General features: G+C 66.3%; 47 protein-coding genes and 1 pseudogene (1 of these 48 cut by a window edge). 24 read left to right on the top strand and 24 right to left on the bottom strand.

Annotation, left to right across the window (positions count from 1 at the left end; translation table 11 throughout):
- Positions 1–437, bottom strand: the 5' end (the start) of a protein-coding gene (locus KO490_RS09855; protein ID WP_216019250.1) for a hypothetical protein. The gene continues 1345 nt to the left of window position 1, outside the view; 437 of the gene's 1782 nt are visible here — the first part of the coding sequence; the start codon lies at positions 435–437; its stop codon lies off the left edge, out of view.
- Positions 438–778: 341 nt separating this feature from the next.
- Between KO490_RS09855 and KO490_RS09860 the strand changes: the two genes are divergently transcribed.
- Entirely contained in the window at positions 779–1321 is a 543-nt protein-coding gene (locus tag KO490_RS09860) for a hypothetical protein (RefSeq protein WP_216019251.1), read from the top strand.
- An 82-nt stretch (positions 1322–1403) separates the two neighbouring features.
- Positions 1404–2153 (top strand): SDR family oxidoreductase, encoded by a 750-nt coding sequence (locus tag KO490_RS09865; protein WP_216019252.1) that lies wholly within the window; start codon positions 1404–1406, stop codon positions 2151–2153.
- A gap of 31 nt (positions 2154–2184) precedes the next feature.
- On the opposite strand, the gene KO490_RS09870 is transcribed toward KO490_RS09865, so the two are convergent.
- From KO490_RS09870 to KO490_RS09910, 9 genes and pseudogenes are all read right to left on the bottom strand, one after another.
- Positions 2185–3096: an ABC transporter permease gene (locus KO490_RS09870; RefSeq protein WP_216019253.1), complete on the bottom strand. Its 912-nt coding sequence runs from the start codon at positions 3094–3096 to the stop codon at positions 2185–2187.
- Entirely contained in the window at positions 3093–4175 is a 1083-nt protein-coding gene (locus tag KO490_RS09875; protein ID WP_216019299.1) for an ABC transporter permease, read from the bottom strand. Before KO490_RS09875 ends, KO490_RS09870 begins: the two co-directional genes overlap by 4 nt.
- Positions 4175–5689, bottom strand: coding sequence for an ABC transporter ATP-binding protein (locus KO490_RS09880; RefSeq protein ID WP_216019254.1), 1515 nt, complete (start codon positions 5687–5689; stop codon positions 4175–4177). The genes KO490_RS09875 and KO490_RS09880 overlap by 1 nt, the downstream gene beginning before the upstream one ends.
- A gap of 4 nt (positions 5690–5693) precedes the next feature.
- Positions 5694–6794 (bottom strand): BMP family ABC transporter substrate-binding protein, encoded by a 1101-nt coding sequence (locus KO490_RS09885; RefSeq protein WP_216019255.1) that lies wholly within the window; start codon positions 6792–6794, stop codon positions 5694–5696.
- 26 nt (positions 6795–6820) lie between these two features.
- The gene (locus KO490_RS09890; protein WP_216019256.1) at positions 6821–8179 is read right to left on the bottom strand and encodes an amidohydrolase; all 1359 of its coding nucleotides are present in this window, start codon (positions 8177–8179) and stop codon (positions 6821–6823) included.
- A 1-nt stretch (position 8180) separates the two neighbouring features.
- Positions 8181–8855, bottom strand: a complete 675-nt coding sequence (locus KO490_RS09895) for a glutathione S-transferase family protein (RefSeq protein ID WP_216019257.1) — start codon at positions 8853–8855, stop codon at positions 8181–8183.
- Positions 8852–9691 carry an aromatic ring-hydroxylating dioxygenase subunit alpha gene (locus KO490_RS09900; RefSeq protein WP_216019258.1) on the bottom strand — a complete coding sequence of 280 codons (840 nt, stop codon included), beginning with the start codon at positions 9689–9691 and terminating at the stop codon, positions 8852–8854. The genes KO490_RS09895 and KO490_RS09900 overlap by 4 nt, the downstream gene beginning before the upstream one ends.
- Before the next feature lie 398 nt (positions 9692–10089).
- Positions 10090–10242, bottom strand: a pseudogene (locus KO490_RS16670) (Rieske 2Fe-2S domain-containing protein); the annotation flags it as partial.
- A gap of 219 nt (positions 10243–10461) precedes the next feature.
- Positions 10462–10689, bottom strand: coding sequence for an acylphosphatase (locus tag KO490_RS09910; protein ID WP_216019260.1), 228 nt, complete (start codon positions 10687–10689; stop codon positions 10462–10464).
- Between the two features lie 147 nt (positions 10690–10836).
- Between KO490_RS09910 and KO490_RS09915 the strand changes: the two genes are divergently transcribed.
- A complete protein-coding gene (locus KO490_RS09915) occupies positions 10837–12156 on the top strand; it encodes an acetamidase/formamidase family protein (protein ID WP_216019261.1) in 1320 nt (439 codons plus the stop codon).
- Here KO490_RS09915 and KO490_RS09920 read toward each other — a convergent pair.
- The gene (locus tag KO490_RS09920; protein WP_216019262.1) at positions 12153–13190 is read right to left on the bottom strand and encodes a LacI family DNA-binding transcriptional regulator; all 1038 of its coding nucleotides are present in this window, start codon (positions 13188–13190) and stop codon (positions 12153–12155) included. The genes KO490_RS09915 and KO490_RS09920 overlap by 4 nt on opposite strands.
- Positions 13191–13399: 209 nt before the next feature.
- Here KO490_RS09920 and KO490_RS09925 point away from each other — a divergent pair, with 209 nt between their 5' ends.
- The 8 genes from KO490_RS09925 (at position 13400) to KO490_RS09960 (ending at position 21825) form a co-directional block, all read left to right on the top strand.
- The gene (locus KO490_RS09925) at positions 13400–14632 is read left to right on the top strand and encodes an ABC transporter substrate-binding protein (RefSeq protein ID WP_216019263.1); all 1233 of its coding nucleotides are present in this window, start codon (positions 13400–13402) and stop codon (positions 14630–14632) included.
- A gap of 64 nt (positions 14633–14696) precedes the next feature.
- Positions 14697–15641 carry a carbohydrate ABC transporter permease gene (locus KO490_RS09930; protein ID WP_216019264.1) on the top strand — a complete coding sequence of 315 codons (945 nt, stop codon included), beginning with the start codon at positions 14697–14699 and terminating at the stop codon, positions 15639–15641.
- Positions 15634–16563, top strand: coding sequence for a carbohydrate ABC transporter permease (locus KO490_RS09935; RefSeq protein ID WP_216019265.1), 930 nt, complete (start codon positions 15634–15636; stop codon positions 16561–16563). Before KO490_RS09930 ends, KO490_RS09935 begins: the two co-directional genes overlap by 8 nt.
- 10 nt (positions 16564–16573) lie before the next feature.
- Positions 16574–17662, top strand: coding sequence for an ABC transporter ATP-binding protein (locus KO490_RS09940; RefSeq protein ID WP_216019266.1), 1089 nt, complete (start codon positions 16574–16576; stop codon positions 17660–17662).
- A 35-nt stretch (positions 17663–17697) separates the two neighbouring features.
- Complete coding sequence (locus KO490_RS09945; RefSeq protein WP_216019267.1) at positions 17698–18447, top strand: sugar phosphate isomerase/epimerase; 750 nt, start codon at positions 17698–17700, stop codon at positions 18445–18447.
- Between the two features lie 12 nt (positions 18448–18459).
- A complete protein-coding gene (locus KO490_RS09950; protein ID WP_216019268.1) occupies positions 18460–19593 on the top strand; it encodes a Gfo/Idh/MocA family protein in 1134 nt (377 codons plus the stop codon).
- Positions 19594–19645: 52 nt separating this feature from the next.
- Positions 19646–20704, top strand: coding sequence for a sugar phosphate isomerase/epimerase (locus KO490_RS09955; RefSeq protein ID WP_216019269.1), 1059 nt, complete (start codon positions 19646–19648; stop codon positions 20702–20704).
- Positions 20704–21825 carry a Gfo/Idh/MocA family protein gene (locus tag KO490_RS09960; RefSeq protein ID WP_252727107.1) on the top strand — a complete coding sequence of 374 codons (1122 nt, stop codon included), beginning with the start codon at positions 20704–20706 and terminating at the stop codon, positions 21823–21825. Before KO490_RS09955 ends, KO490_RS09960 begins: the two co-directional genes overlap by 1 nt.
- Positions 21826–21831: 6 nt before the next feature.
- On the opposite strand, the gene KO490_RS09965 is transcribed toward KO490_RS09960, so the two are convergent.
- Both KO490_RS09965 and KO490_RS09970 read right to left on the bottom strand, forming a co-directional pair.
- The gene (locus KO490_RS09965) at positions 21832–22884 is read right to left on the bottom strand and encodes a Gfo/Idh/MocA family protein (RefSeq protein WP_216019270.1); all 1053 of its coding nucleotides are present in this window, start codon (positions 22882–22884) and stop codon (positions 21832–21834) included.
- Positions 22885–23173: 289 nt separating this feature from the next.
- Positions 23174–24043 carry a LysR substrate-binding domain-containing protein gene (locus tag KO490_RS09970; protein ID WP_216019271.1) on the bottom strand — a complete coding sequence of 290 codons (870 nt, stop codon included), beginning with the start codon at positions 24041–24043 and terminating at the stop codon, positions 23174–23176.
- Between the two features lie 111 nt (positions 24044–24154).
- Here KO490_RS09970 and KO490_RS09975 point away from each other — a divergent pair, with 111 nt between their 5' ends.
- Both KO490_RS09975 and KO490_RS09980 read left to right on the top strand, forming a co-directional pair.
- Positions 24155–25201, top strand: coding sequence for a YeiH family protein (locus KO490_RS09975; RefSeq protein WP_216019272.1), 1047 nt, complete (start codon positions 24155–24157; stop codon positions 25199–25201).
- A 136-nt stretch (positions 25202–25337) separates the two neighbouring features.
- Positions 25338–26519, top strand: coding sequence for an MFS transporter (locus KO490_RS09980; protein WP_216019273.1), 1182 nt, complete (start codon positions 25338–25340; stop codon positions 26517–26519).
- A gap of 6 nt (positions 26520–26525) precedes the next feature.
- On the opposite strand, the gene KO490_RS09985 is transcribed toward KO490_RS09980, so the two are convergent.
- From KO490_RS09985 to KO490_RS10000, 4 genes are all read right to left on the bottom strand, one after another.
- The gene (locus tag KO490_RS09985) at positions 26526–27551 is read right to left on the bottom strand and encodes an AbrB family transcriptional regulator (RefSeq protein WP_216019274.1); all 1026 of its coding nucleotides are present in this window, start codon (positions 27549–27551) and stop codon (positions 26526–26528) included.
- An 11-nt stretch (positions 27552–27562) separates the two neighbouring features.
- Positions 27563–29068, bottom strand: coding sequence for a tripartite tricarboxylate transporter permease (locus KO490_RS09990; protein ID WP_216019275.1), 1506 nt, complete (start codon positions 29066–29068; stop codon positions 27563–27565).
- On the bottom strand, positions 29068–29535 hold the full coding sequence (locus tag KO490_RS09995; RefSeq protein ID WP_216019276.1) for a tripartite tricarboxylate transporter TctB family protein: 468 nt from the start codon (positions 29533–29535) through the stop codon (positions 29068–29070). Before KO490_RS09995 ends, KO490_RS09990 begins: the two co-directional genes overlap by 1 nt.
- Before the next feature lie 86 nt (positions 29536–29621).
- Positions 29622–30593: a tripartite tricarboxylate transporter substrate binding protein gene (locus KO490_RS10000; RefSeq protein ID WP_216019277.1), complete on the bottom strand. Its 972-nt coding sequence runs from the start codon at positions 30591–30593 to the stop codon at positions 29622–29624.
- Between the two features lie 156 nt (positions 30594–30749).
- Here KO490_RS10000 and KO490_RS10005 point away from each other — a divergent pair, with 156 nt between their 5' ends.
- Together KO490_RS10005 and KO490_RS10010 are read left to right on the top strand one after the other, a co-directional pair.
- Positions 30750–31421, top strand: a complete 672-nt coding sequence (locus tag KO490_RS10005; RefSeq protein ID WP_252727108.1) for a response regulator transcription factor — start codon at positions 30750–30752, stop codon at positions 31419–31421.
- Complete coding sequence (locus KO490_RS10010) at positions 31405–33825, top strand: sensor histidine kinase N-terminal domain-containing protein (RefSeq protein WP_252727109.1); 2421 nt, start codon at positions 31405–31407, stop codon at positions 33823–33825. Before KO490_RS10005 ends, KO490_RS10010 begins: the two co-directional genes overlap by 17 nt.
- A gap of 5 nt (positions 33826–33830) precedes the next feature.
- Here KO490_RS10010 and cydX read toward each other — a convergent pair whose 3' ends face one another.
- The 5 genes from cydX to KO490_RS10035 form a co-directional block, all read right to left on the bottom strand.
- Positions 33831–33968 (bottom strand): cytochrome bd-I oxidase subunit CydX, encoded by a 138-nt coding sequence (cydX, locus tag KO490_RS10015; protein WP_216019278.1) that lies wholly within the window; start codon positions 33966–33968, stop codon positions 33831–33833.
- Positions 33969–33983: 15 nt separating this feature from the next.
- The gene (gene cydB / locus KO490_RS10020; RefSeq protein WP_216019279.1) at positions 33984–35147 is read right to left on the bottom strand and encodes a cytochrome d ubiquinol oxidase subunit II; all 1164 of its coding nucleotides are present in this window, start codon (positions 35145–35147) and stop codon (positions 33984–33986) included.
- 5 nt (positions 35148–35152) lie between these two features.
- The gene (locus KO490_RS10025) at positions 35153–36775 is read right to left on the bottom strand and encodes a cytochrome ubiquinol oxidase subunit I (protein WP_216019280.1); all 1623 of its coding nucleotides are present in this window, start codon (positions 36773–36775) and stop codon (positions 35153–35155) included.
- A 95-nt stretch (positions 36776–36870) separates the two neighbouring features.
- Positions 36871–38484: an amino acid ABC transporter ATP-binding/permease protein gene (locus tag KO490_RS10030; protein ID WP_252727110.1), complete on the bottom strand. Its 1614-nt coding sequence runs from the start codon at positions 38482–38484 to the stop codon at positions 36871–36873.
- The gene (locus KO490_RS10035) at positions 38481–40151 is read right to left on the bottom strand and encodes an ABC transporter ATP-binding protein/permease (RefSeq protein ID WP_216019281.1); all 1671 of its coding nucleotides are present in this window, start codon (positions 40149–40151) and stop codon (positions 38481–38483) included. Before KO490_RS10035 ends, KO490_RS10030 begins: the two co-directional genes overlap by 4 nt.
- A 253-nt stretch (positions 40152–40404) precedes the next feature.
- Here KO490_RS10035 and KO490_RS10040 point away from each other — a divergent pair, with 253 nt between their 5' ends.
- The 3 genes from KO490_RS10040 (at position 40405) to KO490_RS10050 (ending at position 42300) form a co-directional block, all read left to right on the top strand.
- A complete protein-coding gene (locus KO490_RS10040; RefSeq protein ID WP_216019282.1) occupies positions 40405–40656 on the top strand; it encodes a hypothetical protein in 252 nt (83 codons plus the stop codon).
- A 157-nt stretch (positions 40657–40813) separates the two neighbouring features.
- Complete coding sequence (locus KO490_RS10045) at positions 40814–42019, top strand: GTP-binding protein (protein WP_216019283.1); 1206 nt, start codon at positions 40814–40816, stop codon at positions 42017–42019.
- Positions 42019–42300: a DUF6525 family protein gene (locus tag KO490_RS10050; protein ID WP_252727111.1), complete on the top strand. Its 282-nt coding sequence runs from the start codon at positions 42019–42021 to the stop codon at positions 42298–42300. Before KO490_RS10045 ends, KO490_RS10050 begins: the two co-directional genes overlap by 1 nt.
- On the opposite strand, the gene KO490_RS10055 is transcribed toward KO490_RS10050, so the two are convergent.
- On the bottom strand, positions 42285–43175 hold the full coding sequence (locus tag KO490_RS10055; protein WP_216019284.1) for a glycosyltransferase family 2 protein: 891 nt from the start codon (positions 43173–43175) through the stop codon (positions 42285–42287). The genes KO490_RS10050 and KO490_RS10055 overlap by 16 nt on opposite strands.
- Positions 43176–43313: 138 nt before the next feature.
- Between KO490_RS10055 and KO490_RS10060 the strand changes: the two genes are divergently transcribed.
- The 3 genes from KO490_RS10060 (at position 43314) to KO490_RS10070 (ending at position 44947) form a co-directional block, all read left to right on the top strand.
- A complete protein-coding gene (locus KO490_RS10060; protein ID WP_216019285.1) occupies positions 43314–43814 on the top strand; it encodes a cell wall hydrolase in 501 nt (166 codons plus the stop codon).
- A gap of 94 nt (positions 43815–43908) precedes the next feature.
- Positions 43909–44142, top strand: a complete 234-nt coding sequence (locus KO490_RS10065) for a hypothetical protein (protein ID WP_216019286.1) — start codon at positions 43909–43911, stop codon at positions 44140–44142.
- Between the two features lie 58 nt (positions 44143–44200).
- The gene (locus KO490_RS10070) at positions 44201–44947 is read left to right on the top strand and encodes a phosphatase PAP2 family protein (RefSeq protein ID WP_216019287.1); all 747 of its coding nucleotides are present in this window, start codon (positions 44201–44203) and stop codon (positions 44945–44947) included.
- Here KO490_RS10070 and KO490_RS10075 read toward each other — a convergent pair.
- Entirely contained in the window at positions 44944–45747 is an 804-nt protein-coding gene (locus tag KO490_RS10075; protein ID WP_216019288.1) for an endonuclease/exonuclease/phosphatase family protein, read from the bottom strand. The genes KO490_RS10070 and KO490_RS10075 overlap by 4 nt on opposite strands.
- A 140-nt stretch (positions 45748–45887) precedes the next feature.
- On the opposite strand from KO490_RS10075, the gene KO490_RS10080 reads away from it, so the two are divergent.
- From KO490_RS10080 to KO490_RS10090, 3 genes are all read left to right on the top strand, one after another.
- The gene (locus tag KO490_RS10080; protein WP_216019289.1) at positions 45888–46562 is read left to right on the top strand and encodes a metal-binding protein ZinT; all 675 of its coding nucleotides are present in this window, start codon (positions 45888–45890) and stop codon (positions 46560–46562) included.
- A 123-nt stretch (positions 46563–46685) separates the two neighbouring features.
- On the top strand, positions 46686–47177 hold the full coding sequence (locus KO490_RS10085) for a hypothetical protein (protein ID WP_216019290.1): 492 nt from the start codon (positions 46686–46688) through the stop codon (positions 47175–47177).
- Positions 47174–47464: a hypothetical protein gene (locus tag KO490_RS10090; RefSeq protein ID WP_216019291.1), complete on the top strand. Its 291-nt coding sequence runs from the start codon at positions 47174–47176 to the stop codon at positions 47462–47464. The genes KO490_RS10085 and KO490_RS10090 overlap by 4 nt, the downstream gene beginning before the upstream one ends.
- Positions 47465–47574: the final 110 nt, after the last annotated feature.

Genomic DNA, 47574 nt, shown 5'->3' on the forward strand with positions numbered 1-47574 from the left:
TTCAGCCAGATACCCGCCTGGATCACCCCGAGCGGCACCTGTGCCCAGGTGAAGAACTGTTCGTTCACGGGACCGTAGCGGCGACGGATCGCGTCCACGGGCGTGATGCAGCGCGTCTGGCGGAAGATCTCGGCCACCAGCAGGAAGGACACGAAATACCCCACCGCGTTGCCGATGAAGATCACCGCCACCGACAGCCCGTCGCTGAAGGCCTTGCCGGCCGCGCCGGTGAATGTCCAGGCGCTGAACTGCACCATGAACGCGCTGGCCCCCGTCATCCACCACAGGATCTTGCCGCCACCGCGGAAATACTCGCTCGGGTCCTTGGACTTGCCGCTGAACATGAAACCGATGGCAAGGATGAACACGAGATAGAGGCCGACCAACGCCAGATCGACCCGCCGTTCGAATATCGTGGCGGCAATTTCGGTTTCCATGGCTCGTTCTCCCCCTTCGAAATGCGACCGGCTGCAGCGGGGACCCGTTCGGGTCCGGCAGCATGGTCGGGTCCTTGTGCAAAGCGATCGCGTATCCGCGGCACCCCTCCGGGCGCCTAGGCGCGATTCGGCCTCCTCGGGCCTACCGATAGTGCAACTTAGACTAGTATCCTAGTCGAATGTTGATTGGTCGCCTGCTGACGCTGCGTGCGGCAAGATCCTGCGCGCCGTTCGGGCAGGGCAGCCTGCGGTCTGCCGATAAAATTGTGCGGACATATCGCTTGCCGAAACCGGCGTTCGAGAGGAAGCAGCGCCGGTATCTTCACGAAGGAGTGATCCCGATGTTCGGCAAGACCATTACCGCTGCGCTGCTTGCGCTTCACGCCCTTGCGGGTATCGCCTCGGCGCAGGACGCCAAGGGCATGCGCGGCAGCAGCAGTTTCTATATCGGCGCGGGCACGCAGCGCGACGAGGGGATCGACCGAAGCGACGACACCCCCTTCGTGCTTGGCTTCATGCACCAGCCCGCCAATTCAAGGCTGATCTGGGGCGCCGACATCGCCCGCGAAGGGACGATGCTGGATTCGACCTATGGCCGCACCCGCGCGATCGAGAACGGAACCTCCTACAACCTGCTGGTCGGCCGCAATTTCGTCGACCGGGGTTCGTTCAGGCTGGATGCGGCGGTGATCCTTGGCCTCCGCGAGACGGTGACCAGCTGCCATGCCTCTTATCTGGGCTATCGCTGCTATGCCGATCGGTCGCCCGACACCGAATACCGGGGCAATTTCGGGGTGATGACGGCGGTATCCTATGACGCGCTGATGATCGGGATGCGCATCACCGAGGAAAGCGCCCAGACCCTAGTCGGCATCCGCTTCTGAGGCGGGCGCAGGGCCTTTCTTTTCTTTCCTGCGCAAGGCAGGCTGCACGAAATGCACATGGATTCAATGCGGGGGCGGAACGATGGTCGATCTTGACGGAAAGGTGGCGCTGGTCACGGGTGCAAGCCGCGGGATCGGGGCCGCCACCGCGCGGCTTCTGGCACAGGCGGGTGCCAAGGTGGGCGTCATGGCACGCAGCACCGATGCCGTCACCGCCCTGGCCGAGGAAATCGGCGGCGTGGCCATGTCAGGCGACGTGGCCGATCCGGCGGCCATGGTCTGTGCGGTGACGACCCTTCATGACAAGTTCGGGCGGATCGACGTGCTGATCAACAATGCGGGGCTGATCGGACCCATTGCGGGGATCGACGCATCGGACCCCGACGAATGGGGCAAGGCCATCGACGTCAACATCAAGGGCGTCTTCAACGGCATTCACGCGGCACTGCCCCATATGCGCAAGGCTGGGGCCGGCACGATCCTGACCGTCGGCTCGGGCGCCGCCCATGCCCCGCAAGAGGGGTGGAGCGCCTATTGCAGCAGCAAGGCAGGTGCGCTGATGCTGACCCGAGCGGTGGATCTGGAAGCCCGCAAGGACGGCATACGCGCCATCAGCCTGTCGCCCGGCACCGTCGCCACGGATATGCAGGCCGCGATCCGCGACAGCGGCGTCAACCCGGTCAGCCAACTGGATTGGTCGGTGCATATCCCGCCCGAATGGCCCGCGCGTGCGCTGCTGTGGATGTGCGGCCCCGAGGCCGACGAATACCTCGGCGCCGAGATTTCGCTTCGCGACGAAGGCATCAGGCGTCGCGTCGGACTGATCGACTGACGGATCTACCTACCCGGGCGGGGCGGCGGCCTCAGGGTCCGAACGGTTCGCCCAGGGATGCCACGCCGTTCATCTTCAGCAGGCGCTTGTTCGACGAGATCAGCCCGAGCACCACTATGGTCACGATATAGGGCAGACTGGCCAGCAGCTGCGAATTCAGGTTGACCCCGCCCGCCTGCGCGGCCAGCTGCGCCAGCGACACGGCCCCGAACAGGATCGCGCCGAAGAAGACGCGCCCCACCATCCAGGTGGCGAAAACGACCAGCGCCAATGCGATCCATCCGCGCCCCGCGATCATCCCATCCGCCCAGAGCGGCGTATAGACGGTCGCCGCATAGGCCCCGGCAAGACCCGCCATCAGCCCGCCGAACATCACGGCGCCATATCGGATCGCGATGACCGGATAACCCAGGGCACGCGCGGCCGCGGGATTTTCGCCCACGGCGCGAATGATCAGCCCCAGCTTCGTCAGGCGCAGGACGGCCCAGATCGCAAGGGTCGCGGCCATTCCCAGCCAGACCACGATATCCTGCACGAAGACGCCGCCCACCACCGGCAGGTCCGACAGCACCGGCAGATGAAGCTTGGGCAATCCCGCGACTGTCATGCTCTCGTAGCTTTTGCCGAACAGCGCCGAGAGGCCCTGCCCCAGAATGCCGATGGCCAACCCCACCGCGACCTGGTTTGCCCGCAGGGACAGCGCCAGCCAGGCAAAGATCAGGGACAGCGCCGCCCCTGCCAGCCCTGCGCCAAGGAAGCCCGCCGCATGCCCCCCGCCATGGAAGGTGATGACGAAACCCGTGACGGCCCCAAGCGCCATCATCCCCTCGATCCCCAGGTTCAGCACGCCGGAACGCTCGGCGACCAGCTCGCCCAGGGCCGCCAGAAGAAAGGGCATCGCGGCTGCCAGCATCCCGGCCAGTATGAAGGACAGCCCGATCATGCGCGCAGCCCCCCTGGTTCGCGGATAAGCCGAAAGCGGACCAGCGTGATCGCCGCAAGATAGCAGACCAGAAGCGACCCCTGGAACACCCGCACCGCCGCAATCGGCAGTCCGGCCGAGACCATCGCATTGTCGCCCCCGATATAAAGGATCGCGATCAGAAGGGAGGAAAACACGATCCCCACCGGATGCAGCCCGCCCAGATAGGCGACGATGATGGCCGAGTAACCATAGCCCGAGGCGATGGACCTTTGCAGCTGACCGACCGGGCCCGCGACCTCGGCCGCGCCGGCGAGCCCCGCGGCCAGACCGCCGATCAGCAGCGACATCCAGATCGCGCGCGATTGCGAATATCCGGCATAGCCCGCGGCCTGCGGGGCAAGCCCGCCGACGATCAGCTGATACCCCTGAAAGCTGCGCTGGATATGGAACCAGCAGACGACCGACCATATCAGTGCGATCGCAAGTGCCACGTTGACCCGCGTGCCGGGGAACAGCAGCGGCAAGGTCGCATCCAGCGGAAAGATCACCGATTGGGGAAAGTTGAAGCCCATCGGGTCCTTCCACGGCCCCACCAGCAGGAAGTTCAGCAATTGCGCGGCGATCAGGCTCATCATCAGGGTCACGAGGATCTCGGACGCGTTCAACCTGACACGCCAGATGGCCGGGACGATGGCCCAGAGCATCCCGCCGATGCCCCCGAGGGCGATCATCGACGGCCAGACCCATGCGCCCGTCACCTGCGGGAACCAGACCGGGATGGCCGAGGCGAAGATCGCACCCAGGATGAACTGACCCTCGGCCCCGATATTGATGACCTTGGCACGAAATCCGATCGCCAGCCCCTGCGCGATCAGCAGGAGGGGCGTCATCTTCAGCAGCACCTCGGAGAAGGACGACCACGACGTAACCGGCTCGATCAGCATGGCGTGAAATACCGCGACAGGGTTCCGGCCCATCGCCACATACAGCGCCAGATTCAGCGCGATGGACAGCAGCAGCGCCGCAATCGGGGCCACGACCGCCAGCTTGCGGGACGCCCTGTCGCGCCGCGCAAGGCGGAACCCGCCAAGCCGCATCACGAGGCGCCCCCTTCGGTCGCGCCGATCATGTGGCGGCCCACATCCTCGACCCGGATGTCGCGGACCGTCATGCTGGGCGACAGGCGGCCCGCATTCAGGACCTGGATACGGTCGCAGATTTCGAACAATTCCTCGATCTCCTCGGAAATGACCAGGACGGCGGCACCTGCGTCGCGCATCGCGACAAGGCGGCGGCGGATGGCGGTCGCCGCGCCGATATCGACGCCCCATGTCGGCTGGGACACGAACAGCAGCCGGGGCTGCAGCATGATCTCTCGTCCGACGATGAATTTCTGAAGGTTGCCGCCCGACAGCGCGCCTGCTTCGGTCCGGGGGCCGGGCGTGCGGACGTCGAAATCGCGGATGCAGCGGGCGGTGTAATCCGCCTCTCGGGCGCGGTCGATCAGGCCGCGCCGCAGCAGACCCGCGCGATGTCCCGTCAGCAGCGTATTGTCGGCCAGCGACATTTCGGGCACCGCCCCGCGCCCCAGGCGTTCCTCGGGAACGAAGGCAAAGCCCAGATCGCGGCGCGCGGCCGCGCCCAGATCGCCGACCGCCTGCCCCAGCATCAGCACCTCTGCCGCGCGGTGATCGGGCAGCGTGACCTCGCCAGAGACAAGCCTTGCCAGTTCCGCCTGCCCATTGCCCGACACACCCGCGATCCCCAGGATCTCACCCTCGTGCAGGCGCAGCGCGATCCTGGACAGCGGCTGTCCGAAGGGATCGTCGGGGACATGGTCCAGCCCCGCCAGTTCCAGCGCGACCTTGCCCGGCTTATGCGCCTTGGCGGGGGGCGGCGGGGGCATGTCGCGCCCGATCATCATGGTGGCAAGTTCGGTCGCGTCGTGATCGCGCGGATCGACCGTGCCCGTCACCGCTCCGTCGCGCAGGATCGTGGCCCGGTCGCAAATGGCGCGGATCTCCTCGAGCTTGTGAGAGATGAACAGGATCGACACGCCGCGATCGCGCAACCGGCGCAGGGTCTGGAACAGCCGCGTTACCGATTGCGGCGGCAGCACCGATGTCGGTTCGTCCAGGATCAGCAGGCGCGGATCGGTCATCAGGCAGCGGATGATCTCGACCCGCTGGCGTTCGCCGACCGACAGCGAATGGACATGGGCGCGGGGATCGACCTCCAACCCGTATTCGCGGCCCAGATCGCGGATGCGGGCAACCAGCGCCGCGCTGCGCCCCGGCACGATCAGGGCGATGTTTTCGACCACCGTCAGCGTTTCGAACAACGAGAAATGCTGGAACACCATGCCGATGCCCAGTTTGCGGGCCTCGGCGGGGGATGTGGGGCGAACGGGATCGCCGCGCCATGTCACCTGCCCCGCATCCGGGGTCTCGACGCCATAGATCAGCTTCATCAGCGTCGATTTGCCTGCGCCGTTCTCGCCCAGGATCGCGTGGATCGAACCTTCCTCGACCGTCAGATCGATGCTGCGATTGGCATGGACCCGGCCATAGGATTTCGACAATCCGCGAATGGCAAGCAGCGGCGCAGGCATCGGATCAGTTCGGCAGCGGCGTGGTGACGCCTGCGACATGCCAGTCCATCGCGACGATATCCTCGTCGCCCAGGGCCGCACCTTCGGCCACGGCCTCCCTGCCGTCCTGCCGCGCGATGGGCCCGGTGAAGACGTGGAAGCTGCCATCGGCCAGTTGCGCCTGCGTTTCGGTTATGCGGGTCATCACATCGGCCGGAATGTCGGCGTTCCAATCCATCGGCTTGATCACGCCCTCGGCCAGGCCAAGATAGGCGGTGTGCCCCTCGAAGCTGCCATCCAGATGCGCCTTGATCGATTGCAGGAAGAAGGGCGTCCAGTCGGTTGCCACGCAGCCCAGGTATTTCGTCGGCGCGTATTTCACCATCGAGGAGTTGAGGTTGAAGACATAGGCCCCCGCCTCTTCGCAGACCGAGACGACCGAGGGCGTGTCCTGCGCGTTGGAATAGATCACGTCGCAGCCCTGCGACAGCAGCGCGCGGGCGGCCTCCTGTTCCTTCGCGGGATCGAACCAGGAATTGACCCAGACCACGGACACCTCGACATCGGGGTTCACGGCCTGCGCCCCCAGCACGAAGGCGTTGATCGAGCTGACCAGCTCGGGGATCGCGAAGGCCGAGACGGAGCCCAGCTTGCCCGTCTTCGACACCGCCGCCGCGGCCATCCCCATCAGGTAGGTGCCCTGGTAGTTGCGCGCCGCGAAGGGCGTGAAATTGGGGGCGACCATGAAGCCCGACGCATGCAGCACGCTGACATCGGGATTGCGCCGGGCCACCTGCATGGCGCCGTTCTGATAACCGAAGGACCCCGCGATCAGGAACTTGTTCCCGTCCGCCACGGCCTTGTTCATGATGCGGTCGGCATCCGGCCCCTCGGGGATGTTCTCGAGCTTGGTCACCTTGATGCGATCGCCGTATTCGGCCTTGATCGGTTCCAGCGCGGCGGCCAGCGCATGCGACCAGCCGACATCGCCGAAGGGCGAGGGCACGATCAGCGCAACCCCAAGCGGTTCGCCCTGTGCGCGCGCGATCCCGGGCAGCAGGCCCGCCCCGAGCGTTGCCGCCGCCGTCGTCTGCAGGAAGCCCCGCCGGTTCAACGTGCTGGTCATGATCTTCTCCTTGCTGGATGGGGTCGTCATATCGTTATCGTGGCCAATGCCGCCTCGGCCTCGGCGGCCATCTGCGCTTCGTCCAGACCGGGGAAGCCTTCGCCGTCCCAGACGATGCGGCCGTTCACCATGGTCAGATCGGTCGCCATTCCGATGCCCACGCGGGCGATCAGGCTTTCGGGATCATGGCGGGTGCCGACGTAATCCATGCGGCGGGTGTCGATCGCGAACAGATCCGCCGCCATGCCGGGGGCCAGCGCGCCGATATCGGTCCGACCCAGCAACGATGCCCCGCCCGCGGTGCCATAGCGCAGGAAATCCGCCGGTTCGGGCACAGGATGGCTGCGCGTCGGCGCGACCAGGCATTGCAGCATATAGGCCGAATGCAGGCAGTGCATCAGGTTGGAATTGTCGTTCGACGCAGCCCCGTCGCAGCCCAGACCGACACGCACGCCCAAGGCATGCATCGCGGGTATGGGCGTCACCTCGGCGCCCACCAGATAGACGGGTTCGGGGCAATGCGACACGCCGGTGCCGGTCGCAGCCATCTGTGCCAGTTCGCCTTCCGTCAGTTCCCAGCAATGGGCATAGAAGGTGTCCGGCCCGCAGAAACCCAGCTTTTCAAGATAATCGACCGTGCGCAGCCCGTGGCGCTGGCGGATCACCTCGGATTCGCCTTCGCCCACGTGGGAATGCAGCATCAGCCCGTGCTGGCGGGCCAGCGCGATGGATTGGGTAAAGGTCTCGGCATAGCAGTTGACCGGCTGGCAAGGTGCCAGCGCCACCTGACGCATCGAGAACTGTCCGCCGTCGTGATAGGCCCCGACCAGCCTTTCGCAATCGGCCAGATATTCGCCCGTCGTCTCCAGCATCTCGTCCGGGATGGTCGAGCCTTCGGATTTCGGCAGCGTGTTGGTCCCCCGCCCGGCGTGAAAACGCAGGCCGATCTTGTCCGCAGCCTCGAACTGGCGGTCGATGATGCGCTTGCCGGCCTTGCGCGGGAAACAATACTGGTGGTCGAAGGCCGTGGTGCAGCCGTGTTTGGCCAGCTCTGCCAGCGCCGTGACCGAGGCGTGATAGAAGCAATCCTCGGTCAGGCGGGCAAAGATCGGATAGATCCGGTCCAGCCATTCGATGACGCTCAGCTTGGTCCAGTCCAGCCCGACGCGGTTGCGCACGAAGCATTGGAAGAAATGGTGATGCGTGTTGACCAATCCGGGATAGAGGAACCAGCCCGTCGCATCGATCACCTCGGTTCCTTCTGGGGCGTTCAGGCCGGGACCGATGGCGCGGATGGCGGGTCCTTCGGTCAGCAGGTCGGCATCGCGGATGACGCCCGTGCCGGTGATGATGGCGGCGCAGTTGCGAAACAGATATCCGGGCATGTCAGGCGCTTTCCTTGCGAACCACGTCCGGCATGGGACCGGGTTCGGGCATTTGTTCGTGCAGGCGGTGGATGCCCGGCATTTCGATGAAACCCGGCAGGGCGCGAATTGCCCGCATCCACAGACGAATCGAGGGATAGGGGTCCAGCGACACCCCCCCGTCGGGCGCAAGCGCCGCATAGGGGAAGCACGCGATATCCGCGATGGTGGGCCGGTCGGCTGCAAGAAAGATCCCGCCGCGCCTGCGTCTGGCGTGGATCGCGGCCTCCAGCTCGCGCAGGGCATCGGTCGCCTGTGCCCGCAACGTGTCGATATCGCCCGAAAAGCCCAGCATGTCGTGCAGCCGTGCCCCGCCCGCGCTGGCGGTCAGCCGCTGCGAAAACGCCAGCCAGTTGGCCACCCGCGCCTGCATCGCCGGATCGTCATGCCCCAGCCATTCGGGCGCCTTCACCGCCGCCAGATAGGTCAGGATCGCGCCGGATTCCGTCAGCACCAGTCGGGCATCGGTCAGGACAGGGATCGTGCCCGCCGGGTTCAGCGCCCGGAATTCGGGGCCGTGATGTTCCGCGCCCGGGTGGAAATCGACCGGGCGCAGGTCCAGCCCCGTCCCCAGCAGCGATGCCAGCAGCCGCACCTTGTAGCAGGACGGCGAAAGAACGTAGTCATAGAGGATCATGCCGCCACCAGTTGCGCGCCGAAGGTATAGCCGTGCCGCTTGAGCCAGCGCCTGTAGGCGATGGAGAGCATGTCGGCCCGTGTCGGGATTTCCCGCCCCGGATCCAGCGGCAACAGCGCCGGCAACTGGTTTTCCAGGATCGAGCGGTCCTGCAGGAAGATCAGCTGCTGGAAATGGATCATCTCGGTCATGGTGCTGTCATCGTCGAACAGCGCCATCCAGGGCCAGACCTCGCAGGTGGTTTCGGTCAGGGGCTGCACGAACAGCGTGATCACGTCCCATTCGCCGGGGCGCGGCGGGCAGGTCTTGTAGAGCACCGAACAGGTGGGCCCCGGCACGCGATACATGTATTCGGTGGTTATCCCGCCCTGCGCGGACCGCGCGGCCTGCGGCTGGAAGAACTTGACCTTGGTGGCCCAGACCTCGTCGACATCGTCGCGGATCTCGACCTCGTAGCGTTCGACCTCGGTATGGGGTTCGGAGCCCAGCACGTCGGTGTGGACGAAGGGAAAATGCGCGATGTCGAGGAAGTTCTCGACCGCACGCAGGGGTGAACAGCGGACCTTGACGCTGCCGACCTCGACCAGGCGGCGGCCCGGCTGATCGGCCTCGGGGATGTCGAAGACATCGCCTGCGGGCACCCCGAGCGTCGTCCAGACATGGCCGAACTTGACCTGCACCGGCAGCGCGCGGCCTTCCGCCGTCACGACAGGCGCACCACCGTCATCCAAGGCGACGCGGATCGCGCGACCCAGCAGCAGCGTATCGCGGGCCGACCGCCGCAACCCGGAGGCAAGCGCCACGGGATACCAATGATCCTGCATCGTCACGCTCATGCCGCGACCCCCTGTTCCAGGCGGCGACGCAGCGCCTCGATCGCATGGGACAGCGCATCCAGCTGCGCATCTGCGCAGCCATCGGCCACCAGCACATGCAGCCCGCAATCGCCCCCCGGCAGGGGCTGGACCAACATCACCACGTCGCAACCGCCAAGATGGCCCTGCCCCGCGACATCCCGCGCCACCTGGTCCGCAGCCGCATTCACCGCGACCGATCTGAACCCCCGGAACCCCGGCAGATCGACGGGTTCCGAGGTTTCGCCCTCGGGCGCGACCCAGACGACGCCCGCGCTTTCGCATACGGCAAAGCGCGGCACCTTGATGGCTGCGGGCGGGGCAAGCTCGGGGTGGGCCGGGATCTTGCGGCATTGCCCGTCCTCGCCATAGCGCCAGCCATGATAGATGCAGGACAGGAACTCTCCGCGGACGAAACCGTGCGACAGGCGCATCCCGCGATGGGGGCAGCGATCATGCCACGCGGCGATGCGACCGGTGGCCGATCGCCAGACCACAAGGTCCTGATCCTGTAGATGTGCGGGTATCGCCATTCCCGGCAGGACGTCCTGCGACAGGGCGACGGGGGTCCAGTTGCTGCTCACGTCGAGGTGGCTCCTTCAAGTCCGGAGACCTGATAGGCAACATCTGAACCGGGGGTAAAACAGTAAGCCGACGCATGGGCCGGGCCGGGATGCAGGTCGAGGTGTGACGCGACGCATCTGCACGATATGCAGGCGTGCTGCCTGCCGGATACGCAGATCGCGTATCCGTCAGACAGGCTCGCGGCGGATATCCTCGATCCAGACGTCGATCGGACCCAGCAGACAGCCCATTTCCATTGCATCCAGAAGCGCGGGCGGGCCGTCGACCCGCAGCTCCATCGCGCTGTCGCTGCGGGGGCCGAAATCGACTGCGACCCCGATACGCCGTGCATGACCGTCGATCCAGGGCAGCAGGCTGCCGTCCAATCGCCCCGAGATGATGAAACGTTCGGTCATTTCATGTGCTGCCTTCCTGCTGCCAAGGCAGGCAGGGGAACCCCAAGCGCAACCGGGGTCAAGGGGCCGTCGGCCGCATTGACAAGCGGGCGGACCGGTCCGACCATCCGCGCCGACAGATGGATCGGACCGAAAAGGACAAGTCGCATGGCAGACGGAAATCACTTCGCGAGGCCGCAGGGCAGCATCGTTGTCAACGAATTCACGAACTCGGTTCTCGATCCCGACCAGCCGATGCTGGGGCCGATCGCCGATGGGGGCACGATCATCGCCAATACCGCGCCGGGCTGCTGGGGACCGATGATCACGCCACGGCTTCGCGGCGGGCACGAGGTGACACGCCCCGTCCATGTCGATGGCGCCATGCCGGGGGACGCGCTGATCGTGCATATCCGCGATGTGACCGTGACCTCGATGGCGACATCCTCGGGGCATGACAGTTCCCCCGAAGGGTTCTGCCTGGGCGATCCCTATGTCGCGGCGCGTTGCCCCACCTGCGACGAGGTCTGGCCGGAAACCCATGTCGAGGGGATCGGCCCCAAGGCCGTCAAATGCGACAAATGCGGCAATGCCGTCACCCCGTTCGAGATTGTCCACGGCTATACCGTGGGCTTCGATCCGACGGGCAGCGTGGGGCTGACCCTGCCCACGGCCGCGGCGGATGCGATCGCGGGAAATGCGGCTCATTTCGCCTCGTTGCCGACCAATTCGCGGCAACACCCGATCCTGACCTACGCGCCCTCGGACATGGCAGGGGTGATGGTGCGGATGCGGCCCTTCATGGGACAGCTGGGCACCTGCCCGTCGATCGCGATGCCCGACAGCCACAATGCGGGCGATTTCGGCGCCTTCCTTGAAGGCGCGCCGCATGAATACGGCCTGACCCAGGAACAGATCGCCCAGCACAAGACCGACGGGCACATGGATATCGACGCGGTCCGCGCCGGGTCGGTGCTGGTCTGCCCGGTCAAGGTTCCGGGCGGCGGCATCTACATGGGCGACATGCACGCGGCCCAGGGCGACGGAGAGATCGCGGGCCATACGATGGACGTGTCGGGTTCGGTCACGCTGCAGGTCGAGGTGCTGAAGGATTGGCCCATCGACGGGCCCGTTCTGTTCCCCCTGCCCGACGACCTGCCCCCGCTTGCGCGCCCCTTCACCCGCGACGAGATCGCCAAGGCCGAACGGCTGGCCGCGAAGTACGGCGTGTCGAAGATCGAGCCTTCGGCCCCCATCTCGGTCATCGGGACGGCCGCGAACATGAACGCGGCCATCGAGAACGGTCTGGAACGCGCGGCACGCCTTCTGGATCTGAGCGTGGCCGAGATCCGCAACCGCGCCACGATCAACGGCGCGATCGAGATCGGGCGCGCTCCGGGCGTGATCCAGGTGACCTTCCTGGCCCCCCTGTCACGGCTGGATGCCGTGGGTCTGGGCGACATCGCGCGCGATCAGTACGGGCTCTAGGGTCTTTGACCGGGGGGCGCGGTGCTGTCGCGTTCGATCAGGGTGACGTCGATCAGTTCGGCATGATCGGCGGGCACCGTGCCTTCCGGACCCTCCAACCGGTCGATCAGCAACTGCGCGGCCCGCAGGCCCAGCCCGTGCCGGTCCTGCCGGATCGTCGTCAGGGCCGGGATGTAATATCCGCTCATCTCGATATCGTCGAAACCCACGACCGATATGTCGCCGGGCACGCTGATCCCCGCATCGGCCAGCGTCGCGATCAGGCCGAACGCCACCATGTCGGATGCGCAGAAGACCGCGGTCGGGCGGTTCTTCATCGCGATGATGCGGCGCGCGGCCTCGCGCCCTGAATCGATCGAGAAATCCCCGCGGATGATGCAGTCGGACCGCGATGGCAGCCCCAGCCTGTCCCGTTCGTCCAGCATCCCCTCGCGGCGCGCGCGGGTCAGGACGCTGCCTGCCGGACCGGTCACATGCGCGATGTCGCTATGGCCCAGATCATGCAGATGCCGCACGGCCAGCCGCGCGCCCATCTCGTTGTCGGACCGGACCGAAGGAAAGGCCGCGCCCTGCACCCATTCGCAGGCAAAGACGATCCTGTCCCCCGCGCCGTTGCTGGCGAACAGCGACAGGTCATCCTCGGATAGGCTGCCGTCCAGGGAAATCATGCCGTCGACGCGGCAGTCGCGGAAATACTCGACAAAGGCGCGGCCCTTCTCGGGGTGGCCGGCGGTGTCCGCGATCAGCACCGACTGGTCGCTGTTCGCGAAACCCGCGCTGATCCCCGCAAGGATGCGCGAAAAGAACGGGTTGCCCAGGTTAGGTACCAGCACCAGGACCGCCCCGGCCCGTTGTGTCCGCAGGTTCCGCGCCGCCCGGTTGACCCGGTAACCCGTCTGGCGGATCGCATCGAAGACCTGGTTGCGGGTCGCCTCGCTCAGCAGATCGGGATTCGACAGGGCACGGCTGACCGTCGCGGTCGAAACCCCCGCCGCCAGCGCGACATCCCTGATCCGTGCCGCCTTCCCTGACATGGCCGTCCTTCTTGTGGTGACTGGCGCGACATGCGCCATCCCATGCAGCAGGCTGCATTTATTCCGAAAGGTCAAGCATGCATGTAATCGTTTACAGACCATGATCAATCTGCTTATCTGTCCATGTAATCGATTTCAGCCGAGATTCGCGGTGAACTCGGACAAGGGAGCGCCGGACCTGTGGGAGGGTCCCAAGGGGGAGGAAGAAGATGACTATTCGCAGCATTCTGATGGCCGGGGGCGCCGTTTGCGCGGCCGGATACGCATCCGCCGCCGAACTGGAGGTGATGCACTGGTGGACATCGGGGGGCGAGGCCGCCGCCGTGGCCGAACTGGCCGATGCCCTGAACGAACGCACGGAACATACCTGGGTCGATGGCGCGATCGCGGGAACCGGGCAGACCGCGCGGCCGATCATGATCTCGCGCATCACGGGCGGCGATCCGATGGCCGCGTTCCAGTTCAACCATGGTCGCCAGGCCGAGGAGCTGATCGAGGCGGGACTGCTGCGTGACATGACCGACGTGGCCGAGGCGCAGGGCTGGAAGGATATCGTGAACCCGCCGCTGCTGCTGGATGCCTGCACGGTCGATGGCCGCATCTATTGCGCGCCGATCAGCATCCATTCCTGGCAATGGCTGTGGCTCAGCCACAAGGCATACGAGGATGCGGGCATCCCGGTGCCCACCAACTGGGCCGAATTCGTGAACGCGGCCCCCGCGCTGGAGGCTGCGGGCAAGGTGCCGCTTGCGATGGGTCAGCAGGGCTGGCAGCAGAACGGCGCATTCCAGGTCATGATGATCTCGCTTCTGCCGAAAGAGGTCTATCTGCAGGTCTATCGCGACAAGGATGCCGAAAAGGCCCGCGGCCCCGAGGTCGGCCGCATCTTCCAGGCGCTGGCCCAGGCGCGCGAGATGTCGCGGGATTCCCGTGTCCAGGACTGGAACCAGGCCACGAACATGGTCATCACCGGCGAGGCCGGTGGCCAGATCATGGGCGATTGGGCGCAGGGCGAATTCCAGCTGGCGGGACTTGTCGCGGGCGAGGATTACACCTGCCTGCCGGGCCTGGGCGGCAACCCGACGCTGCAGGCGGGTGGCGACGCGTTCTATTTCCCTGCCCTGGACGACCCGGAGATGACTGCCGCGCAGGGCGAATTGGCGGCCCTGCTTCTGGACCCCCAGACGCAGGTGGCCTTCAACCTCAAGAAGGGGTCGCTTCCGGTCAGGGGGGATATCGACCTCTCGGCTGCCAACGAATGCATGCAGAAGGGCCTCGAGATCCTTGCAAGCGGCGAGGCCGTGCCGGATGTGGCCCAGCTCATCTCGGCGGATTCGCTGACCCGGATCGAGGATGTCTTCGTCCAGTTCTTCGCGGACGAGACCATCACCGCCGAGGAAGCCCAGGAACAGTTCGCGGCCCTTATCGAGGATGCCGACTGATCCGCAGATCCCGCCCGCATCGCCGGGCGGGACCGTCCCCGCATGACATTCCGCGAGGTGCCAGATGGCGGCTTCACGACCGAACCAGCTTTTCCGAAACAAGTCGGCCAAGATCGCGGCGATCCCGATGATCGCGACGGCGCTGGTCGTCTTCCTGGGCGGCACGATATGGACCGTGGCGCACAGCTTCACCAGCTCGAAGCTTCTGCCGAAATGGGACCTGGTCGGCCTGACCCAGTACGAGCGGCTCTGGGGCACGCGGCGCTGGCTCATCTCGATCGAGAACCTGATGATCTACGGCGTCTGCATGCTGGTCTTCTGCTTCGTCATCGGGTTCGTCCTTGCCGCGCTGATGGATCAGAAGATCCGGTTCGAGAACACGTTCCGGGCGATCATCCTCTATCCCTACGCCCTCAGCTTCATCGTGACGGGGCTGGTCTGGCAATGGATCCTGAACCCCGAATTCGGCCTGCAGCACGTCATCCGCAGCCTGGGCGGCAACCGCCCCCCAGCCGAATGCGAAGGCGTGGGCCTGTCCCTGAGCTGCTGGCTGTCGGGGATCGAGTTCGACCCGCTCTACAATCCGCGCATCGCGATCTACGGCATCCTGATCGCGGCCCTGTGGCAGGGGACCGGCCTGATCATGGTGCTGATGCTGGCGGGCCTGCGCGGCATCGACCAGGAGATCTGGCGCGCCAGCCGCGTGGACGGGATCCCCGCGTGGAAGACCTATCTCTTCGTGGTCATCCCGATGATGCGCCCGGTCTTCGTGACCACGCTGGTGCTGATCGGCGCGGCCATCGTCAAGGTCTACGACCTGATCGTGGCCCAGACCGGCGGCGGTCCCGGAAACGCGACCGAGATGCCCGCGAAATACGTCTACGACTACATGTTCGGGGGACAGAACCTGGGCCAGGGCTTCGCCGCATCGACGATGATGCTTCTGGCCGTGCTGATCGTCGTGATCCCCTGGGCCTTCATGGAATTCGGAAGGAAGAACCGTGGTTGATCTTACCTCCTCGGTCGCGGCCGGCCAAGGCGCGCGCGAATTGCAGGGTCCGCGCGGACCCAAACCCCGCAAGGTGGTGACGCGGGCGAACGTCCTGATCTACGGCACCCTGATCGTCGTGTCGCTGTATTATCTGCTGCCGATGTGGGTGATGGTGATGACATCGCTGAAGGGGATGCCCGAGATCCGCGTGGGCAACATCTTCGCCCCCCCGATGGAGATCACGTTCGAGCCTTGGGTCAAGGCATGGTCGGGCGCCTGCACGGGCCTGAATTGCGACGGGCTGTCGCGCGGGTTCTGGAACTCGGTCCGGATCACGCTGCCCTCGGTCGCGGTGTCGATCGCCATCGCTTCGGTCAACGGTTACGCGCTGGCGAACTGGCGGTTCAAGGGCGCGGATGCGTTCTTCACCATCCTGATCTTCGGGGCGTTCATCCCATACCAGGTCATGCTGTACCCGATGGTGATCATGCTGCGCGAGGTGGGTCTCTACGGGTCGCTGACGGGGCTGGTGATCGTGCATACGGTCTTCGGGATGCCGATCCTGACGCTGCTCTTCCGCAACTACTTCACGTCCCTCCCCGAGGAACTGTTCAAGGCCGCGCGGGTTGACGGGGCGGGGTTCTGGCGGATCTACTTCCGGATCATGCTACCCATGTCGCTGCCGATCTTCGTGGTCGCGATGATCCTGCAGGTCACGGGCATCTGGAACGATTTCCTGTTCGGCGTGATCTACACCAAGCCCGACCTCTATCCGATGACGGTCCAGCTGAACAACATCGTCAACTCGGTCCAGGGCGTGAAGGAATACAACGTCAACATGGCCGCGACCCTGCTGACGGGCCTGGTGCCGCTGTTCATCTACTTCATCTCCGGAAAACTCTTCGTGCGCGGCATCGCCGCCGGCGCGGTCAAAGGCTGAAGGATCTTTCATGGAACCGAGCATCTCGATCAGGCATCTCGACCTCAGCTTCGGCGCGGTGGACGTGCTGAAGGATCTGAACCTCGATATCGGCAAGGGCGAATTCCTCGTGCTGCTGGGATCGTCCGGCTGCGGCAAGTCCACGCTGCTGAACTGCGTGGCGGGTCTGCTGGACGTCAGCGACGGGCAGATCTTCATCTCGGGGCGCAACGTCACCTGGGAAGAGCCGTCCAAGCGCGGCATCGGCATGGTCTTCCAGTCCTATGCGCTCTATCCGCAGATGACGGTCGAGGGGAACCTGACATTCGGGTTGAAGAACGCGGGCATGCCGCGTGCCGAAATCGCGGAACGCGTGGAACGCGCCGCCCGCATCCTGCAGATCGAACCCCTGCTGAAGCGCAAGCCCGCGGCCCTGTCGGGCGGCCAGCGCCAGCGCGTCGCGATCGGGCGGGCGCTGGTGCGCGACGTGGACGTGTTCCTCTTCGACGAGCCGCTGTCGAACCTCGATGCGAAACTGCGCACCGATCTGCGGGCCGAGATCAAGGAACTGCACCAGACCCTGGGCAACACCATGATCTATGTCACCCATGACCAGATCGAGGCGATGACCCTGGCCGACCGGATCGCGATCATGCGCGGCGGGCTGATCCTGCAGCTGGACAGCCCCAAGGAGATCTACAACCGCCCCGCGAACAAATACGTGGCCGGGTTCATCGGCTCGCCCTCGATGAACTTCTTCGAGGGGGTCGTGGATCTGGGCGGCGCCCCGGTCTTCTCGTGCGAGGCCGGCGATTTCGACCTGTCAGGCTATGAATTCGGGGCTGCCGGGCCACAGGGCGGGCCCGCCTGGCTGGGCATCCGCCCCGAACATATCGCCCACGGACCCGACGCCGCCGCCTGCCCGGTCCGAATGGAGGCCACCGTCAGGCTGGTCGAGCCCCTGGGCTCGGACACGCTGGCACGGGTCCAGGTCGGCGAACGGCTGCTGTGGATCCGGCTGGACGGACAATCGTCGATCCGCCCGGGCGATACCCTGACCATCGGCTGGCACGCCGAACGCGCGAACCTGTTCGACAGCGCCACCGAAAACCGCATCTGAGCGAAGCTCTGGCAAACGATCAACACGGGAACATCATGAACGCATCATTCCAACTCTACTCTGCGCGAAACCACGGATCCTGGTCGCAGGTGTTCGAGCTGCTGGGCAAGCTCGGCTACTCCCATGTCGAGGGGTTCGGCGGGGTCTATGCCGATCCCGGCGAAACGCTTGCCCTGATGCAAGCGAACGGCCTGACCATGCCTTCGGGACATTTCTTCCCCATCGACTGCTTCGAGGGGGAGTTTGCCCAGAGCATCGCGACCGCACGGGCATTGGGGATCGAGCGGCTCTACTGCCCCGCGCCGGGCGACGACCTGCGCGACGGGGCGGATGCCGCAGCATGGATCGACTTTGCCAAGCGGCTGGAAGCGGCGGCGGCCAAGGTGCGCGATGCCGGGCTGCGCTTCGGCTGGCACAACCATCATTGGGAATTCATGCCCCTGCCGGGCGGAGAGATCGCGATGGACCTGCTGCTGGAACACGCCCCTTCGATGGAATGGGAAATCGACGTGGCATGGGTCGTGCGCGGCGGGGCCGATCCGCTGCGCTGGATCGACATGCATCGCGACCGCATCACGGCCGCCCATGTGAAGGACATCGCAGCCGAGGGCGAATGCGCGGACGAGGATGGCTGGGCCGATCTGGGCCATGGCACCGTCGACTGGCGGGCCTGCATGAAGGCGCTGCGGGGCGCGGGCGTCAATCTGTTTGTGCTGGAACATGACAACCCGGCTGACGTGGCGCGCTTTGCCGGTCGCTCGGTCGAAACCTTCAAGACGCTGTAAGGAGCGGACATCATGCCAAGAACCCTGGGGATCGGCGTCATCGGCTGCGGCAACATCTCGGCCTCGTACATGGCGCTTGCGCCGCTGTTCAAGGGGATCGAGATGCGCGCCTGCGCCGATGTCGATCCGGACGCCGCGGCCGCACGCGCCGCGGAATACGGGCTGCGCGCCCAAAGCGTCGATGATCTTCTGGCCTCGCCCGATATCGACATCGTGGTGAACCTGACCGTGCCCGTCGCCCATTACGACATCAGCCGCCGCATCCTGCAGGCGGGCAAGCATTCCTATTCCGAGAAGCCCTTCGTCCTGACCCTGCCCGAGGCCGAGTCCCTGCGTCGTCTGGCGGACGCGTCGGGCCTGCGCATCGGGTCCGCCCCCGACACGTTCATGGGCGCGGCACACCAGCTTGCACGCGCAGCGATAGACGAGGGCCGAGTGGGGCCGATCACCGGCGGCACATGCCATGTGATGTCCTCGGGCATGGAGGATTGGCACCCCAATCCAGACTTCTTCTTCCAGCCGGGCGCGGGGCCGATCCTCGACCTGGGGCCGTATTACATCACGAACCTGGTCCAGCTGATCGGACCGGTCGCATCGGTCGCCGCCATGACGGGGATGGGCCGCCCGACACGTACCATCGGCTCGGGCCCCCGCATGGGCCAGGAGGTTCCCGTCGCCACCCCCACGAACATCCACGCCCTTCTGCAATTCGCGAACGGGGCGATCGTCACGCTTGGGGCCAGCTGGGACGTCAAGGCGCATGGCCATTCCAACATGGAGCTTTACGGCCATGACGGCACGATCTTCGTGCCGGACCCGAACTTCTTCGGCGGCGAGGTCCGCATCGATGACGGTGCCGGCGAAACCCGCCCCGATGACCGCGACCATCCCTTCGGACGCATCAACAAGGTCGACAATCACGGCATCGACCGTGCCGATTACCGGGGTGCGGGGTTGGCCGACATGGCCGCCGCCATCATCGAGGGTCGGCCGCATCGCTGCGGGCTGGATCTGGCCACCCATGTGGTCGAGGTCATGCAGGCAATCCTGCAGGCGGGCCACGAAAACCGCGTGGTCAGGCTTACGACCACCTGCACCCGTCCCGAGGCACTGGACCCGGATGCCGCGCAGGCATTGCTGGTCTGATCCGCGCCTGCCCCGCAGGCCGGTTCGAAGAACACAAGAAAGGAGACCTCACATGCCCGGCCTGATCAAGGGACCCGCGCTTTTCCTGGCCCAGTTCGCGGGGGACGAAGCTCCGTTCGACTCGCTGCCATCCATCGCCCGTTGGGCGTCGGATCTGGGCTACAAGGGGGTCCAGATCCCCACCGGCGACGCGCGGTTGTTCGATCTGGACCTTGCCGCCGACAGCCAGACCTATTGCGACGAGGTCGCGGGCATCTGCGCCGATGCAGGCGTCCAGATCACCGAGCTTTCGACCCATATGCAGGGGCAGCTGATCGCGGTCCATCCCGCCTATGACATCGCCTTCGACGCCTTCGCGCCGGCATCCGTCAGGGGCAACCCCTCGGCCCGGCGGGAATGGGCGACCGATCAGTTGATCAAGGCGGCCCGCGCCTCGCGAAGGTTCGGGCTTGGAACCACCGTCAGCTTCACCGGATCGCTGGCCTTCCCCTATCTCTATCCCTGGCCACAGCGCCCGCCCGGCCTGATCGAAGAGGCATTTGCCGAGCAGGCCCGCCGCTGGACCCCCATCCTTGATGCCTACGAGGATCAGGGCGTCGATATCGGCTTCGAGATCCATCCGGGCGAGGATGTCTTCGACGGCGCGACATTCGAGATGTTCCTTGCGGCCTGCGGGGGGCACAGCCGGTGCCGGATCAATTACGATCCTTCGCACTTCCTGCTGCAGCAGCTTGATTACCTGCAATTCATCGACATCTACCACGATCGGATCTGCGCCTTCCATGTCAAGGATGCCGAGTTCAATCCGACCGGTCGCCAGGGGGTCTATTCCGGGTATCAGGGATGGACGGATCGTGCGGGGCGGTTCCGCTCTCTTGGCGACGGACAGGTCGATTTCCGGGGCATCTTCTCGAAGCTGGCGCAATACGGCTATGACGGATGGGCCGTGCTGGAATGGGAATGCTGCCTGAAATCGCCCGAACAGGGCGCGGCCGAGGGCGCGGCCTTCATCGCGGATCACATCATCGACGTGACGGGCAAGGCCTTCGACGATTTCGCGGGCGGAACGACGGGGCGCGACCAGATCCGCGCCATGCTGGGGATCGCGTGATGCGGCGGCTTCGCTTGGGCATGGTGGGCGGCGGTCAGGGCGCCTTCATCGGAGGGGTCCACAGGATCGCGGCGCGGATCGACGGGCAGTGGGATCTGGTCGCAGGGGCGCTGAGCTCGGATGCGGATCGGGCCCGTGCCTCGGGTCTGGAACTGGGACTGGACCCGCAACGCTGCTATGGCTGCTTTCGCGACATGGCGCAGGCCGAGGCCGCCCGCCCCGACGGCATCGACGCCGTGGCCATCGTGACCCCGAACCACATGCATGCCGAACCGGCCATCGCGTTCCTCGAAGCCGGCATCCACGTGATCTGTGACAAGCCGCTGGCTGCTTCAGGGGATCAGGCGCAGGCCATCGCCCGCGCGGTGCGCGACAGCGGCAAGCTGTTCGTGCTGACCCACAATTATACCGGCTATCCCCTGATCCGGCAGGCAAGGGACATGATTGCCCGGGGCGAACTGGGCAACCTTCGCCTGGTGCAGGTGGAATATCTGCAGGACTGGCTGACCGAGCCTGCATCGAACAAGCAGGCGGATTGGCGCGCCGATCCCGCCCGTTCGGGCGCGGGGGGCTGCATCGCGGATATCGGCACCCATGCCTTCAACCTTGCGCATTACGTCACCGATCTGCGCCCCGAACGCCTGTCGGCCGATCTGAGCAGCTTCGTCCCCGGGCGGAGGCTCGACGACAATGCCCATGTCATGCTGCGCTACCATGGCGGGGCCAAGGGAACGCTCTGGGCCTCGCAGGTGGCGATCGGACACGAGAACGGGCTGCGCCTGCGCGTCACGGGCGACAGGGCTGCGCTGGAATGGGCGCAGGAAAATCCCAACGAGATGCGCCTCAGCGTCTTCGGTGAACCGACCCGCATCCTGACCCGCGGCGGGCCCGGCACCGATGCCACCCGGATACGCGTTCCACCGGGCCACCCCGAGGGGTATCTGGAAGGCTTCGCCACCATCTATGCGGAGGCGGCAGCGATGATCCGCGCCGCGATCGAGGGCACGGCCCCTCCGGGCGGTGTCCATGCCCCCGGGATCGAGGATGGTCTGCTGGGAATGCGCTTCATCGATGCCTGCCTCAACTCGTCTGCGGACGACGGGGCCTGGACGTCCATCTGAAGGGCGTCAGTCCGTCAGGTCGATCCGCCGCCCGTCACGCGACGATGCCTCGATGGCCGCGATCAGATCGTGAGAGATCAGCGCCTCTCGTCCCGTGACCATGGGTTTGCGGCCATGGCGCAGGGCGTCGATGAAATCCTCGATGACGGCTTGGTGCCATTCATGCTTGCCGCCCGACAGGGGGTTCACATCCCGCGGGGCATCGTCTTGGGCTTCGACCTCGTGGCGGCCGTCCCGCCAGTCGATCTGCAGCGCATCCTTGTCCAGCCGCAGGCTTGCATTGTCGAAATGCAGCCGGATCACCTCGGTTCGGTGGGGATACATCGCGGTGCCTGCGATCAGCGATCCTGCCGCGCCGTTTCGGAAGCGCAGGCCGGCAACGGCGAAATCCTCGGCCTCCATCCGGTGCAGGGACGTGGTCGCGGTCATCGCCTGCACGCTGGCGACCGGCCCCGTCAGGCTGAGCGCAAGGTCGATGGAATGGATGGCATTGGTGATCAACACCCCGCCGCCATCGCGCTCATAGGTGCCGCGATCCAACTCGTCGTAATAGGATTGCGCACGCCACAGCGGCACCGCGATCTCGACCAGGCCCAGCCGCCCAAGGCCGCCGTCCGCGACAAGCCGGGCTGCCGCCTGCGACGGCGCCCGCATCCGGTGCTGGAACAGAACGCCAAGCGTGACGCCGGCCTTCTCGCAGATCTCGACGACCTCGCGCGCCTCGTGCGGGTTCCGGCCGACCGGCTTCTCCAGCAGGATATGCGTGCCCGAACGCGCCAATTCCGCGATCACGTCGCGCCGGACACTTGGCGGCGTGGCCACGATCGCCACCTGGATCGAAGGATCCGCCGCCACTGCGGCCAGGTCGGACGAAAACTCGGGCGTCTCTCCGGCATAGAGTTCGGCAAGGTGCTGCGCCCGCTCGGGCCGACGAGAGATCACCGTTCTCAGTCGGACCTTGTCGCGGGCGTCCGAAAGGGCCGCGACATGCGTGGGTGCGATCATCCCCGCGCCGATCAGCGCCACACCGACGGGATCGGCGTCTATTGATTTGGTCATCTCTTGTCCTCCCTCATCTGCTACGGCGCTTGTATAGCCTTTCTGCTTCAATGCGATGCGCAGCAATATTTATCCTGATTCTAGCGTGGAATTCGGTATGCATACCCACCGAAACGAAGACCGCCCTTGCAGTCAGTAGCTGCCAAGCCAAGGTGGCACAGCCAACGACGCTCGCACAGACTGCAGTTCGGCATGCGATGACCTGCCAGGCAGGCCCGCAAGCCAGAACACCGCGTTCTGTGCAACGGGTCGATCTGGCATGGGCTCAACCAGCCCCGCATGCCCCGGCTCAGCTGTCCTGCAACGAGCGAAGGAAGGCATCGGTCGCGCGGGTCAGGTAATGGCCCTTGTGCCGCAGCGCATAGAAGGGCCGCGGGGCAAGGGTCAGACCGCAATCGACCAGGGAACCCGCGTCCAGCGAACGCGCGACGACCAGCGCGGACAGGATGGCGATGCCGGCGCCCGCCTCGACCGCGGACATCACCGCCTCGTTCGACGGCAGCACCAGTGCGTTCCCAAGGGCCGGCGGTTCGAATCCCAGATCGGCCAGCGCGTCCTCGGCGCTTGAACGCGTTCCGGAACCTGCCTCGCGCAGGACCCAATCGGCATCGCGGATCACCTGCGCCGAGGGGCATCGGGGCCCCGGCGGCGCGCTGACAAGGCGCAGGCTGTCGCGGCCGATCTCGCGCCGTTCCAGCAGCGGATCGCTGACGCGCCCCTCGACCAGCGCAAGGTCCAATCTGCCGCGCAGCACCTCCTCCATTGCGTCGCGCGTATTGCCGATGGTCAGCGTGATCGTCAGCCCCGGATGCAACCTGCGGAACGAAGCGATCCGGGCAGGCAGCCAATAGCCCGCGATCGTCTGGCTGGCGATCATGCGGATATGCCCCCGTGCAAGGCTGCGCGTATCGGACAGCATCGCCTCGGCCTCGGTCAGGCGTGCAAGCACGGCACGCGCTTCGGGCAGGAATGCCCGGCCCTCTTCGGTCAAGGCGATGCCGCGCCCGATACGGTCGAACAGCCTGACGTCATGCCGGGACTCGAGCGCGGCGATCGCGGCCGAGGCCGTCGATTGCGTCATGTTCAGCACTTGGGCGGCACGGGTGACGTGCTGCATCTCGGCCACGGTGACAAAGACGCGAAGCTGCTCGGGGGTCATGGTCGCCTCATTGATCGAACAATCCGATCATAACGAGAAAATCATTCCGTTTGAAGAATTGATCCGATTGCAGATGCTGCAAGACGACCGAACCTGTCGAAGGATCCCCCCATGTCGCTGCCGATGACGCTTCGCCATTCCATGCCCACCTCCGGTCGGAGGCTACGCAAGATCGCACCGGGTCTGGCGCTCAGCGCGCTGATCGGCGGGCTGGCGGTGATCCTTGGTCGCGCGGAACATGCGATCTTCGGGGCCGAGTGGCTGGAGCCGCTGGTGCTGGCGATCCTGCTGGGGGCCGTGCTGCGCACGATATGGACGCCCCCCGCGGTCTTCGGGGCCGGGATCGCCTTTTCGGCCAAGACGGTGCTGGAGATTGCCGTCGTCATGCTGGGGGCCTCGGTCAGCGCGCAGGCGCTGATGTCCATCGGTCCGGGAATGCTGCTGGCCATCGTGGCGCTGGTCGCGCTGGCCGTGCCGGGCGCCTTCCTGCTGGGACGGCTGATGGGACTGCCCTGGCGCATGGCGCTGCTGATCGCCTGCGGAAACGGGATCTGCGGCAATTCGGCGATTGCGGCAGTCGCGCCGGTCATCGATGCCGATGGGGATGACGTCACCGCCGCCATCGCCTTCACGGCCGTGCTGGGCGTCTTCGTGGTGCTGGCGATGCCGCTGATCGGCAACCTTGCCGGATTGGAGGCCGTGCAATACGGCGTGCTGTCGGGGCTGACCGTCTATGCGGTGCCACAGGTGCTGGCCGCTGCCGCGCCGATGGGGGCCGCGGCCATCCAGATCGGCACGCTGGTCAAGCTGGTGCGCGTGCTGATGCTGGGGCCCGTGACGGTGGTCCTGTCCATCGTGGCTGCGCGCGCAGGCGACGGCGCGCGCGCCTCGGGCGGGCGCCGGGGGGTCATGCCGCCGCTGTTCATCTTCGGCTTTCTGGCAATGCTGTTTCTGCGGTCGGCCGGGCTGGTGCCCGAATTCGCGCTGCAGCCGATCTCTCACGCGGCGGGGGCGTTGACCGTGATCGCGATGGCTGCACTGGGGCTGGGCGTCGATGCACGCGCAGTGATGGCCGCGGGGCCGCGTGTCATCGCGACCGTCGTGCTGTCGCTGGTGCTGCTGGTCGCGCTGGCCTTGCTGCTGATTGCCGCGGTCTGATTGCCGCGGCCTGATTGCCGCGATCGCCAATGAGGATGCACAATTTCGATGCACCACGGGGAATGATATGCGATGAGGGTCGCGCCGTCGTGCCGGTTCACGACGTGCAAGTTCCGATCAAACGCCGAGCACCCTCATGATCACCCAGAGAACCAGCCTGCTGCCGACCTCGCATTCCGTGATCATCGCGGTCAGCGCGACGCATCTGATCAACGACCTGATCCAGTTCCTGCTGCCCGCGCTCTATCCCGTGCTGAAGGCCGATTTCGGGCTGACCTATTTCCAGTTGGGCCTGTTGACGCTGGCGCAGCAGATCACGGCCTGCATCCTGCAGCCTGTCATGGGGCTCTATGGCGATCTGCGGCCCAAGCCCTATACCCTGGCCGTGTCGATGGCGATCGTGGCCCTGGGCGTGGTGATGCTGGCGATGGCGGGGTCGTTCGGCGCGCTTCTGGGGGCGTCGGCGATGCTGGGCCTTGGTTCGGCGCTGTTCCACCCCGAGGCATCCAGGGTCTGCCGCATGGCGTCGGGGGGGCGGCTGGGCTTTGCGCAGTCCAGCTTCCAGGTCGGCGGCAATGCGGGGACGGCCCTTGGACCGCTGGCGGCGGCGCTGATCGTCCTGCCGCTCGGGCAGGCCAGCACGGTCTGGTTCGGGCTGCTGGCCGTCATTGCCGTAATCGTGCTGCTGCGGATCGCGCAGTGGTTCACGAACCATCTGCGGATGACGCGCGCAGCAGGCAGTCAGGCGCCGATCGCGCCCCTGATCGCGCGCAGGCGTCTGATCCTGGCCTTCGCCGTCCTCGGGGCGCTGCTGCTGAGCAAGTTCGTCTATATCGAGACCTTCAAGGCCTATTACGCCTTCTTCCTGATCGAGAAATTCGGCCTCGAGGTGCGCCAGGCGCAGGGTCTGCTGTTCGTCTTCCTGGCCGCGGTCGCCTTCGGCACGTTCTTCGGCGGCCCGGTCGGCGACAGGATCGGGCGCAAGAAGGTGATCTGGGGATCGATCATCGGCGCATTGCCCTTTGCGCTGGTCCTGCCGCATCTGGGGCTGACGGGCACGGTCGTCCTCAGCGTGCTGGTGGGGCTGATCCTGTCCTCGGCGTTCTCGGCCATCGTGGTCTTCGCGCAGGAGCTGATGCCGCAGAAGGTCGGCATGGTGGCCGGCTTCGTCTTCGGCTTCGCCTTCGGGGTCGGCGCCCTTGGGGCGGCGGCCCTTGGGGCGCTGGCGGATCAGATCGGCATGCAGCAGGTCTTCGTCTATCTGTCGTTCCTGTTGTGCCTGGGGTTCCTGACCGCCTATCTGCCCGATCTGGACTGAACCGCCTCAACGCGCTCGGCGCAGGAACAGCGGTACCAGCGCCAGCAGGATCAGGATGCGCGCGAAGTGATGCGCCGCCACGAAGGCCGGATCATACCCGAGCGCCAGCCCGATCGCGGCCATCGCCTCGACCCCGCCGGGGGCATAGGCGATCAGGATCTGCCCCAGGGGAAACCCCGTCAGCGCCCGCGTGATCACCGCAAAGACCAGCGCCATGCCAAGCGCCATCCCTACCACGACGACCCCCGCCCCGGCCAGACGCAGGGCCGCGCGCAGGTCGACCTTGCTGATCCGGGTTCCCAGCACCGCGCCCGTCACCGTGAACCCCAGAAAGATCATCCAGGCCGGGGCCGCGCCATGCAGAAGACCGGCCCCATGCGCGATCCCGCTGAGAAGGATGCCCGTCAGCAGGCAGGCAGCTGAGATGCCCCGCCGCCCGGCAAGGCGTCCAAGCGGCAGACCGATGGCCAGCAGCAGCACCAGCGCGGGCAGCGCCATCACCGCGCGGTCGGCGGCGGCCCCGCCATCGGGCGCCCCCAGCACCGCCGCGACGGGCGGCACTAGCGTCACCAGGATCACCAGCCGCATCAGCTGCAGGATCGTGACCGCGGCGGCGTCGCCCTTGCCCTCGATCGCGATGGCCACGGCGTTCGACATCGTCCCGGGCGAACTGGCAAGCACGGCCGTCTGCCAGTCGATGCCGAAGATGCGGTTCAGAAGCAGACTGCTTGCGCCAAGCGTCGCCACCAGCGCCACCGCCAGCCCCAGCAGGCTGACGGACCAGCCCGGCAGATGCGGCACCACCTGCGCGTCGATCCCGGCCCCGAGCGAGATGCCGATGACCAGAAAGGCCAGGTCACGCGCGATGACCGGCAGCCCGACGGCATGACCCGCAGCGCCCAGGGCGGCCACGGCAAGCATGGCCCCGATCAGCGCCCCTGCCGGAATGCCCAGGAGGGCGGCAAGCGCCGCCCCCCCCAATGCGGCAAGGCCCGTCAGCCCCGCCGCCCTCATGTCCTTCGACAAAGCCATGCCGTCCCCTGTCACATCTTCCGCGCCGCGGCCCTTGCGCGACGACCCATCCAGATCGGCAGGATCACGACCAGCAGCGCCAGACCATAGAGCATCACGCTCTTCCAGTCCGCGACGAGGATGCCCCAGTCACCGCCCGAGATCGAGAGCGCGCGGCGCAGGTTGTCCTCGAACAGGCCGCCCAGGACGAAGCCCAGGATCACCGGGGCAAGGCTGAAGTCCAGCTTGCGCAGGAACCAGCCGAAGACGCCCAGGCCCGTGATCATGAACAGGTCGTGCGGATTGCCGACGATGGTATAGATCCCGATGAAGGCCAGGATCGCGATCAGCGGCGTCAGATAGTGCTGCGGAATGGTCAGCATCCGGGCGAACAGGCCCACCAGCGGCAGGTTGATCACCAGAAGCGCGACATTGCCGATATACATCGAGGCGACCAGACCCCAGGCGACCTCGGGGCGTTGGGCGAACATCATCGGGCCGGGCTGGATGTTGAACATCAACAGCGCGCCTAGCAGGATCGCGGTCGTGCCCGAACCGGGAATGCCAAGCGTCAGCATGGGCACCATGGACCCGCCCGCCGCCGCGTTGTTCGCGGCCTCGGGGGCGGCAAGACCGCGGATGTCGCCGGTGCCGAAGGTGCCGTCCTTGTCGCTGATGCGCTTCTCGGTCCCGTAGGCCACGGCCGAGGCGACCGAAGCGCCGGTGCCGGGCAGGATGCCGATGAAGAACCCGATGATCGAGGACCGCAGGATCGTCCATTTCGTCGCCGCCAGATCGGCCATGCGCACGAAGCTGCGATCGACCGGCAGCGACTTCAGCGTGCCCCGTGCCTGATGCTCGACCAGGGTCAGCAGTTCGGCCATGCCGAAGAGGCCCACGACCACGATCAGGAAATCGATCCCCGACAGGATGTCCGGCAGCCCGAAGGTATAGCGCGGCACGCCCGTGTTCGCGTCGATGCCGATGGTGGCCAGCATCAGCCCGATCGTGGCGCCCAGCAGCGTCTTGACGGTGCTCTTGCCCACGAGGGAGGCAAGCGAGGCGAAGGCGAAGACCATCAGCGCGACATAATCGCCCGGCCCGAAGGTGACCGCGAAGCTGGCAAGCGCAGGCGCGAACAGCGACATCAGGATGACCGCGAAGGTGCCCCCCGCGAAGGACGCAACCGCCGAGAGCGACAGCGCGCGACCCGCCTGCCCCGCCCGTGCCAGCGGATTGCCGTCCAGCGTCGTCATCACCGCCCCGGCATCGCCCGGAACGTTCAGCAGGATGGACGAGATCCGCCCGCCATATTCGGCGCCGTAATAGATGCCCGCCAGCAGGATCAGCGCGGATTCGGGCTGAAAGCCCAGGCCGTATGCGATGGGCAGCAGGATCGCCACGCCGTTGATGGGCCCCAGCCCCGGCAGCGCGCCGATCAGGGTGCCCACGAAGCAACCCACCATCACCAGCATCAGGTTGAACGGGTCCAGCGCGACCGCGAAGCCTGTCGCCAGACCGGAAAGAACGGTATCCATCAGTTGGCTCCTTGCTGGCCGGCGTCAAGAAGCGGCACGATCAGATCGCCCCGCGGAAGGTTGAGATCCATCAGCGTCACGCAGAGCAGATAGCCCGCGATCCCCGCCGCCACGCCGAAGCCCAGGGCCCGCAGCTTGGTCGCGCCCAGCATCGCCGCCAGCACGGTCCCGAAGAGGATGGTCGACAGGATGAAGCCGAGCGGCTCGTAAAGCTCGGCATAGGCAAAGAGCAGGGCCACCGCCGCGGTCAGCCGGAACCAGACATGCCCGGTCACGTCGAACCCTGCGGCATCGGGGCGCCACAGGATCGTCAGCAGGCACAGGATGGCCACGACCGACAGGATGCGCGGCCAGCTTTCGGGCCCGAGCGGATCGTATTGGAACGGCGCCTTGATCACGGCGAAGGCGATGAACGCATAGCCCAGGGTCACGACCAGAAGAAGCGCCGCAAAGATGCGGTTGGCCATTTGAGCCTCCTATTGTTGGAAGGGGGCGGGTCGCGTCGGGGCCGGCCCCCGCCCGGGAACCGGCCCTTCGCGTCACCCGCGGGTTGTCACTGGATCAGGCCGGCCTCGGTGGCGACCTCGCGCAGCATCTTCACGCGCTCCTGGATCGAGGCGCTCAGCTCGTCGCCGGCGATGTTCAGGGGCAGCAGGCCGCGTTCGGTCTGGACCTTGGCGAATTCCTCGGTGGCATAGGCCGCCTCGAAGGCATCGACCCATTTGGCGTAATCCTCGTCCGAGGTCTCGCCGCCCATGTAGAAGCCGCGCAGGATCGTCCATTCGACGTCGTAGCCCTGTTCCTTCGCGGTCGGGATCTGATCGAAGGGCGGGTCCAGACGCTCGGGCGCCAGGGTCGCAAGGATGCGCATGTCCCCGCTGTCGAGATAGGGGACCATCTCGCCCACATCGCCGGTATAGACCTCGATCGAGCCGCCCAGAAGCGATGCGATGGCATCCCCGCCGCCGTCGAAGGCGACATAGCGCATCTGCATCGGCGTGCCGCCCGCCTCGCGCATCAGCAGCGCGCCCTTCATCCAGTCCTGCGATCCGACCGAACCGCCCGCGCCGACGACCACGCTCTGGGGATCGGCGGCCAGATCGTCCATCACGTCCTTCAGCGACTGGTATTCGCTGTCGGCGCGCACCACGACGGCCCCGAAATCGGCACCCGCGGTGGCGACCCAACGGACCGAATTCTCGTCGAAGGCGCCGTATTTGCCGGTGATGATGTTCAGTAGCGACCCGGTCGAGAAGGCGACGATGGCGCTGCCGTCATCGGAACGGTTGGTGTTGAACTGGTTGAAGGCCACGGCGCCGATGCCGCCCGGCATGAAGGTCACCTGCACCGGGTCCGTGACATGCGACTGCAGGCCGGTCTGGGCCACGCGGCAGGTCAGATCGAAGCCGCCGCCCGGGTTGGCGGGGGCCACGCATTCGGGGCGATGAATGTCGCTTTGGGCCAGCGCGGGCGCGGCAAGTCCCATGACGCAGGCAAGCGCCGTCGGAATGGTCGTGAATTTCATGTGATCCTCCCAGATATCACGGCCCGAGGGCCGGCTACGCTTATGGAACGGATCGGCTGTTTGCTTGCTGACCCGAAGCTGACAGGACGCTGACACGGGGCCACCGCCCCCGATGCGCGCTTCCCGCCGCCGGGCCGAGCGACTAATGTCGCCGCCATGAGGATGCTTCTGGTTGAGGATAACGACGAACTGGCCGAGACGATCATCGATCGCCTTCGGAGCGAGGGGCATTCCGTCGATCGCGAGGCCGATGGCGACGAGGCCAACGACCTGCTGCGCTTTGCCAGCTTCGACATCGTCCTGCTGGACATCAACCTGCCCGGACGGAACGGATACGAGGTGCTGCGCTCCATGCGCACGCGGGGCGATGCGACACCCGTCATCGTGCTGACCGCCCGCAGCGAGATCGACGACCGCGTGGTGGGCCTGGATGCGGGGGCCGACGACTACATGGTCAAGCCATTCGATTTCCGAGAGCTGTCGGCCCGGTGCCGGGTCCTGGCACGCAGACGGGCGGGCAGTTCCAGCAATGTCTTCGCCGCGGGGCGCTTCAGCTTCGACCGGGCGGCCAAGCAGGCCCGCGTGGACGGCAGGCTTCTGGATCTGCGCGCCAAGGAGGTTCAGCTTCTCCAGATCATGCTGGACAACCTGGGCCGGATGCTGACCAAGGAAGAGGTCGCCGACAAGCTCTATACCTTCGACGTGACGCCCAGCCTGAACGCGGTCGAACAGCTGATCACCCGCCTGCGCCGCAAGCTGGAGGGCACGCCCCTGGTCATCAAGACGGCGCGTGGCCTGGGATACATGGCCTATGTCGACGACGACTGAGCCCCGTTCGGGCCATTCGCTGAAACGGCGCCTGCTGGCCAGCATGGCGGCGGGATTCCTGCTGCTTCTGCTGCTGATCTCGGTCCTGCTGTGGAACTACAGCCGGGCGGCGGCGAACCGCACCTACGACCTGCTGCTGGCGGGGGCCGCGCTGTCGGTGCTGGAACGCGTATCCTACAATTCCGACGGCCCGACGGTGGATCTGCCGCAATCGGCGATGGACATCCTGGCGCTGGCCTCGGACGACCGGGTCGTCTATCGCGTCCATTCGCCCGGCTATGGCGAGCTGACGGGAATGCCGGGCCTGCCCATCCCCGACAGCGGCGGCCCTTCCGTCGATCCGGTCTTCTACGACCAGGACCTGGATGAGGGGTTCCGCTTCGTCTACCAGGGCCGGCAGATCACCTCGAACAGCGGGCGCGAATGGGTCATCGTGCAGATCGGCCAGACCCTGCGGGCGCGGAATGCGCAACGCGATGCCCTGTTCCTCTACGGCATGGCCGGGATCGGGGGCGTGTCGCTGATCGGACTGGTCTTCGTCTGGCTGGCGATCCGCACCTCGCTGGCGCCGCTGCGCGCCATCGCGGACACGCTGCTGGCACGCACCCCGCGCGACCTGTCCCCGATCAGGGGCGACCCCCCGCAAGAGATCGCGGGCCTCTTTCGCGCGATCAACGGCTTCATCGGCCAGCTTGGCCGCAGCCGCGCCCTGACCGAAAGCTTCATCGCCGATGTGGCGCATCAGACGCGCACGTCGCTGTCGGCACTGCAGGGGCAGCTGGCGCTGGCCGTGGACAGCGACGATCCCGAACGGATGCGCGGCAGGCTGGCCAAGGCCGAACAGCAGGCCGAACGCACGGTGCATCTGACCAACCAGCTGCTGGCGAATGCCATGGTCATCCACCGGTCGGACGACACGCGGCTGGAACCGCTGGACCTGCGCAGGGTCGTGCGCGATGCGCTGGCGGAACTGCTGCGCGAACGTCGCCTGCGCGACGTGACGATATCGCTCGAGGATGCCGAACTGCCGGGCGGGACCGCACCGATCCGCGGCGACGAGATATCCATCCGCGAGGCGTTGCGGAACCTCATCGACAATGCCGTGCGCCACGGCGGGACGGACAACACCATCCTGATCGAGCTGTCCGCCGACGAAAGGACCGTCCGGCTGACCGTGTCGGATGCGGGTCCGGGCATCCCCGAAGACCAGCTGGACCGGGCGACCGAGCGCTTCATCTCGATCGACCGCAGGACCGCGGGGTCGGGTCTGGGCCTGGCGATCGTGCGTTCCGTGGCCGAGGGGCATGGCGGTCGGCTGGAACTGGGCCGCGCGTCCCTGGGCGGTCTGCGGGCCTCGATCCTGTTTCCGCGGGTGGCGGCGCTGCTGCTGATCTGCATGGGCGTTCTCGGGACCCCGCGCGTGGCCGGTGCGCAGGAACTGACCCTCTGGGCCTCGACCGACCGGGTCGCGATGGAACCGCTGATCGCCGCGTTCGAGGAACGCCATCCCGGCTGGGCGATCGAGTATCAGGAGTTCCAGACGGTGGACCTGCACCGCGCGATGCTGCAGGCCACCCCGGACAGGATGCCGGATGTCGTGATCTCATCCGCGATGGATCTGCAGGTGGATCTGGTCAATCGTGGGCTTGCCCGTCATCTGCAGGTGCCCGAATGGGACCGGCCGCCCGATTGGGCGGAATGGCGGTCCGAGCTGTTCGGCTTCACCTTCGAACCCGCAGCCATCATCTATGACCGCCGCGCCCTGTCGGCAGAGGATCTGCCGACCAGTCACCGCGATCTGTCCAGCTTCATCCGGGACCACGAGGCCGAGCTGCGCGGCAAGATCGGCGGATACGACCTGCGCCAGTCGGGCGTGGGATACCTGTTCGCCACGCAGGACACGATCCAGAGCGTGCAGGCGCAGCGGCTGACCGAGGTTCTGGGCCGGGCCGAGATGCGCAGCTATTGCTGCACCTCGGCCATGGTCGAGGCCACGCGCCGCGGAGAGCTGGCGATGGCGCTGAACGTGCTGGGGCCCTATGCGCTGCATCTGGGGCCGGAATACGCGGATGTGGGGGTCCATTTCCTTGACGATTACAACCTGGTGATGTCGCGGACGGCCTTCGTGCCGAAGGGCGCGCCCCATTGGGAAATGGCCGAGGCCTTCGTGGTCTTCCTTCTGTCCGAGGAAGGCCAGCATGTGATCGAGACCCGAAGCGTGCTGATACCGCTGGACCCGATCACCCGCCCCCGGTCACCCATCGGCCAGCTGCTGCGCCAGAACCGGGGCAGCTTCCTGTCGATCCGGCTGGGGCCGGGGTTGCTGACATTCCTCGACCGGATCAAGCGGGCCGATTTCCTGCGCAACTGGGAAGCCGCCATGATGGGCGATCATTACCGCTGACCCGGTCAGCCCCGCACGGCCGGGGGGCGTTCCTCGTGTTCGTCGGCCAGCACGCGGTCGCGCTGCATTTCAAGCCACATCGCGTTCATCACCGCGAAGATCGCGGCCAGGGGCAGGCCCAGAAGCCAGGCGAAATACCACATCAGACGTTCCTTTCCTCAATACACGCTGTCGGAATTGCCGGTGATGTCATCGGCGGTGACCTTGCCCCACAGCACCCGATAGACCCAGGCGGTATAGAGCAGGATGATCGGCAGGAAGATCGCCGTCGCCACCAGCATGATGAACAGCGTCGCATGCGAGGACGAACTGTCCCAGACCGTCAGCGATGAACGCGGATCGATCGAGGAGGGCAGGATGAAGGGGAACATCGTCAGCCCAACGCTGGCGATCGCGCCGAAGATCCCCAGCTTGGACCAGAGCAGGGTCGAGACCTCTCGTCCCGCGCGCAGGCCCATCACCGCCATCGCCATGCCCAGAAGCCCCAGGACCGGCGCGATCACGATCCACGGTCGCGCGCCATAGACCTGCAGCCAGGACCCGGTCCGCGCCACTTCGGAATAAAGGGGGTTCGACGGACCGTCCGTCACAACCTGCCCGATGATGGCATAACCGTTGATCCCGAAGGCCAGCCACAGCCCCGCCAGGACGTATGCGGCGATGGTGACCATCCCCGTGACCCCGCCGATGCGGCGGGCGCGTTCCGCCACCGGACCCTCGGCCTTGAGCGACAGCCAGGCCGCGCCATGCGTCACCAGCATCGCCAGCGACACCACGCCCGTCAGTAGCGCGAAGGGGTTCAGCAGCCCGAAGAACTTGCCGTAATAGCTGCCCTCGTAGCGCGAGAAGAGATCCGGCGTCAGCTCGAACGGCACGCCCTGCAGGACGTTGCCCACCGCGACGCCGAAGACCAGCGCAGGCACGGCCCCGCCCGTGAACAGCGCCCAGTCCCAGCCGCTGCGCCAGGCCTGCCCTTCCCGCTTGGAACGGTACTTGAAGGCCACCGGGCGCAGGATCAGCGCGGCCAGCACCGCGAACATCGCAAGGTAGAACCCCGAGAAGCTGACCGCATAGAGGGGCGGCCAGGCCGCGAAGATCGCACCCCCGCCGAGGATGAACCAGACCTGGTTCCCCTCCCATACCGGGCCGACCGTGTTGATCGCGACCCGGCGTTCCAGGTCGGTCCGGCCCACGAAGGGCAGCAGCACGCCGACCCCCATGTCGAAACCGTCGGTCAGCGCGAAGGCGATCAGCAGCACCCCCAGCAGCAGCCACCAGACGACCCGCAGCATGTCATAGGATATCAGTTCGTGAAGGATCATGTCCGTTACTCCGCAGGGGTGGCGCCGGCAGGCGCGAAGGGCATGGGCGCGTCGTCGCTGCGCAGGCGCCGTTCATGGCGCGCCTCCCAGGCCTCGGTTTCCTCGACATCCTGGAACGGACCCTTGCGGATGTATTTCAGCATCAGGCCCATCTCGACGACGAAGAGGATGGTGTAGAAGGTGACGAAGCCCGCCAAGGTCAGCAGCAGGTCGCCCACGCCCAGATGGCTGACCGACAGGGCGGTGGGAAGAACGCCGTCCACGGTCCAGGGCTGGCGACCGTATTCGGCCACGAACCAGCCCAGTTCCGCCGCGATCCAGGGGGCCGGAATGACCGCGACCGCCACGCACAGCGCCCACCGGGGATAGCTTTGCTGCTGGAAGGACGAGCGCCAGAAGAAATAGGCCATCACGATGATCAGCGTGAACCCGAGCGCGACCATGAAGCGGAAGGACCAGAACAGCGGCAGCACGCCCGGTATCGTCTCCTCGGCGGTCTTGGCGATCTGTTCGGGGGTCGCGTCGCGGGGGTCCTCCATGTGGCGCAGCAGCAGGAAGGCGAAGCCCAGATTGCCCGAGTTCTCCTCGAATGTCGCGCGGATCTCGGGCGGGGTGGCGTCGCGGCTCTCGCGGATCGTCATCAGCGCGTCATAGGCGATGATGCCGCTCTCGATGCGCTCCTCGGCCTCGGCCACCAGGTCGTTGATGCCCGGGATCTCGGTCGCAAGCGAGCGGGTGCCGATCAGGCCCATCACGAAGGGGATCTCCAGCGCGTAATGGGTCTCGCGCGCCTCGACATCGGGGATGCCGAAGGCGGTGAAGGGCGCGGGGGCGTCGTGGGTTTCCCACATCCCCTCCATCGCGGCCAGCTTCATGCGCTGCGTATGGCTGGCGGCATACCCGCTCTCGTCGCCCAGGACCACGACGGACAGGGCGGCGGCAAGACCGAAGGACGCGGCCACCGTGATCGAGCGGCGCGCAAGCGCCACGTGGCGGCCCTTGAGCAGATACCAGGCCGACACGCCCAGAACGAACATCGCGGCCGTGACATAGCCTGCCGACACGGTATGCACGAACTTGGCCTGCGCGACCTCGTTGAACAGCACCTCGTAGAAGCTGTCCATCTCCATCCGCATGGTATCGGGGTTGAACGAGGCGCCGACCGGGTTCTGCATCCAGCCATTCGCGATCAGGATCCACAGCGCCGAGAAATTCGACCCGATCGCCACCAGCCATGCGACCGTCAGGTGGCCGATCCGGCTGAGCTTGTCCCAGCCGAAGAAGAACAGCCCCACGAAGGTCGCCTCGAGGAAGAAGGCCATCAGCCCCTCGATCGCAAGGGGGGCGCCGAAGATGTCGCCGACGTAATGGCTGTAATAGCTCCAGTTCATGCCGAACTGGAATTCCATGGTCAGGCCGGTCGCGACCCCCAGGACGAAGTTGATCCCGAACAGCGTGCCCCAGAATTTCGTCATCTGACGCCAGATCGGGCGACCGGTCATGACATAGACCGTCTCCATGATCGCGACCAGGACCGAAAGGCCCAGGGTCAGCGGCACGAAGAGAAAATGATACATCGCCGTCATCGCGAATTGCAGGCGAGACAGCTCGACCACGTCGAGTTCCATTGCGGCACACTCCTTCAGGACCTTTGCCGCAATTGGCGGCGCGTCGGTCCTAGCAGTCGGGCCGCGGGTGCGATTTGACCTGGATCAATCGCACATCACTTTGTCGGGGTCAGCCGCTGCGACAGGTGGACGCGGCCATCGAAGATCGGGTGATCATGCCCGCGATGCAGCGCGACCAGCAGCGATGCTTCGGGCAGATGGGCCCGGATATTGGCCAGCACCCGGTCCGCGGTATCGCGGTCCAGCCCTTCGGTCGGTTCGTCCAGCAGCAGAAGATCCGGACGCGGCAGCAGGCTGCGCGCCATGGCCAGGCGCTTGGCCTGCCCGCCCGACAGACCCGCACCGCCTTCGGCCAGCCGTGCCTCAAGGCCGCCGCGTTCGCGGATCGCGTCTTTAAGGTCCACGACGCGCAGCGCGTCCCATATCCCGTCATCCGTGAAATCGCCTGCAAGGGCCAGGTTCTCGCGGATGGTGCCGCCGATCAGCGCGGTTCGCTGCGGCAGCAGGATGACCCGGCGGCGCAGGGACGTTTCCGACCAGTCCGTGGGCGCACGACCCGCAAGGGCGATGCCGCAGCAAGGCGTCATGCCCGCGATCGCCAGCAGAAGGGTGCTCTTGCCCGCGCCCGATGGACCGGTCAGCGCGATGGCCTGACCGGGCTGCAGGTTCAGCGCGATCTGTGAACGGGCAACGACCAGATCGGGCGCGGCGGGCAGTTCGGGCCGGTCGTCCACGGCATCGCGGCCCGCATCCGGGTGCACCCTGCGCGCGGCCCCGACCAGCCGCCCCAGTTCGGCAAAGCCGCGGCGAAGCGGCAGCACGGTCTCGGCCAGGGCCAGCGCCACGAACAGACCGATGACCGCGCGTGCGGGCCCGATCAGGCCCGCCTGCAGCATTGCGCCGCCTGCGACGAATGCGGCGGCCACCGCCAGCGTCACGGTGATGGCCAGCCCCATGCCTGCCGCCCGTTCGACCCGGTCCAGCGCCGCGATGTCGCGTCGGGTCGCATCGTCACGTGCGATCAGCGCGGCCTCTCGGTCGGCAAGCCTTGCCGACAGGATCAGCGCCTCGCGGTCGCGCATCAGGTCGATGAACCCGCGGCGAAGCGCCTGCGCGCCGCGTTCGGCCCGATCCGAGGGCCGCATGCTGCGCCCGGCCAGCCATGACAGGGTCAGGATGGCGCCAGGGACATAGACCGCGGCGACCGCCAACGCGACGGGGGCGCCGACCAGCCAGATCAGCGCCGCGAATACCGCGAGATGCGTGACCAGCCCCGCAACGGCAGGCAGCACGACCCGCAGGACCAGCCCGTCCAGCGCATCCACATCCGCGATCATCCGGGTCAGGATCGTCTCGCCCCGCAATCGGGCCAGCGCATGCGCGTCCAGCCGGGCATAACTGCGCAGGATCGCGACACGCAGCACTGCCAATGCCCGCAGGATCGCGTCATGGGTCAGCAGCCTTTCGCCGTATCGTGCCGCCGTCCGCCCAAGCGCGAGGAACCGCACCCCGGCCGAGGGGCGGAACACGTCGAAGGCGATGCCGATGCCCGCCAGCCCCGCGATCCCCGTGGCGGTTATGAACCAGCCCGACAGCCCCAGCAGGGCGGCCCCCATCAGCAGGACGACGACCGACAGGACGGCCCCGCGCAGCATCGCGCCGGGTGCCGCGCCGATCAGAAGACGGACGACCTGGACGATCTCTCTCATGCGCGAACCTCGACCTTGTGGGCCATGGCAGCGGCCAGCGCGGGATCATGGGTGGCCACGACGATCGCGCGGCCGGATGTCGCGATCCGCGCAAGCGCCGCGATGATGCGGGCGGCGGTCTCGTCGTCCAGATCGGCGGTCGGCTCGTCCGCCAGGATCAGATCGCCCCCGGCCATGACCGCGCGGGCCAGCATCAGGCGACGGGCCTCGCCGCCGGATACGCCGCCGCCGCTCTCGCCCAGATGCGTTTCCAATCCGTCCGGAAGGCGTTCGACGATGCGGGTCGCATCGGCCAGCCGCAGCGCCGCCCACGGGTCGGCGCCCATGCCGCGCGGGTCCAGCCAGTCGCGCAGCGGAAGGTCGGGAAAATGCGGGCGCTGCGGCACAAAGGCGATCCGGCTGCGCCAGCGATCCGCGGTATCGGGCCCAAGCGTGGCGCCGCAGACCCCGATCCGCCCGGATGCCAGTGGCACAAGGCCCGCGATCGCGGCCAGGGTCGTGCTCTTGCCCGCGCCGCTTGGGCCGGTGATGGCCAGCGTGCCGCCGGGGCCGACCTGCAGGTCGGGGATCGCCACGCGACGCCCCGGCAACATAGCGCATGCGTCTTCGCAACGAAGATCGAAGCGTCCGGCAAGGGGCCCAACCGCCGCGCCCTCGCCCATCATGGCCACGCGTTCGGCCCCGTCCAGCGCGTCCAGTTCGGACACCACCGCAAGACCGGCGGCCCGGTCGTGCCAGGCTGCCGACAGGTCGCGCAGCGGCTGGAAGAACTCTGGCGCGATCAGCAGAAGGAACAGCCCCTCGCCCAGGGTCAGCGGACTGCCCCAGCTTCCGAAGCCGATCTCTCCCAGCAGGGTGAAGCCCACGAAGACCGCCACCAGCGCCACGCCCAGGGCCGAGAACAGCTCGAGCACGGTCGAGGACAGGAACGCGATCCGCAGCACGGCCATCGTGCGCGTCCGCAGCGTCTCGGCCCGCAGGGCGAAACCCCGGGCTGCGCGATCCGTGGCCCCCAGCAGCCGGATATCGGTCAGCGCGGCCAGGCGGTCCATCAGCATGTCGTTCATGCTGGCGATCTCGTCCATCTGCCTGCGCGAGGTCTCCTCGGCCGCCATGCCCACCAGCGCCATGAACAGCGGGATCAGCGGACCGGCGACCAGCAGGGTCAGGCCCACGACCCATGATTGCGTGAAGGCCAGCACCAGAAGCAGGGGCGGCAGCACCATGACGCGCATCATCGCCACGTGATAGCGCGTGATCCAGGGCTGCAGCAGCGGCAGCTTCTGCACCGCCAGCGAGGCCAACGAGGCCGACCCCGCATCGGCCAGCGCACGCGCCTCGCGCCCGATCAGGGCCGCGCGCTCTCGCGCGATGGTCGTATCGGCGGCGTCGAACAGCAGCGCCCCGGCGCGGTGGTCCAGCGCCGCCCGGATCAGACCGCACAGCGCGAAGATCGCCGCCGCGACCAGGGTGCGCGCCGGATCCGTGGCGCCGTCGACCCAACCCGACACCGCCCAGGCGATCGCCCCGGCCTGGACGGGCCACAGCATCCCCGACAGCACGGACAGCCTGCCCGCGGATTTCAGAAGTCCCTCGACCGGGCGGATGATCCGGTCCCGCGCAAGGGCACGCGGGTTCGGGGCGGCGGGTTGTTTCGCATCGGGCATGGGGACCTGCATGGCGGGCTGCGCTTCGGTCCTTCCATAGACGCGGGATCGCCGCTTGACGAGGCCGCAGGCCCAAGGCCCCTTGTCGCACCCCCGTATTGGACTGCGGCATTTCAACCACCCGATTGTTCAACGAGACCGAACACTGAACTTGAAAACGGACGCCTAATCACCGGCGCATCCCGGCCCCATCTGTTGTTCATCAAGACGGCCCGAACGATCGGCCGCCCCACCCGAAGACTGGAGAAGACAGATGAAAACCGCATTTGCAGCCATTTCCGCACTCGTTCTGGCAACCGGCGTCGCCGAGGCCAGCAGCCAGGGCCCGATCGGTGCCGCCGACCGCGAAGCCACCGCCGTCACCACCGTCGAGGTGCCCGCAGGCAGCGTCATGACCACCCGTGAACTGGCCGATGCCGATCTGGACGCCGACACGCCGGTCACCGTGACCAAGATCGAAGCCCCCGAAGGCAAGGTCGACAATTCGAGCCGCGGCTACTTCTGATCTGAAGACCCCGTGCCCCGGTGCCTCCGGGGCCGCGCATCCGGACTGCCCGCCCCATCGGGGTCGGCGGTCCTTTTCATGTCCGGGCGCAAACTGCGCCTTGCGCCCCTGCGCCGATCTCCGTATTTAAGTAATAGTATTACATTACGGAGCCACCATGCCACGCGACGACACCCGCCTTCCCGTCACCGTGCTCTCGGGCTTTCTGGGCGCGGGCAAGACCACGCTTCTGAACCAGGTGCTGAACGACCGCGATGGCAGGCGCGTCGCGGTGATCGTCAACGACATGTCCGAGGTGAATATCGACGCCGACATGGTCCGCGGCACGGCCGACCTCAGCCATACCGAGGAAAAGCTGGTCGAGATGACGAATGGCTGCATCTGCTGCACCCTGCGCGACGACCTGCTGCACGAGGTGCGCCGCCTGGCCGCCGAGGGGCGCTTCGATTACCTGCTGATCGAAAGCACCGGAATCGCCGAGCCCCTGCCCGTCGCCGCCACCTTCGATTTCCGCGACGAGAACGGTGCCAGCCTGTCCGATGTCGCACGCCTGGACACGATGGTCACCGTCGTCGATACGGTGAACCTGCTGCGGGATTATTCCAGCCACGACCTGACGCGCGATCGCGGAGAGGCGCTTGGCGATGACGACGAACGCCACATCGTGGACCTTCTGGTCGATCAGATCGAATTCGCGGACGTGATCGTGCTGAACAAGATCACCGATGCCGGACCCGCCGCGCTGGATGCCGCACGCAAGATCGTGCGGTCGCTGAACCCCGACGCGACCCTGGTCGAGACCGATCACGGCCAGGTTCCCCCCGAACGCATATTCGACACCGGCCTGTTCGATTTCGACAAGGCGCATCTGCATCCGATGTGGGCGAAAGAGCTTTACGGCTTTGCCGACCACGTGCCCGAGACCGTGGAATACGGCGTGTCGTCCTTTGTCTACCGTGCGCGGCGACCCTTCGATCCGGCGCTGTTGCAACAGGTCCTGTCCGGCCCGCTGCCCGGCGTGATCCGCGCCAAGGGCCATTTCTGGATCGCCACCCGCCCCGACTGGCTGGCCGAATTCTCGCTGGCGGGCGCGCTGAGCAGCGTCCGACCGGCCGGGCGCTGGTGGGCCAGCGTCCCGCAGGACCGCTGGCCCGATCACCCCGAGGCGGTCGAATACCTGCAACGCCACTGGTCCGAACCCTTTGGCGACCGCCGTCAGGAACTGGTCTTCATCGGCGCCGCGATGGACCCCGCCGCGATCACGGCGGCACTGGACGCGGCACTGCTGCCCGATGCCGAAGGACAGGATCCCGCGAACTGGACCGACATGCCCGACCCCTTCCCCGAATGGAGGGTGGCCTGATGACGACAGCTCGCGCGAATATCCGCAGTCACCTGCGCCAGCGCAGGCGGTCCTGCGATCCGATGGCCGAATACGACCGCCTGCCCGGCCCGCTGCGATGCTGGCTGGCCGAGGCCGCCCTGCCCTGGTCGCCCCGGTCCGCGCTGCGCATCTGGCAGAAGGCGCTGCGAAGCAGCGGCGGCGATGTCGAACATGCGCGCGGCCATCTTGCGCAGGCCGAGATGCGGCAGCTGCGCCGCGATACCGTCAGCCTTTACGGGGCCGATCACCCGGCCGCGTGACAGGCCCGGAGCGCCAGCGCCTTCATCGTGCGACCCATGTGGCCGGCCGGGGCGGCGGGTTGGCCGCAAGGTTGCCAGATCCCCAGACTTCGGCGCAGATGGTCGATGGCCGCCAGGTCGGCCTCGACCCGGCCATGGCCCTGTTCGCAGAAGGCCAGCAGCGAATGGGTCGTGCCGATCTCGAAGCTTTCGATCCGCGACACCCCGGCATTCAGCCAGATGGGGATGCCCGCATGTTCCAGATGACCCGACAGCCAGGGATCGTCCACGGTCCAGATGATGTCGGGAATGCGAAATGCCTCGGGGCCGAACCAGTCCGGCCTGACCATCACCCCACCGTGCCCGTTCAGGATGTCGACGAACCCGCTTTGGGCATAGATCGAGGATTTCACGCGGAATCCGGACAACAACCGCCTGAGCCGATACGAAATCGGCTTGCGCCCCCATCGCGCCGCGCGGGGCAGCCGCGACGGATCGCGGCGGTCGTCCGCGATATCGGGCAGCGTCTCGCCTGCCTCCACGATGCAGAAGCCGGGATGGCGTTCGCGGCAGGCCTTGAACCGCCCATGCCAGTCCTGATCGTATCGCTTGTCGTCATCGCCGAACAGGATGTCCACATCTTGGCCGGCCAGATCGCGGCAGGCCGGAAGGATCTTGGTCGCGGGGCCCAGATCCTCGCAGCGGTGGATGGTCACGCCCTGCGGCACCTCGGGCAGCTTGCCGTCCCAGTTCGGAAACCTGCGATAGAAGTTCGGGATATAGAGCCTGACCTCGGCGGCCGGCAGCGTCTGCGCGACTATGGCCTCGAGTGTCGGACCGATCCGGTCGAAGCGCGGCGGGATCGAGGAGAGCGTGATGATGGTGGGTCTGGTCATATGCGATCGGGCCTGCCTTTTCGGTGACGCTAATTTGTGCATACCATAATCACAAGGGGTGGCACATGGACCGGCTTGCCCGCCCCCGGGTTCCGGGCGAAGGTGGCCCCCGACATCACCGAACCGGAAATGACCCGAATGCCCCTGCAACCCGTTACGAATGCGATCCTTCTGACCCTGACCCTGGCAACCCTGTCGGCATGCGGGGGCATCTCTCGTCAGTCCGAACTGGAATGCATGGAGCGTGCGATGTATTTCGAATCCAACCGCTCCAGCCGTGACGGGATGATCGCGGTGGGCAGCGTGGTCATGAACCGCGTCAGATCCAGCCAGTATCCGAATACCGTCTGCGGCGTGGTCGGCCAGAGGAACCAGTTCGCCAAAGGCGTGCTGTCGCGCAAGATGGATCAGCGCAGCGCGCCGCTGATCCGGGGCGCGGCCATATCGGTCCTGCGGGGCGAACGCCATCCCCTGACCCGAAACGCGCAGTTCTTCCACACAGCGACCTATCGCGCGAATTACAACAACATGCATTACGTCGTCACGACCGGTGGCAACGCGTTCTATGAAAAGCGCAAGCCCCATCTGGTCACGCAGCCCCGCCCGCTGCCCGCGATCGAGGGGATCACGGGACGCTGAGAACCCGAACGATTTGCCGCATCCCGCTTTCGATGCGGCCCTGTCGCCCCCATATCCGGGGTGACAGATCGCAAACGGAACAGCGGGGCCGGACATGCTTCAGGACAAGAAATCGGAAACCGACGGCGAACGGCAGAAGGTGCTGCTGCGCCGCGTGGTCGCAGAGCTGAGCGCCGAGGATCCGACGCTGTATTATCAGCCGACATCGCAGGTGGCGCGGCGGATCAGGCAGCGGATCGAGGACGGCGATGCGCTGAACCTTGACGAGCGCAAGCTGATGGCCCGGCTGGACACCCGCGATATCGAGATCCTGCTGAGCCTGCATTGATGGCAGACCTGCCGCTGCGGGTGGGAACCGATCCGGTCCGCCGGGCCTTTTGTCGGTGATGAGCATCGAACCTTCCCGAACCGACCGGATCGCACAGTTGATCCACCGCGGCCGCCGCAACATCGAGGCCACGACCCTTGTATTGCTGGGCGTCGCTGTCGCGGCCATCTGGGCGCTTGCCGAACTTGCCGACGAGGTGGTCGAGGGATCGACCAGCGACCTCGACCGGCAGATCCTGCTGCTGCTTCGAACGCCCGGCGATCTGTCGGACCCCATCGGGCCCTGGTGGCTGGAAGAGATGGGTCGCGATCTGACCGCGCTTGGCGGCGTGGCGGTTCTGGTTCTGGCCACGACCGCGGTCACGGTGTTCCTGATGCTGTACCGAAGATGGTCCACCGTCATCTATGTCATCGCGACGGTCGGCGGCGGGATCGTGATCAGCAGCCTTGCCAAGAACCTGTTCGACCGGCCGCGGCCCGATCTGGTGCCGCACGGATCGCTGGTTCATACGGCCAGCTTCCCTTCGGGGCATTCGATGATGGCGGCGGTCGCCTATCTGACGCTTGGAGTGCTGCTGGCACGGTTGCAGGCCCGGGTCGTCGTGAAGGCCTATATCTTGGGGGTTGCGGTGCTGCTGACGGTCCTGGTCGGGCTGAGCCGCGTCTATATGGGCGTCCATTGGCCGACCGATGTCGCGGCTGGTTGGCTGGCAGGCGGTGCATGGGCGATGGTCTGCCTGATCGTGGCCCGCAAGCTTGCGCGCGACGGTCTGATCGACCGCGAGGCGCATGAGGACGCGCCCTAGTCGCGCGAACGATCGATCCTGAACGAGGCGACGAAGGGCAGATGGTCCGAGACCTTCTCGCGAAAGCCCTCGCGCCCCATGTCCAGCGTCCAGTGCATCGGAAACAGACGCAGGCTGCCCCGGATATATTCGGTCGAAAAGGTGCGGGAAATCGCGAATCCGTCCAGCAGGTTCGCCCGCCCTTTCGGCAGGATATGCGAGAAGCGGTCCTGCAGATCCCATGACGACACGAAGTTCATCCGATCGTCGCCGCCCAGGTGATGGAAGTTCGACACATCCTCGCCCGGGATCATGTTGAAATCGCCCAGCAGCAGCACGTCTTCGCGCGACCGGGCGCGCAGATCGGCAATGAAGGCCCCGATGACCTGGCATTGCGCGTCGCGAATGCGCTGATCGGGTCCGTCGCGCCCCGATTTCAGATGCACGGCGATCAGGGTGAAATCGAATTTCCCGATGGTGACATCCGCCACCATCGCCTTACGGCGGCGCGGATCGTCCAGATCCGATCCCGGCACGAAGCGCAGGTTGTCGACCTCGACCCCCTCCTTGAACAGCAGCCCGATGTTCAGATCGCTTGTCTGTGCCAGCATGGCCGCGCGATAGGTGCAGCCCTTGGCGGCCAACCCGTCGATCAGGCGCTGCATGTGCCCGAAGGGCCGGACCTCGACCAGGGTCACCAGTTCCGCATCCAGGATCGCCAGCCCCTCGACCTGGTTGGCCAGACGTTCATCCGAGATGTCCAGGTAACCGGCAATGTTCCAGACCGCCACCCGCGCCGTCATGTGCTGAAAGGATGCCATGCGAACCCCTTGCGCTGCCATGTGCATCATAGCCGTTTCGGCCCCATCCTTGAAGCGCCGTAGGATCGCCCCTTGCCAAGGATATGCGACGCCGGTATGCGAACAAGTTATGTTATTACATCCTAGGCTATGAGGATCGCATGTCCCCGACTTTCGCCAAGACCGGCAGCCTCGCGCTCTGCGCGTTTCTGGCCATGGCCGCGCAGGCCTCTGCCCAAACCGACAAGAAGCATGACCATGGCCACGAACACAGCCATGATCATGACCGGTCCCATGATGCCAAGGACATCCAGGCCGGCCTGTTCGACGACGACCAGATCCGCGCACGCGACCTGTCGGATTGGGCAGGGGACTGGCAGTCGGTCTATCCGCTGCTGCAGGATGGAACGTTGGACGCGGTGATGCGGCACAAGGCCGAACACGGCGACAAGACCGCCGAGGAATACCGCGCCTATTACCAGACCGGTTATCAGACCGATATGGACCGCATCCTGATCGAAGCAGACCGCGTGACCTTCTTTGCGGATGGCATTGCCCTGCAGGGGCGCTACGCCGACGATGGTCACGAGGTGCTGACCTACGCATCCGGCAATCGTGGCGTCCGTTACGTCTTTGCCAAGACCGAGGGCGATGCGCAGGCGCCAGCGTTCATCCAGTTCAGCGATCATGCCATCGCGCCGAACGATGCCGATCACTATCACCTCTATTGGGGCGAGGACCGCGCGGCCCTGCTGCAAGAGGTCGCGAACTGGCCGACCTACTATCCCTCGGCCCTGACAGGTGAGGAGATCGCGGCCGAGATGACCGCTCATTGACGCGGCGCGGGCGGGCGTTTTCACCCGCCCGCCACCGATCTGCGACAGGCTGCGCCCGGTCTGACGGAACATTCCGGCCCGGGCGCCGTTCGACATCAGGCCATGAAACCGAAGGATGTCGTCATGTCGTTCCAGTCAGGATCCCGCACGACCGACTGGCTTTGGGCAAGCCTTCTGGCCTTCCTGGCGCTGATGGTCGTGCTGGCGATCCTGACACTTGCGCGCGGGCTGCCGGTGCATGCCTTCCTCAACGCGACCAGCCAGTGGCTTCACGGTCCCGATGTTTCCCTGAACGGTCAGCCCGATCTGGCGCGGACCGGGCTGGGCGCAGTGACGAATTTCGCGGCCTGCCTGTTCTGGGGGCTGATCGCCACGGCGCTGCACCGCGCCCTTCCCCTGCCGCATGGCATTGCCGCATGGGTCGCGGGCATCGGGACGGCGGTGGCGGCCATCACGCTGGATTACGGCATCCTGCCCCGCGCCTTCAGTCCCGGCTGGCACCTTGCCCTGCCCCCCGCCAGCGTCGCCGCCGGTTTCGCGGCCATGGGCGCAGGGTTTTCGCTGGCGCTGCGCGCATCGCGCCCACATTCCTTTGACAGAAAGCCCATGCCATGAACGACACCCCATCGAACGCCGCCCAGCTTCGCGATGCCATCGACCACGGAGATACCGCCGACAAGGTCGATCACCCGGACCCCGCCGCCACGCCCCTGGGCACCGATGACGAAGCCTCGGGCCACCCCGTCGCCCCCGAACAGGCCCGCGAGGCAGCCCGCGAAGAGGTCGCAAAGACCGGGCCTGCGCCATCGGCTGACCATGAAGCCGCAATCCCGCGAGGCGTGCTGATTGTCATCGCATGCTTCGCCGTCGTCATCCTGCTGGGGATCTGGGCCCTGATATGATCGAAGCGCGGCTGGGGCCCGACTGAATGCCGCATCCCCCGGCGCGTGTTTGCGCCGGGGGGTTGGGGTGGTTCAGGCCATGATGGCGTTAAGGGTTTCGGAGGGGCGCA

Origin of the sequence: Paracoccus sp. C2R09, assembly GCF_018860625.1 — a bacterium.
In the GTDB taxonomy this organism is placed as follows: domain Bacteria; phylum Pseudomonadota; class Alphaproteobacteria; order Rhodobacterales; family Rhodobacteraceae; genus Paracoccus.

What these genes read in the sequence shown, in the direction of transcription:
- KO490_RS09860 (WP_216019251.1), top strand. Translation starts at nt 779, where the DNA reads ATGTTCGGCAAGACCATTACCGCTGCGCTGCTTGCGCTTCACGCCCTT.
- KO490_RS09865 (WP_216019252.1), top strand. Translation starts at nt 1,404, where the DNA reads ATGGTCGATCTTGACGGAAAGGTGGCGCTGGTCACGGGTGCAAGCCGC.
- KO490_RS09870 (WP_216019253.1), bottom strand. Translation starts at nt 3,096, where the DNA reads ATGATCGGGCTGTCCTTCATACTGGCCGGGATGCTGGCAGCCGCGATG.
- KO490_RS09875 (WP_216019299.1), bottom strand. Translation starts at nt 4,175, where the DNA reads ATGCGGCTTGGCGGGTTCCGCCTTGCGCGGCGCGACAGGGCGTCCCGC.
- KO490_RS09880 (WP_216019254.1), bottom strand. Translation starts at nt 5,689, where the DNA reads ATGCCTGCGCCGCTGCTTGCCATTCGCGGATTGTCGAAATCCTATGGC.
- KO490_RS09885 (WP_216019255.1), bottom strand. Translation starts at nt 6,794, where the DNA reads ATGACCAGCACGTTGAACCGGCGGGGCTTCCTGCAGACGACGGCGGCG.
- KO490_RS09890 (WP_216019256.1), bottom strand. Translation starts at nt 8,179, where the DNA reads ATGCCCGGATATCTGTTTCGCAACTGCGCCGCCATCATCACCGGCACG.
- KO490_RS09895 (WP_216019257.1), bottom strand. Translation starts at nt 8,855, where the DNA reads ATGATCCTCTATGACTACGTTCTTTCGCCGTCCTGCTACAAGGTGCGG.
- KO490_RS09900 (WP_216019258.1), bottom strand. Translation starts at nt 9,691, where the DNA reads ATGAGCGTGACGATGCAGGATCATTGGTATCCCGTGGCGCTTGCCTCC.
- KO490_RS09910 (WP_216019260.1), bottom strand. Translation starts at nt 10,689, where the DNA reads ATGACCGAACGTTTCATCATCTCGGGGCGATTGGACGGCAGCCTGCTG.
- KO490_RS09915 (WP_216019261.1), top strand. Translation starts at nt 10,837, where the DNA reads ATGGCAGACGGAAATCACTTCGCGAGGCCGCAGGGCAGCATCGTTGTC.
- KO490_RS09920 (WP_216019262.1), bottom strand. Translation starts at nt 13,190, where the DNA reads ATGTCAGGGAAGGCGGCACGGATCAGGGATGTCGCGCTGGCGGCGGGG.
- KO490_RS09925 (WP_216019263.1), top strand. Translation starts at nt 13,400, where the DNA reads ATGACTATTCGCAGCATTCTGATGGCCGGGGGCGCCGTTTGCGCGGCC.
- KO490_RS09930 (WP_216019264.1), top strand. Translation starts at nt 14,697, where the DNA reads ATGGCGGCTTCACGACCGAACCAGCTTTTCCGAAACAAGTCGGCCAAG.
- KO490_RS09940 (WP_216019266.1), top strand. Translation starts at nt 16,574, where the DNA reads ATGGAACCGAGCATCTCGATCAGGCATCTCGACCTCAGCTTCGGCGCG.
- KO490_RS09945 (WP_216019267.1), top strand. Translation starts at nt 17,698, where the DNA reads ATGAACGCATCATTCCAACTCTACTCTGCGCGAAACCACGGATCCTGG.
- KO490_RS09950 (WP_216019268.1), top strand. Translation starts at nt 18,460, where the DNA reads ATGCCAAGAACCCTGGGGATCGGCGTCATCGGCTGCGGCAACATCTCG.
- KO490_RS09955 (WP_216019269.1), top strand. Translation starts at nt 19,646, where the DNA reads ATGCCCGGCCTGATCAAGGGACCCGCGCTTTTCCTGGCCCAGTTCGCG.
- KO490_RS09960 (WP_252727107.1), top strand. Translation starts at nt 20,704, where the DNA reads ATGCGGCGGCTTCGCTTGGGCATGGTGGGCGGCGGTCAGGGCGCCTTC.
- KO490_RS09965 (WP_216019270.1), bottom strand. Translation starts at nt 22,884, where the DNA reads ATGACCAAATCAATAGACGCCGATCCCGTCGGTGTGGCGCTGATCGGC.
- KO490_RS09970 (WP_216019271.1), bottom strand. Translation starts at nt 24,043, where the DNA reads ATGACCCCCGAGCAGCTTCGCGTCTTTGTCACCGTGGCCGAGATGCAG.
- KO490_RS09975 (WP_216019272.1), top strand. Translation starts at nt 24,155, where the DNA reads ATGTCGCTGCCGATGACGCTTCGCCATTCCATGCCCACCTCCGGTCGG.
- KO490_RS09980 (WP_216019273.1), top strand. Translation starts at nt 25,338, where the DNA reads ATGATCACCCAGAGAACCAGCCTGCTGCCGACCTCGCATTCCGTGATC.
- KO490_RS09985 (WP_216019274.1), bottom strand. Translation starts at nt 27,551, where the DNA reads ATGGCTTTGTCGAAGGACATGAGGGCGGCGGGGCTGACGGGCCTTGCC.
- KO490_RS09990 (WP_216019275.1), bottom strand. Translation starts at nt 29,068, where the DNA reads ATGGATACCGTTCTTTCCGGTCTGGCGACAGGCTTCGCGGTCGCGCTG.
- KO490_RS09995 (WP_216019276.1), bottom strand. Translation starts at nt 29,535, where the DNA reads ATGGCCAACCGCATCTTTGCGGCGCTTCTTCTGGTCGTGACCCTGGGC.
- KO490_RS10000 (WP_216019277.1), bottom strand. Translation starts at nt 30,593, where the DNA reads ATGAAATTCACGACCATTCCGACGGCGCTTGCCTGCGTCATGGGACTT.
- KO490_RS10005 (WP_252727108.1), top strand. Translation starts at nt 30,750, where the DNA reads ATGAGGATGCTTCTGGTTGAGGATAACGACGAACTGGCCGAGACGATC.
- KO490_RS10010 (WP_252727109.1), top strand. Translation starts at nt 31,405, where the DNA reads ATGTCGACGACGACTGAGCCCCGTTCGGGCCATTCGCTGAAACGGCGC.
- cydX (WP_216019278.1), bottom strand. Translation starts at nt 33,968, where the DNA reads ATGTGGTATTTCGCCTGGCTTCTGGGCCTGCCCCTGGCCGCGATCTTC.
- cydB (WP_216019279.1), bottom strand. Translation starts at nt 35,147, where the DNA reads ATGATCCTTCACGAACTGATATCCTATGACATGCTGCGGGTCGTCTGG.
- KO490_RS10025 (WP_216019280.1), bottom strand. Translation starts at nt 36,775, where the DNA reads ATGGAACTCGACGTGGTCGAGCTGTCTCGCCTGCAATTCGCGATGACG.
- KO490_RS10030 (WP_252727110.1), bottom strand. Translation starts at nt 38,484, where the DNA reads ATGAGAGAGATCGTCCAGGTCGTCCGTCTTCTGATCGGCGCGGCACCC.
- KO490_RS10035 (WP_216019281.1), bottom strand. Translation starts at nt 40,151, where the DNA reads ATGCCCGATGCGAAACAACCCGCCGCCCCGAACCCGCGTGCCCTTGCG.
- KO490_RS10040 (WP_216019282.1), top strand. Translation starts at nt 40,405, where the DNA reads ATGAAAACCGCATTTGCAGCCATTTCCGCACTCGTTCTGGCAACCGGC.
- KO490_RS10045 (WP_216019283.1), top strand. Translation starts at nt 40,814, where the DNA reads ATGCCACGCGACGACACCCGCCTTCCCGTCACCGTGCTCTCGGGCTTT.
- KO490_RS10050 (WP_252727111.1), top strand. Translation starts at nt 42,019, where the DNA reads ATGACGACAGCTCGCGCGAATATCCGCAGTCACCTGCGCCAGCGCAGG.
- KO490_RS10055 (WP_216019284.1), bottom strand. Translation starts at nt 43,175, where the DNA reads ATGACCAGACCCACCATCATCACGCTCTCCTCGATCCCGCCGCGCTTC.
- KO490_RS10060 (WP_216019285.1), top strand. Translation starts at nt 43,314, where the DNA reads ATGCCCCTGCAACCCGTTACGAATGCGATCCTTCTGACCCTGACCCTG.
- KO490_RS10065 (WP_216019286.1), top strand. Translation starts at nt 43,909, where the DNA reads ATGCTTCAGGACAAGAAATCGGAAACCGACGGCGAACGGCAGAAGGTG.
- KO490_RS10070 (WP_216019287.1), top strand. Translation starts at nt 44,201, where the DNA reads ATGAGCATCGAACCTTCCCGAACCGACCGGATCGCACAGTTGATCCAC.
- KO490_RS10075 (WP_216019288.1), bottom strand. Translation starts at nt 45,747, where the DNA reads ATGGCATCCTTTCAGCACATGACGGCGCGGGTGGCGGTCTGGAACATT.
- KO490_RS10080 (WP_216019289.1), top strand. Translation starts at nt 45,888, where the DNA reads ATGTCCCCGACTTTCGCCAAGACCGGCAGCCTCGCGCTCTGCGCGTTT.
- KO490_RS10085 (WP_216019290.1), top strand. Translation starts at nt 46,686, where the DNA reads ATGTCGTTCCAGTCAGGATCCCGCACGACCGACTGGCTTTGGGCAAGC.
- KO490_RS10090 (WP_216019291.1), top strand. Translation starts at nt 47,174, where the DNA reads ATGAACGACACCCCATCGAACGCCGCCCAGCTTCGCGATGCCATCGAC.